A 54462-nucleotide genomic window follows, 5' to 3' on the forward strand; every position below is an offset into this window, starting at 1 on the left:
TCTGCACCGACACCAGAGAGGACCTTGAACCCCACATCTCGCTGACGTAACTCGTCAATAGTATTGATGGGGTTAAGTCATGAGTCGTGCAGGAACTCACGCTAAGACGGAATCGATGCTTCACTTGATGTCGTATTGGTGTGAATGATAATTTTAGCTAATGTTATTTTCCTGCCCATTTTGTTGTGCGGCAGGCAACTAGTCAACGACAGCAGAAGGGGGAGAGCCCTAGATTTTCGACCAGAGAATTTTATCAGCGCTACATTTCAAGAAAACTAGTCCAATCCTAGTCCGAGGGGCTGATTTCACTCATTTCAAGCTATAAGCTCAGCTAATGAATTACGATTGCATAGTCTATTGAAAAAGGAGTGTCTAAGCCTTGCTAGGAAATAGATACAGCCTTAGCGTGAGTTTCTGTATGATTACTCATTTAACCCCGTCCTGCTGTTTTTGTAAGCGTTTGCGGATTTTTTCTTCTTGTTGGGGTGGTGACAGCATCGAGTCAAATTATTGCCTGAAGAGAGAGCCGAATTAGAGTCACTAGTCTCAAAAGGAAAAGCCGCAAAGTGGAAACTTTCCTGTGCTCAGGCCCTGCTCAAATGTGACGAAAGCGAAGATGGCCCCGCTTGGTGTGATGACCTGATTGCGCCTTCCCTATGAGCATGAAAGGGATCGCTTTTTTGCAACACAACCATAATTCCTTAGGAAACGCTTAAGCCGATCTATACAGACCAGTTCGACAAAGACAGGGAAGCCGCAGCTAAGTTATTTTGGATGGCATCGGTAGCGGACTTGATGATCAAGGGGTGTTTGAAACGAAGCTGCAACGAAGTGCAATAAGGCTAAAGGTGAAGCCTGAAACCTTGAAAACTCGTTGACTGCTGAGCCAAAATTAGATTTTCCGCCAAATTTACAGTACAAAAGAACTCATCCGAATCCCTTACAGAGCAATGTTTTCGAGCTTATTGCACCTGGTTGCAGCTTCGCTTCAATTAGGCCATCAAAGAACGGCTAGGAACCGAGACTGAGAAATAAGCTCTGCCTCATCCCCATGCTCTTATCGCGCTCATTAATAAGAGGAATGATGACATCAACACCCAAAACTATTCTATTTTTGGCTGCTAACCCTCAAGACACTGGGCGATTGAGGCTTGATCAAGAGTTACGCGATATTGCAGAAGGACTGCAAAGGGCGCAAAAGCGCGACCGGTTTACTTTAGAACAGCGGTGGGCTGTGCGCCCCCGCGAGATCCAGCGGGCCATGCTGGATGTGAATCCAAGTATTATTCATTTCTCTGGTCATGGCACTGGAGGAACCGGGCTGATGTTTGAAGATGAGATCGGCAACGCTAAGCTTGTGGATGGAAGAGCATTGGCAGGGCTATTTGAACTTTTTGCCGATCAAATTGATTGTGTGATCCTCAATGGCTGCTATGCCGAACTGCAAGCTAAAGTGATCGCACAACACATCCCTTACGTTATTGGCATGAACCAAGCCATTGGCGACCGAGCTGCCATTATCTTTGCTGTCGGGTTCTACGATGCCCTCGGAGCTGGTCGCGATGTTAAGTTTGCCTACAAGCTAGGTTGTAATGCCATTCGATTGGAAGGAATCGCTGAGAATCTGACCCCAGTTCTGCTGAATCAAGCTCCTTCTCGAAACGCGACTGCTTATCCTCAATCCAAGACACCCACACCTTTTCCCACTGCAATCTCTACTAATGAAGCAATCGAGGTCTTTATCTCCTACTCACATAAAGATGAGGACTTAAAGGACGAACTCTACATACATCTAGCAAACCTGACTCGACAAAATAAGATCAAGCCCTGGCAGGACCGAGCAATTGAGGCAGGTACGGAATGGGATACAGAAATCAAAGCGCGACTGGAGTCGGCAGGTGTGATTCTGCTCCTAATTACTCCTCGTTTTATAGCTTCTGAGTACTGTTTCGATAAAGAGATGGTTCGGGCAATGGAGCGCCATACGACAGGAATAGCACGAGTCATTCCTATCATCATGAAGCCGTGCGATTGGCAAGATACGCCTTTCAGTAAACTCCAAGTGTTACCTAAGGATGCAAAACCTGTCACCTCTTGGAGCGATCAGGATGAGGCGTTGCTCAATGTGACTCAAGGAATCCGCCGTGTTGTTGCATCAATGCAAGACAAGAAGGTAAAGCAATCTCTAATCGCTGCTCCTGCGGCTTCTCTGAAGCAGAGTCAGGAAGTGGGAAGGTTCCCTTCGCCTACCGAGGGCTCTCTCCCCAGCCCAGCCCTTGCCCAAGACGCTTACGAGTTTCACGTTTTCATTAGCTATCAAGCTACAGGAGAGGACAAACAATGGGTGCGCAAGTTGCTACTACCACATTTGGAATCTGCAGGGCTAAAAGTATGCCTTGACACTCGATTTCCCCTGGGAGTGCCTATCATCACCAGTATGGAGCGAGCGGTTCAACAGAGCCAATATACGGTCGTGGTGCTCAGCCCGAATTATTTGGAGAGCGATTTTTCAGATTTCGAGAGCCTGCTATCTCAACATCTGGGATTAGAACAAAGTAAGAGCCGTTTGATTCTCCTTAAGCGGGAACATTGCGAGCCGAGGCTGGGACTCCGCATGCTGATGATGCTGGACATGACTGACGAGGACGAGTTTGAAACTAACATAAACCGACTGGTGCACCAACTGAGATTGCCTCCTCTTGGTAGTAGTCGTTAATGAGATGAGATGCAATGACGAAACGAACCAAGCAGTATGACCTATTTATCTCCTACGCGGATGCTGATCGGGAATGGGTAGAGGGATACCTATTAGACAGTTTGCAGCAGGCAGGCGTCACTTACATTACGGAATCTGCTTTCACCGTTGGTGGTGTCCGCCTCCTGGAATTTGAACGGGCAATCCAGCAAAGTCATAGGACTTTACTGGTAGTTTCGTCGGCTTATCTAGCTGATGGAGTGAACCAGTTCATCAGCTTGCTGAGTCAGACCTATGGCATGGAGACACAGACCTGGCCTGTAATTCCCATGCTGCTGCAGTCGGTCAGCCTACCACTGACCTTGAGGGCTTTGGTACCCCTCAAGGCAACCGAGCCTGAAGAGTGGGGTGAGTCCGTCGAACGTCTCTGTACAGACTTAAATGGAGCAGTCATCGCACCTGTTCCTCCACCGAGTTGTCCCTATCCCGGCATGGTGTCATTTGGCATTGAGGATAGCAATCTCTTTTTTGGGCGAGACCAGGAAATTGAGGAACTGCAAGCGCGCTTGCGGCTGCATTCCTTTATCACAGTAATTGGTCCCTCAGGCAGCGGCAAATCTTCTCTGGTGTTTGCGGGGCTGATTCCAGCGCTACAGCAGAGCCGTCTGTTTGGTAGCGGGGACTGGCAGATTCGGGTGATGCGCCCTGGGGAGGCCCCATTGACAACCCTAAGCAACATGCTTTCAGGCAGCTTGGACCTGCAACAAACCACAAAAAAATTATTAATTGTCGACCAGTTTGAAGAAGTATTCACAGTTGCAGGAACAGAGGCAGAACCGTTTCAGGTAGAGCTGTTGAAATTATCTACAACACCTAATGTTTATCTGGTTCTGACCGTTCGAGCCGATTTTTATTCAGAGCTAATGTCCTGCCCGCTGTGGCATCGGATTCAGAATCATCGGCTAGAGGTTGTTCCACTAAAAGGAGACTGCCTGCGGCAGGCAATTCTGGAACCCGCAAATAGTGTTGGAGTCTTCATAGAAGCAGCGTTATTGGAACGGTTGCTAGTGGATGCAGCCGAAGAACCAGGTGTTTTACCTCTTATTCAGGAAACATTAGTACTGCTGTGGGAAAACCTTGAGCGGCGGTTTTTGCCTTTGCGAGCGTACGAAGCGCTGATGCTGACTCGTAGCTCTTACGATAGTCCAGGCCATGAAACGAGAACCGGTCTACAAGTGGCGATCGCTCGTCGCGCGGATACCGCCCTTGCCACCCTTGACCGGGATTTTGAGAAACAGCAGCGAATTTCACGGCGCATTTTCCTGCGATTAGTACAGTTTGGTGAGGGACGGGCGGATACACGCCGCCAGCAGCCACTTGATGAGTTACGCTCAAGCACAGATGATCCAACCCTATTCGATCAAACGATGGAGCATCTGGTACGCTATCGTCTCCTTACACTCAGTGGTGGCGAGCGGAATTTAGCAAAAAAAGTAGATATAGCCCATGAGGCACTAATCACCAGCTGGCCTGCCCTTCAGCAATGGATTAGTGAGCGTCGCGAAGCAGAACAAACCCGCAGACGGTTAGCGGCAAAAGCAGAGGAATGGGAGCGTCTAGGTCATGGCTCAGGCGGTCTGCTGGATGCAGTCGAACTTGCTGAAGCTGAACGATGGCTCTCCAGTCCCGATGCGATCGAACTAGGTTTTGGGAAGGCGCTGATCGAATTGGTAGACGCCAGTCGCAGAGCCGTTGAGGAGGCACTGCAATTAGAGGAAGAGCGCCAGAAGAGGGAGATATCCCTGATGCAAGCAGCCCTGGAAAAAGAACAGAAGGCTCGTCAGGCAGCGCAGCTCCGAAACCGAATTGCCATCACCGCATCAGTAATTATGACTGGCTTAGCGGGGGCCATCTTCTATTTCTGGCAAGTTTCAGAAAAGCAAAAGATGACTGCGCAGTTAGACGCCATTAGCGCATCATCAGAGTCGCTGATGCTTACTCAACGCAAATTTGATGCCCTATTAGAAGCTTTGCGGGCAGGGCACCAACTGCAGCGCCAGAAGGCAATTCCCAGTGCAACTCAACTAAATGTTATTTTTGCACTGCAGCAAGCGGTTTACGGTATTAGGGAGCGCAACCGTTTGCAGGAGCATCAACTTGCGGTAAATAGTGCAAGCTACAGTCCCAATGGTCAACTCATCGCCTCCGGCGACGACGACGGTGTCATCAAGCTATGGAACCTGGAAGGCAGCGTTAATCAATCTTTTGAGACTGAGAGTGCGGGAATCACCACCATCGACTTCAGCTTCGATGGAAAGCTAATAGCATCCGGCAGTGCAGACGGTACTGTAAAGCTGTGGAAGTTAGATGGTAGCGTTGACCGAACTTATGTTGTTCAGGATTCAGCGGTAACCAGCACCAACTTTAGCCCCGATGGAAAGTGGTTGATTGCTGCTGCAGACAATGGAACGGTGCACCTGCTCAATCTGAGCCAGCTATCAAACCGCAGCTGGCAAGCCCATGAAGAGATTACTTACAGTGCTATTTTTGCCTCCAACGGAAGCTTGGTTACCGCTGGCTATGACGGCTTCATCAAGGTATGGAACCTGGAAGGGCAGCTCCTAAACGAGTGGAAGGGACATGAAGAACTGATCAGAAGTTTAGCCCTGAGTCCGGATGGGAAGGTGCTTGCAAGCGGCAGCGATGATTTTTCCGTAAAGCTCTGGAGCCTGGAAGGCCAATTACTGCAGCGGTTGGAGAGCCATCAAAAGAGTATTAATAGCGTTGCCTTTAGCCCCGATAGTAAAACGCTAGCAACCGGCAGTAACGACAATTCGATCAAGCTTTGGTCTCAGAATCAAGAGAAGTTTGAATTAGAGGAAACCCTTCATGGGCACACCGATTTTATCAACGGTGTTAACTTTAGCCCCGATGGAAAAACAATCGTTTCCGCCAGTTCGGATAACAGTATCAGGATATGGAGCCGCGACAGTCAGGAGCCTAAAGTTGAAATTGAAGCAATTGGCTTTGATGGTGATGTTGCCTTAGATCAAATTTCAAGCTCAGCAATTAGTCCAGACGGTAGGTACGTTGCCACTGTAAACTTTGATAACTTAATCAAAATTTGGGATTTTGAGGGTAGGCTGGCTCACTCCTTTACAGCTGATCATCAGGCACCTGTAACGGGCATTAGCTTCAGCCCAGATAATCAGATGATTGCGACTGCTAGCGTTGACAGTTCGACCAAACTCTGGAGTCTAGAAGGAAGCCCTATAGTGACTCTGAACGGGCATGATGAAACCGTAACCAGCGTGAGCTTTAGTCCAGATGGCAGGTCAGTGCTAACCACCAGTTTTGATAAAACTGTTAAGCTCTGGGATTTAGATGGCAGCTTAAAATCGACCTGGACCGGACATAACGATAACGTTGCTCAGGCTGTGTTTGCGCCCGATGGTCGAAGCATTGCTTCAGTCAGTTGGGACTACACCCTCCGTACTTGGAGCCTAGACACGACCCCCTTGCAAACCCTTGAAGGATATACAGACGCCATTGAGAGCGTCGCTTTTTCTCCATCAGGCGATCACCGCATTGCTGCTGCCGGTAGAGAAGGCTTAATCCAGTTATGGAGTCGGGACGGTCACTTACTGGGTAAGCTCCAGAGCCCAACTGGGTGGATCAAGCAGATTAGCTTTAGCCCCACCACCAACTTTCTGGCTACCCGACAAGACAATTGGGATGCCAGCGATGCCAATAATGGATTGATCAACATCTGGTCGGCTGGTTACAACCGCCCTAAACAACTGCCAGCCCATCAGGGAACTGTTTGGGCAATTCACTACAGAAACGATGGGACTTTAATCTCCGTTGGGGTAGATAATACAATTGCCCTATGGAGCTTTGACTTAGCGCACTTGCTCGAAACCGGCTGTGAATGGTTACAAGATTACCTCAATACCAATTCCGGACTCCACGAAGATGGCCGTCAGATCTGCGAAGAATAGGATGTGCTTGGTAGTGTTTCAAACCATAGACGAGATAGTGAAGCACTACCTGAAACTGAATGTTGTATAGTCATCTGAACCACCGCGAATGCGAGCACTGCTTGTCCAGCTTCTGCCGTTAGAAGCAGTAGCGCTAATTCTAGCCCGTCCTGTTGCTCTGCCTACGCTAACAAACCTACACTCACCAAGCGGGATCCCGGACGCACGTACGGACCGGGTGCCAGAAGCAGAAACAGTCGCCGTTACCGATGCCTGATAAGGGAGGTTGTTGCATAACCTGACTAAATTGCCTTCGGGCAAATCAAAGCCATCCAGCCCGAAGCCTTGGGCATTTTCTGCGTCACAGCTATCACAGGTAAAATTCCATGTATATGATGTGTAGTTTTGTGTATCAACCTGCGAAAATTCCTCAGTTCTCTCACTACAGTTGCCATCGGGAAGTGAGTTAAAGGCCCTGTTGGTCACACAGAATGTGTAGCCATTTCCCCACTCTCTGGCTCTGCTGGGCGTATGAGCATGGGCATAGTAGTATCTTGACCTCAGGTTTCCGCTGAGAACAACACGGCAGTCTTCCGGGTCAATTGTGTACCATCCTGACGATACCCAGCGCCCATTTTCCTTAAACCCAACCGCTGTTAACATCTGCGAATCCGATTGGTTGCAAAATCTCAGTTCAGCGCTGGCGGGTTCTTGTGGAAGGATAACTGCCAATGTAGTTAGTCCTGAAACAACTCCGGCAGTGCAAAGGTGCTTTTTAGAGAACTTGAAAAGAAAACAAAGCGTTCTGAACATTGCGACTCTCTTCATCATTTTTTTGGTTAACGTAAGCAGTAAGGTAGCAGCCATACTATGAAATTGAATCCAATGGGCAAACGCTAGGTTTAATTGAAGATGGTTTCAGGATGTCCTCCCCCTTCGTAAGGAGAACCACATATCGCCAAATCTCTTAACAAGGTAGATTATGTACCTGCACATCCCTAAGCTTATTGAACCTTCCCATAGCTTCGCTTTCAGCACCTCTCATGTTTGTAGCACATCTTTAGTATTTTTTATCTACGTTGCTACGAAAAGAAGAACCACATATCGCCAAACCTCTTAACAAGGTAGATTATGTACCTGTACATCCCTAAGCTTATTGAACCTTCCCATAGCTTCGCTTTTAGCACCTCTCATGTTTGTAGCACATCTTTAGTATTTTTTTATCTACGTTGCTACGAAGAGGATTCCACTCCAATTTCCCTGATGGGGTTATTTGCATATCCCCCCGAAAAGGTATATTCCACTTTGAGACACTTAAGTCTCAACTTGTTTGCTTTGAGACTTTCGTTCCATCTAGGTATCGATACACACTGGCTTTGGGGTTGGAGTAGTAATGGATACTGTTGGCGAAGTCAAAACACGGTGTCCGTGGCAGAATTGAGCTATCAATTCCCCACTACATGGGGTGGTGACGTTAGCTAGGAGGAATGGACTCATGCTACAAGTTCAACCCACTGGCTCAGTGCCAGCTGAAACTGCTCGCATTGCTCATCAAGTCTTTCCCAAAGGTAACCGCTATCTGAAGCTGCGCGATGAACTCGGTTCAATTTATAGCGATCACGATTTTGCCGCGTTATTCCCTACTCACGGACAGCCCGCTCAGTGCCCCTGGCGACTAGCTTTAGTCTCCGTCATGCAGTTCGCAGAAGACTTGTCAGATCGACAGGCCGCAGAAGCTGTTAGAAATCGGATCGACTGGAAGTACGCACTTGGCCTGGAGCTAACTGACCCCGGTTTTAACTTTTCCGTTCTGAGCGAATTTCGCACTCGCCTGCTGACGGGTAACCAAGAAGAGCAAATACTGAATATTTTGTTGGCGCGTCTCCAGGAAAGAGGTTGGCTAAAGGCGGGTGGGAAACAACGAACAGACTCAACCCCTATTTTAGCGGCCATCCGCAATCTGAATCGGCTGGAAAGCGTCGGTGAAACGCTGCGAGCAACGCTGAACGACTTAGCCACGGTTGCACCTAACTGGCTAGGCGAGTGGGTTCCCAGCGACTGGTTCGACCGCTACAGCCACGCTATCGAAGAGTACCGCTTACCCAAGGGCATTCCAGCTCGCCAAGCCTATGCCGAAACGATTGGCCGCGATGGCATGCAACTCCTAAGTGCCATCTACGATGATGGCCCTGACTGGCTACGCCAAATCCCATCAGTAGATATCTTGCGACAAACGTGGGTGCATCAGTACTTTATTGACAACGGTCAAATACGGCTGCGCTCGGCGAAGGACTTACCACCTGCCGGTCAACGCCATGACTCACCCTATGACCCACAAGCTAGCTATGGCAACAAACGCAGCACTACCTGGACGGGCTATAAAGTTCATCTGACCGAGACATGTGACGAGAACAGCATTCATCTGATCACTCATGTAGAAACGACTCAAGCCCATATCTCAGATACTGACCAGACTCAACCCATTCATGAAGCCTTGGCGACCAAAGCGTTATTACCCCAAGAACATGTAGTAGATGCTGGGTATGTCGATGGGACACTATTGGTAGACAGTCGTGAAGACTTTGGGATTGAGCTGATTGGCCCAGTGCGTCCAGATGTAAGTTGGCAGGCCAAAGCGCCCAATGGCTACGATCTCAGCCAGTTTCAAATCGACTGGGAAAAGCAACAGATCACTTGTCCAGAAGGTAAGCAAAGCCAGGGTTGGCCCCCCTCAAAAGATGCTTGGGATAACCCAACTATTCGTATTAAGTTTTCTCGTACCGACTGTCGCCTTTGCCCAAATCGAGACCTTTGCACGAAAAGTAAAGCGGAGCCAAGGTCAATCACATTGCGCCGCCAGGCTGAACATGAGGCTATCCACGCAATGAGGCAGGCACAGCTAACAGAGGAGTGGAAATCTCGATATAACGTACGAGCGGGTATCGAGGGTACGCTTTCCCAAGGTATCCGCGTCTTCGGCATGAGACGGACGCGCTACATCGGGTTGGCAAAAACACACTTACAACACCTATTGATCGCTGCCGCGATGAACGTTGTGCGGTTGGTGAATTGGTTGAATGGTATGCCTCATGCCAAGACGCGAACCTCTCGGTTTGCAATGCTTAATCCGGCCACATAGGAACTCCTTGGACTTCGCCAACAGTATCCATTACTACTCAAACCCCACGTTGGACCAGCGGGGGCATCTGGACAAAGAATTATGGTTTCGCCTGAAACTCTTTTCCAATATGGCTTTTAGATCGACCTAATGAGATCGCTCAGAAAACGCTCATTGCTTAGCGTACGTTTTGGTTCCGCTGCTACTCGAACCCCGTCTCCGCGCGCGTGCCTCCGCTGGTCCATCTCAGCAAAAATATTAAAGTTTTATTAAAGGATGGCCTGTATTTTTTTAGAGCTATAGTATTTATGTACTATGCGCCTGAGAGTTGAGTATTCTTTTCTCTAAAAAAACACTCAACTCTTGAACTCGTTTTCAGGGAAACTAAACCGTTCATGTGTGATGAAACCCTATAGAGTCTTTCTGCATAAGAATTTTCGTTTTCTTCAAGCTTTCAGTAACTTATGGCACAGCATACACCAAACCAAGAACAAGAGAATAATGAAGACCATAAGGACTGGTCTGTAGAAGGCACGAGTATTTCATTGGATGAAATTAGTCACTTAATACGAAACTTTAACGGCCTTATTGAACAATTTAGAGGGTTATCACGGACTATTTTTGGCAGTCAGCCAAGAGAAACTCAACAAGAGTCGAAAGCAGTTAACTTACTTAGGTATGAAGACTTGATTCAATATTTTGTTGAAGCAAAACCGGATGATCTTAAAATTTCCCAAGGAGCTTTAATAAAAGAATATAAAGGCTCTAAATATCTGATACTCCAGATATTTCTAGATAAGAACTATGAAATAGTTTCATCATCAAGTGGAAAGCCATACGGTCGACGTATTCTTGCTAAGAAGCTCGATCAAGAATTAGTAGACGCGTTTAATGGCAAAGAAATGATCATCGTTAAGTAGTGAGGTAAGGCAATGGATCCTATCGTTACTCCATTAATTATTGGAAGTGTCCTACTTTTTTTAGGTGTCATAGCTTTGATGACATATGAGATGGCAGAAGAGGATGCACAAGATGTTACAGATTCATTTCAAGACTCTATCCAAGATGATACAGAACTGACTGATGAGGATAAAGAAATAGCTTCAGAAAAACTCAGGCAGTTTATTGAAGTAGAGAAGAAAGGAGATAAGAAATATGAAACTCGATCTGGTGTCTTCAATAAAGACACAGGCAAAGTCTTGGATGGACGGAAACGTACATCAGAAGATATTGACGACGAGCTAGATCGCATAGCTAAGAGTAGAAAACCGAAAGTTCTTAGTAACTAAGAAACTGGGGTTGTCTAGTTTTTAGGAAAATCGACAGTTTCAATTTGTTGAGTAAAAAGATGGGCATTAGCAAAGCTCGAAGATGTTAATTGCGATCATGTTTTGATGTTTGATGGCAATGGAGAGAGTCCATGAGTTACAGTCATAGCTCAGAAAGATTAAGGAATATTTACGTTTCTGGCATTCCTAAAGATGTTTCTGAATCTGAAGCAGCTGTTTATCGTTCAAGAATAATTTCTGCAACAGAGAAGCTGTTAAATAGTACGATCTTAGAGAATATTACGTTGAACATCAGTACTCTCCAGTTATCAGAGAGCAATATTAACGAGAGCACCAATAGATTAAAAGAGAAGTTGAAAGACGAAGATGCAGTAGATGATGAGCTTTCAATTGAAGAAAGAGCACGTCGCTACACATCAATGAATCCAAGACATACATTTGAAAAATTAGTTTTCCAAGACGATTTAAAATTAAAAATTGGCTACGAAGTTAAAGCTCTATCAGCCCTTTCTATCGTTCACAATATCTTAAATTACAAGTCTGTTAAGCCAGTACAACGTCGAGGATTGATTCTGGGTGGTGAGCCTGGTACAGGCAAAACAAGTGTTGCTCATGCAATTGCAAGTAAGGCTGGGCTGCCTATCCTAACAGTTACTGCTGCCGATATAGAAAGCAAATTTCATGGAGAGGGAACGAAGAACTTAAAAGCAGCTTTTTATGCAGCTTGGAGAGATTCTGCTTTGTTACATATAGAGGAGGCCGAGTCTCTGTGTTCTCAGCGTTTGGACGAAGTGAGTACAGGTTCAGAGCAGTCTATAAATTCACTCAGGAATCAACTTTTTAGCTGCTTAGATGAGTATCCAGTCCCGACTATTTGTACAACCAATGCTGCTCAGAACCTTGACAAAGCACTGGAAACTAGATTGCGATATATTCACATTCCTATGCCTGACGAGAGGTGTCGAAAAGAAATTTGGGATAAATGTCTTACAATTCCTGGACGACTACACCTAGGTTCGAGTGTGTCTACCGTAGAGCTAGCCAAAATTGATAATGTTTGTGGCCGAGAAATTTCTGATGCCGTTGAAGACGCTGCCTTGAAGGCTGTGCTGAGAACTCTGGATCAAAATAAAGAACCAATCGAAGCTTGCATTACTCAAGGTGATCTTTTGTCCTCTATTGAGGATGCTCGCTCAAGGCGAATATCCAGTTCCCAAGGACAAGCTTTAACGGATAGTGATAAAGAGGAAATTGGTGGAAGGCTGAGAGAATTAGTTTCTCAAGCAGAAGATGGAAGAGACACTCCTAATACAACATATGTTTTATTTAAGGATTCAACTAGTCTAGAGAATTCAAGGGACGGTAAATCTAAATGATAGGCCGTGCGTCAGACTAAGCTTCGAGATAGGAGGTTTCTGCATAACCCCTCGAAAAGGTATAGTCCAGAATAAGATACATGCGTCTCATCCTGGGAAGCACCTTACTCTTTTGCTTACGAAAGCAGATAGCTACACAGTCAAGAAACACTGTATCAGGCTTTCCGGCGTCTCATAAAGTCTAAGACGATCTGAGAAACGCACAGCGAGACATGAATTGAGACACACTTATCACTACGTCTCAAAAAGTACGGTTTTGAATTGCATGACTAGTTTTGGCCTATATCGCTTGCTAGTTATATTCTGAAACCCTTGGTTTCTCGTTTCCCTTCTAAGCAAAACCCTTGACTTCCAGAAGAATAGTTGCTGTGCAACGCAACTATGCAATGGGTAAAGAAGTCTGAAAGTCTATCACAGCAAGCTTTTGCGCGATTGGTCCAGAAAAGTGAAGATGAACGGAATAATCAGCTTTTCAGGCAACTGGCACATACCTTGTGCCGATCACTCAGTCCAACTTTGGTCCGGTCAAGTTTTTGAGCTGTCACAACTGTTAGACAAGGCTTCTATCGATTATGTGGCAGCTGGTAACAGCTTCGCTAGTATTGATCCCAATAGCGGGGAATGGGGCAGCTCTAATGCAGAGATAGCCTCAAACCGAACCAGGGAATCCGTACCGAAACCGAAATAGGCAGTACGCCTGTACGCATCCTAAACTAATCGCCATTGTTGTCTCACCTCGCACACCATGGCCACCCCCAACAATGCGCCAGGGATTGTCCGTCAAACTACCAATCCCGTCACCACACCTAATCAGCAAACGGCGCAGCGATCGCAAAACATTGTTCAACGAACCTCGCAACCATCGCGTCCCGCAGTAACGCAGCCTCAGGTCAGCGCGACCCGCAGCAATGTGGCGAGAGACGCGATCTCAAACACCCGGCCCAGTCAACCGCACCAAACGACTGCCGCTGCCGTCAATCCACCAGCGCCGGTGGTGAAAAAATCAGACCTGTCGGATATTAAGGCATCGCCTGAACTAAACGCCCGTCTGCAAGGCATCAACAAAGCGTATCACTCCAAAGACCCGAAGGGTTACAGAGGTGAGGCCACCCGCGAATATCAAAGGGAGCTAGGCCGCCAGTGTGTCATGCATGGCGGGAAAGGGAGGCTAGGTACATATGAGAATCGCAAGAATGCTGATCATGAGATTGCCTCTCGTATGCTGATCGCAGGGTTTAGTGAAAAGCAAACAGCACAAACGATTGCCCAGGCATCCCCGAATGCCGCGAATATCAAGAGTCAAGATGGGCGTAAAGCCTACGGTCAAGAGGCCGTCAAGAAGGCTGCAGAATTACCGCACGTCGTAGATAAAATGCGGGAAGTGCAAGCCGGTAAAAAACAAAATCCCTCGCTTAAGGGGGAAAAGCGATTAAAAGAGTTTAACCTGCATACACAGGTAGCAAAACCGCAACAGCAAGGCCGTGCTGTTGTTGATCGCAGCCCCAGAAAAGCCATGCAGCAGGCCCGCAGCCATAGCGCCCGCAAGTTTGGCAATCGGTCAGCAGGTATGGTCCGATCAACTGGTGCGCGTCGGGCCAGAGGCGGTAGACACTAGGTTTTCTTTGCTTGTTGTAGTTTTGCTTTTAACTGTTCGAGCCCACATTCCGGCACATACGGTCGCTCAATTGCCAACTGCGTCATTGCCTCTTGTAGGCGTTCAGAACAGTGCTGTACCAGTACATGATTATCATTCTGATACAGGGCATCGATAATATTGTTGTCTTCATCCAGGCGATTAATATCCCAGTTCACCTTTTTTAATTTGGTGAGGAAGTTGTCGGCTAGTTTTGCAACCCTTTTACCGTTCTCTTCAAATGCCTTCTTTGCCTCTGGCGTGTTGAAGCTCGCCCGGATTTCTTCCACGGTTTGCGGGGTATCATCAAACTGAATCTCCCCTTTGCTCATTCCTGTGTAAATCTCGTCCAAAAAGGTTTTGGGTTGATCAGGGCGGCGCTTATCCTTTTCCAGATAAAAGTTTGTAATTTCAGTTGTCATTGCCCGTAGGATAGCCGAAAACCCTATGTTTTTCAATAAAAAAGCCCTAAGGTCGCATGACCTCAAGGCTTTTTTATTGAACGTGGTTTAAGCTCGCTACTGACACTCAGGACTCTCAGGTGGTTTCGCCCCAAACGTGCATGCCATATTTATAACATTGGCGAGCTGCCACTCTGATTGTTGGGTAAGAATCGCAACCTGTTGCTGCAATCGGTACTGTTGCCACCCCAAAAACAGCACCCCGGACAGTGAGAGTAGCGCCACCCACATCCAGCCACTACCGGCGCGCCGCGCGCCGTTGACCCCGTTGTCCAGGGTCACAAGCCGTTGGTTGACGTGGCTGTTTTGCTGTGTGAGCTGGCTGTTGAGGCTGTCGAGTCCTATCTGTAGCTGATTGGACAAGCTGTTGACAGTGGTGCTCAAGGCTTGGGAGGTGGCTTCTGACGTATTCAAGCGCTGCGTGAGCGTGTTGCAGGCTGTCACCAAGAGCTGTAACGCATCGCTCAGCCGCTTCGAGGTTTCCGCCAGCTGCTGCATCACCGCGCCCTTTTCCGCCACCAGTTCCAACGTCTTCAAATTCGTTGCGGTCCACGCTTCTAGCTCCTGTTTATGAACATCAAATAACGACTGCCAGTCTTGCGGTGCATCTTCGACAATCACTTGTAGCTGGCCCAGTGCGATCGCAATCAGCCACAACGGATCGTCTACCTGAATATCTAGGCGCAGCACCAATTCCAGCACGCGGGCTTTCTGATCTGCCTTAAGGTCCATCACCACCCGATCAAACGGGGTGAGGGTAGGGGCTGATGATGCTCCGTTGGTATTGTTGGAGTAGTTGTTCACTGACATCACAGCACCCCCACCGATTCAATTGCAGCATAGGCTTCGCGTAGGTACTTTTTCACCCGCTGGCGTTCGATCGACGAAAAGCTGGTGTGGTTTAGCGCCTGCCCGAACGTTAAACTTTCTCGATCAATGCGGTTACGGGTTGATGTGCCATTAAACCTCCCCAGCTTGATCACCGGCGTGTCGTGGGTTTTGATCAGCGCTTGTAGGGCGTCATCTTCCGCAAAACCCGACCAGTCTTGCCCACCGGTGCCCTCATTTAGCACGATGATTGTTCTCCAGGCCGCGGCTCCTTCGAATGTGGTCAACACATGCCGGAGCAGCGAGAGAGAATCCCACCCTCCATCCGAAACGAACCAGTAAATGAAGGAAACCCCGTCCTCTTCCGCCAGTGACAACAGGTCGAGTGCCTCAAACCAGGCTTGCAAACTCGGCATCACCTGAGCGGGCAGGTTGACGATAGTCCGTTTTTCCAATGCACAATTGTAGATGATATTTGCGTGATCTTCATACTGGCTTCCTTCTGATAGGATGCCGTACTTCACATCGATAACAGACTTGTAAAGCCTTGCCATGTCTGGATTACTGCGATCGGTTTCCACACAATGGAAATCCAGTCCGGAATCGAGACAGAGCTGTATCATTGTACGACTCAATATGCTTTTTCCGACACCGCCTTTCTCGCCCCCCGCCAGGTGACAGAGGTTTGGTTGTTTTCGGGCTGTCATGGATCATTTTTAACGAGACTACAAAAGGCAAAGGCCCGCTATTCTCAAAGCAGCGGGCCGTAAGAGAAGAGGTTTAACGCATTGCACGTCGCCGCTGATTGCTACGGGTCAAGCGATAGACGCTCACCACACACCAGATAACGTCGATGACGTAAAGCGGCACCGCAATCACCAGTAACCAGCCAAATGACATCACGACCAGTACCAGACACACGATAAACAGGACAAATTGGACAAAGCCGCTAATCAGGCCTCCAGCCAGAATGGTGCCGACACCGGGCACAACAAGATTGGTCAAATTACAAATCAGTTCTTTGATACGCATGATGCAAAAAAGAGAAAAACAACAAAAGGGTGAGGGGGCATAAAGCCCCCATAATCAAGTGATCGGGCCGCCTGTAGGCGGCTAGTTTTTACGCAATTTCACCGTCGATAACCGTCTCATCGGTGTTGAGAAAGCTGAAATCCACCTGTTCAATCGCCAACGGTGCCGTTGACTCAGCGGGGCCTAGCAGTCCCTCAAACGTGGTTTCTCGTAAATCATGAGGCAGTAGGCCAGCCTGCTTAAAAAGCTTGTCAAAACCCAACCGCACCATGTCTTCCTGCGTCCAGCGTCGGAGCGTCTCATGTTCTTGAGCGATGGGCATGTAAGCTGGCACCGTCTTATCCTCAGCAAGCAGATGCTGACTGAGATAGTTGGATGGCACCTCATAGGGATAGACCATGTGCCCGACCTTATAGACACCATGGATGCCAGTATTCGAATCCTTATCAGGCTTTGGCAGATTGAGGAAATGCTCAGGCGGAACCGCAAAACGTCTGTCTAGGTGCTCCGCGTTCGTTGTTGCTCTGCGGCCACGTCCTGAGCGACCAGTCCCCCAACCTTCAGCCACATAAGTCGCCAACTTTTCACGGACTGTAGTCTCACCGATTTGTTTTGCTGCCCACTCAGCCGTTTCATGGTCCAAAACCCGCAAATAGGCGGCATGGTCACACTGGCCGATAATGCTGTTGGCAATCTCTTGGCCATAGACCTCACGCAAGTCGGAAATAGCTTGGAAGGCCAACACCAAACAGACTTTGTAAGCGGCAGCGAGACGCGCGACCCGTTCCAAATTACCGATACGACCCAATTCCGGTAGCTCATCCAAGAACAGGAAGGTATATCCCGATGTATGCTCACTGGTGAGCACCTGGGCGACCCGTGTCACATACAAGGTGTAGATAGGGCGAATCAGCGCCTCATTTTTTCGGTCAAACCCTACCAGGACACAGCCATGGCCCTCTTTCCAGTCGGTGATGGAATGAAGGCGACCGGCCCGCATGTGGGCATCCATATAGGCTGCAACAACCCGGTATCGCTCGATATATGTGGCTAGGGTGGCAATCACACTATCGCGGGTTTCTCCACTCCCCAGCGTTTTCAGAACAGGCGCAAGATCAGGGTCACAACTCAACAGCGGGATAAAAATATCCTCTGACTCCAGAGCCAAAATCAGGTCACGGAAATACCAGTTTCCAGGAGCATAGCGCATCAGCAATTGCACCATCCGCACCACCAACATCCGGGCACCATCGTTAAAGAATTTACCGCTACCGGCATTCGGCACATCGGGAATCAGAATGCTACCAATCGCTTCCGAGTCCACAGCCGTTGTGAAATCTTTGGCGAGATGCCAACAATACCCCCGCGCATCCGAAGCATTCATGAGAGTGATTGAGTCCTCAGGAATCCCCCAGCCGACCAACAGCGAGTAAAACTCTGGTTTAAAGTCGGTGATCAGCGCCCGGCGTTCATGGCCTGGATAAGAGTTGCGTAAGATGTCCTGCAGAGCGAGAGACATCGACATACTCTTTCCTGATCGAGTGGTACCAACATTTAAAGTGTGGGTGACCATATCCTTGGTCGGCAATTGAACACCACCAAGCTCATAGCCCTGGTCTGATGGTGGTCGTGTACCCTCAAAACGTTCTCGTACCCGGTGAACGGTGGTAACTTTGGTTCCCCGTTCGTGCTCTACCGGCAGTGGTCGGGTAATGAAGTACCGCACTGGCAACGGCAGTAAAATGGCTGCCACAGCCCCAAGCGCGTAGCTTTGCGACATTAGGAATAACAATCCCATATGCCCCGGCACCATCAATGCCCACAGGCGACGGATTGGCCAGGTCTCCTTGGTCGCTTTTTTCAGCTCATAGCGAAAGATATGCCGATGCACCGCATAGCCTAAAACCAGGTGATAGAGCAGCAGTGGTAGTTGATAGCCCAGAATATCCAAGGGCGGTGCGGGTGATACCAATAGTGCCACCCCAGACCATAACAAACATTCCCCACTCAGGTGCAGCATATGCAGGGCGGGTTTCTCTTCCATCCGTCGTTCAACGGCACGGACAGGAGCAAATAAGTGCAACATGAAAATTGATCCAAAAACAAAACAACAAAAATCAGGCATAAATCGTCCGTAACAGGTGCAGCAGCGTCCTCTACGGCACCGGGAACACATCGACGGACGATCCTGGTGCGTCGCTCACGCTTGCGCGTCAGCGGTTTCCAAGGTCGTCGCCGACATCGAAAAGAGAGAAATGTCATAACGAAAAACCAGCAAAAACAGCCCCACCCCGCTCAAAAGCAGAGCAGGGCATAGGGGCAAACTAAGCGGCTGTCTCAGCCGTATCCGGGGTGAAATTGGCGACCAGAAAGTCCACTAAAATCTGCGCAATCAGCAGTTTATGGATTGACTCTTTTATCGATTCAATTTCATGGATCTGAGTGGCAAAACGCTGTGTATTGCAATCCAGAAAAGCATCTGACTCGATGGCAAAATCCAGAGCAAGTAAACACAGCGTGACAATATCGGACTGACTTCCCTTGGCCAACATCTCTGCCACAGCGGGCAGCGACGACACGTTGACGGTATCAGCATGAGAAACAAGAGTCATGGCTTTCTTTAACCTCAGAAAAAATGGACAAACGACCCCATGCGCAAGGGCTTTTCCCTTGCGTGGGGGTGAAACTGTTGAATTGAAAAAACAGGCAGGCCAAATGGCCCTATTTCTTAGCTAGTGTCGTGTTGCATTGGCTGTTCTTGATTAAGATAGAGTGGTCACGTTTTGATACGCGCCGATGGCCCAAGGCTAGTGGGTCGTCAGCGCATTTCCGTTACGCGCAATCAGGAAAGCTGACCTTGCCGTCCATAAGACGCAGAGGTGGTACCTGCTTGAGTTCAACGGGGTCTATTTCTAAACGTAGTAACTCACGCCACAATTCGAGCTTCAAGCGCTCTACGCGCGATAGTTTTTCATCCTCCGCCATGAGCAAATACCAAAGCTCTCTGGATTGCTCCCAGAGCTGTTTGGTATTGCCCTTACCATCACAGGTGAGAGTCTGATAAATATCAAACTGGCGCTTTTGTTCCTCATCTAGCGAGCTCATCAGCATGACCTGTCTGACCTGGAACGCCAATCGGGGGGATATTTCCTCCTCAATTTCACAATTGGGCTGTCCAACCGAAATCGGCAGTACCGCAATAACGTGGTTGGGTTTACTTGGGTGCGGCTGAAAGCCTGACCAGTCATCCATACGTGCGTCTAATTGCCTGGTGACATAGCTCTGCACAATAGGGCCGTGCTGTGCCTCGACTGCAAGCATCAGCGTGGCTTTGAGGTTTGGGCAAAGCTGATCAATTACGTTGTTTGAGTTCATGATCTTTTGCGAAAGAGAATGAGTGTTGCTTGAACTGCATCGGTTCGGGTGAGCACCAATGCTCGTTTCGTGACCATTCTAGAGAACGCTCAAACCCTTGGCTAGCAAGGATAAGAAGGATTTGTTTCTCGTTGTTTCTAGAAACAACGAGAAACAACGAGAAATTTTATAAAAACGTCTAAAAGCTTTGTCAGTACAGTACTAGAGGTTTTAGTCACAGATTTTTGTAAAGTTTTATGAAATAGGTTGGGGTGTATTAACTCCTAACGGCAATGAGGCCCCTGTGAACGATGATCAAAACCCGCAAAAACCTTTTGACCCCAATGTTTTAGTGTTCAAACAACATAGAAAAGCCAGTGAAGTGTTGAACCAGCATTACGGCGAGGACCCGGCTGTGATTGCGGCGCAATACTTTACGACTGCGAATGACAGAACCTATCTGCGTGGGTTGATGTATCGGCAAGCTGACCGCTTATATTGGGAAGGACGCTCGCAGGGCGATATTCAATCTAAGCCTGACATCTTTCTAGCTAGAGAATCTTGGATAGCGGGACTTAAAGAGTCATCACTTGGGCAAGCCTTACAAGCACGTTTGGATTCAGAAGGGATTATCATCAGGCCCTTTGAAGAAGGGCGTAGGCTCTACAAGCAGTTAAGCAACGAAGAATTTTATAAACAGGCGATCCAGTTCGTGTACTGTATGGCCACGGTCACAACCGAATACCTCCAACAGTTGGACTATGAAAAGTGGTTTGAGGATCACTCAAAGACCCATCCAGAGATTTATAAACGTCAGCAGAAACAGGGCTACCTTCAGTGCGATATATATCAGGGGAATCCACGTTGTGACCTGCCCCCAAATTATCTAGCGGCCTTACAAGCAGAGCAGCAATTACAAGCGCTGCTGGCGGAGCGCTGACCAAAGCCAAAGTCTCGGTTACACTGGTGGCCATGGTGTAGTTACCTTCATGCTTCCATGCCAATCCCCCCACTGTTGACTCAAAAAGTCAAACTAAAAGAACAGTATAGGAATGAAAAATCCTCAAATTCTTATCAGCAAATACTTGCGCGTGATTTTGGCAAGGGAGCGCAAACGAGAGTAATCGAAAAAATAGCAGAGAAATACGGAAAGCAAACAGGCAATAATACGACGAACTTAAATAAATTTCTTCGTGGCACTGAACCCAGTCTTTATCAATATGCCCGGCGTTTTTGCGAAGCCATCTGGCCGAATTGGGATGAAAATCGCTGGGATGATTGGTTAGACCCTATTGAGGATGTTCCTACCAAGCGAAACTCAAAAAAAGTTTTAGAAGCTGAAGCTGTAACCAGCTGGAAATCTAAGCAACCTAGAAAGTTTGAAGGACGTGAGTACGTTTTTACGGCCTTCGAAAATTATAGAAAAGAAAATACAAAAGGATGCTTTATTCTAGTCGGCGATCCCGGCGAGGGTAAATCAGCTATTGTCGCGGAGCTAATTAGACAAAATAAAGAAAAAGAAAATCGCAATTTCTTATATCACTTCAATCAACGCGGGGGCTATAGAACAGCGACGGAATTTCTAGAAAATATCTCTAATCAATTAGTAAGTCGGTTCTCCATCAGTGAAGGAACTAAGCAAAAGAAGTCATATCAAAATGGTATTTATTTTGAGAAAGTTCTCACAGAAGCTGCCCAACAGCTACAAGGCCAGCAGCTGATTATTGCCATCGATGCTCTTGATGAGGTGGACCTAGCATCACAGCAGGATGACAGAGCAAACGTCCTTTATTTGCCAGAACGTATACCAGAAGGCGTCTTCTTTTTTCTGACTAAGCGCAGAGAAGCAGCGCTACAGGGACGTTTAAATTTCGGTCCTGATCAGAAGATATTTGATTTTCTCGATTACGGCAAAGACACAGAGATTGGTCGTACAATCACGAACGATATTCGTCAGTATATTGAACAATACTTGGACTCTGAAACTTATCCAGAATATGCTCAAAAAATCCAGGACTGGCTGTCGAAAACCTCTAATAAACAAGATAAATTTATCACAACGTTGATGGCGCGCAGTCAGCGGAACTTTATGTATCTGTATAACGTTATTCCTCAGTTTGTTCCTGGTGGTATTTATCAAGATCTAGAAAAACCAGACGAATTGCCTTTAGGTCTGATGGAATACTATCGAGACCATTGGCAACGCATGGGTATGACCAGACCGGATCGCTCGGAAGTAGAAGTCCATATCATTTATCTACTCACAGAATCCTACAGTTGGATACCGGCGAGTATCATCGCCAAGTATGCCAGTATCAGTGTTGGCGAGCGTGTAAGTCAGATCAGGGTGGTGGATCATTTCAAACGGTGGATGCAATTTCTGCATTCATTCTTAGTTGAAGGAGAAAAATGTTACTTGATTTACCATGAGAGCTTTAACGACTTTCTCCATCAAGAAGACACTATTCAAGCGTCAAAGGCGGATATTTCTTGTGTGAAGAGAAATTATCGGTCAGCATTGTATGGCTTCTTGCTCAACGCCAGTGATGATCCCGACGACGATGACGATGGTGATGATTATTAAAGCTGGCATGTGATCGAGAGACTTTCCCTATTCTGTACATAATTGTCCCTCCTTTCTCTAATCCACTGTGAAAAACAATCTTGTTGAAGAATGGCTAGATCAGTGTACGCCAGCCGGTATAATATGCACTTTGCGTGAGTCGGTTAAGAAGGCAGCTGAAGATGGTGATAGACGCACTGTCAGAAAGATGCTCAGCAGCTATATGTTTGTGTCCGCGAAACTTAACACGACGGGACCTCAAAAACTTGAGTTTCAAGATTTAATAAATGACTACGAGCTAGCGAAGCCCTTGTTCACCAAGGATAATATTGCCCGTATCCAAACGGCTTTACAGTTGTCTGCTGATATTTTGAAGGATGACCCTAGCCAGCTTGCAACGCAGCTTTGGGCACAATTGTGTGGACATCCTTCAAGGACAATTCAAAAGCTTCTGAATAGCGCTGTCAAGGCGCAAGATACCTGGCTACAACCCATCACACCCAGTCGGGCTATCAACACAGGCAACGGTTTGTATGCAGATCATGCAACCTTGGTTAGAAAGTCAGAAACTATTATCGCGCTTGCACTCACCCCAGATTCAAAAAAAGTTATTGCTGCCAATGCACAAGGCTACCTTAGCGCCTGGAATGTAGAAACTGGCAATAAACTATTTGATTTTGGTGAGGCAGAAAACGTTTCCTGTTCTCATAGCGGCAGCATTCTTTCGCTTGGAATACTTGCTGATGAAGATTATGTCATGTCCGTTTGTGATCAAAGTGAGGTGTGTTTCTGGGATATTGGTACCGGAAGACGAGTCTTGCACAGAATATTACCTGACAGGCCGATAGCCTTTTCAATATCTGCAGATGGTTGTTTTGCTGTTATTGGTACCAGTGAAGTCATTAAAGGTTTCAAGATCGTTAAGACTGGTTTACCGCATGAACCATTTAAGTTTTTAGTGGGTAGACATCAGCATATACCTTATCGAGGCAAGGGCTGGGGTGATCTGAGGTCATTAGCGATCAACTCAGGTGGCACACTTATACAGGCAAATTTCACAGAAACTTCCGTAGCATTTGCTTTCAACAGTCAGGGTGAAATTCACCCTTATTTTAATCATGGGCTAGGCCAGAACTCTCAATTTTTGTTTGGGAAACAGATCCTTATTTTTGGTGGGACTAATTTTATTAGTATTCAAAGTATGAAGTCTTCAAGAGAAGAGCCATTTGTTCTTCACTACGCAGACTTGGCATTAATGAGCCCTTTACTGTATTGTATCGGGCTGAGCCCACAAGACTCCTATTTGGCTGTTGGTCGTCCACAAGGTCAGATAGAAATCCATGAGATTAATACTCAACAAAAGCTGCACGCTTTCAATGGCCATAGTGACCCAATTAAGGCAATTGCCATTTCATCCGATGGCCGCCATTGTATTTCTGCATCTGATCAGAACTTCAGATTCTGGCGATTAGAGCCTGGTCAGTCTTTAGAAATCGATATTTCTTATACAAAAGGTCGTATCACCTGTGTTGATGTTTCACCTGATGCTAAGTATGGCCTTGCTGCCAGCCGGGAAGAAATTACCATTTGGTCCTTTGAAGAAGGCCAGCTGCCACAAAAATATGCTGTAATTCCCGCCTTTAATATGGGGAAAGCCTACTTTAATCAATCAGCAACAAAAGTCATTTGGCAAGGGAGTGCCCCTGGCTATAGCATGTCAGCGTTCCACCTCTGGGATATAGAGACTAAACAGAACGATTCACCCGTACCAGTGAATGAACAAGACATCATTTATGATTTTGTCATAACTGGTGATGGCAAAAGTATTATTACCTACGTCGAAGGTCGGTCAGACCAGCAGATCGTAATTCGCGATATAACGTCTCAACATAACGGCTTTCGGTTGTTTCAAGGGCCACATAACATCTCAACATGCACCCCTTATTTTGGAGAAAAAATCAAGGGAATTTCAGCTATTCCCAATAGTCCTAATTTCTTCACCTGGACTTTGGGAGGAAAAGAAATCCGGTATTGGACGCTGAATAACAAAAGGATTACATATCAAATTCTTAACCCACAAACAACGTCACACCGGTATACCGTATTATCAGCGTCATCGTATAAACAGTCACTGATAGCGGCACGGATCGAAGAAGATCAGTCCAATACAGTAGAAATTTGGGAGTACGATAGTCACCATCAGAGCTATGAACAACGATACCTATTTAATAGTAACCATCAACCAGCGTTTCATAAGGATATGGTGAAAGGCGTTTCATTATCGTCAGATGGTCAGATGCTGATTACCTCTTCTAGTGATTGTACAGTTTGTGTGTGGGATACTCGAACAAAAGAATTGCTTGCTAAGTTTGTAGGTGATCAGAGCTTTGAGACTTGCTTTCTATCATCAGATGATAGAACGATTTTCGTAGGAGATTATGCAGGAGCCAAGCATCTACTGCGTCTCAACCGTGATCGCACACTGTGAGTCAGACTGTATGCACTACCAGCTTGAAAAATGGCTGTCTCGCACCCGGACAATATCAGACCGCTATTACACAGCAGAGGTGAACCAGACTATTTTCGGTGACTGGCAGTGCGAGCGCCGGTGGGGCAGCCTAATTAGGCTTCTTCTATCCATGCCTTTGCGACCGCCCTGATGACACTTACATAAGCATTATTTTCTAGAACTTCATCAATTGCCGCAATACCTCCTGCTTGTAGAGATTTTACTATTTTCTGCCTAAGAATTGCTGGAGCTTGCTCATTGACGTATTCTATCTTTTCTTCTTCAGAAGCACTGGGAGAACTTTGTTCTAGTTGTTTAATAAGATCCTGTATTTCTCTTGCAGATTCAACAATTGTCTTTTCTTGATTTTGATTGTAATACACTGTTTGTTCTGAATTTTGATCCCCATAAATATTGTCTGTGATGTTTCCGACTGGTCCGTCAATGTTAATAACCTTGCTTGAATCCGTACTTGACATGATTTCTTTTAATTCTTTAACTACGTTTAAGACGAACTCTAGCGGTGGTAAATCACTGTAGCTCTCTGGCTCAGAATTGGCCGCGCGCTCTTTTTCTACAGATTCATAAACTCGTTGAAATTTCTGCTCTATTGATGCTTTATCAGTTCTTGAAGGCACACGGATACTAATAATGACATCATCACCTATGCTCTTAATCTGCTGAAATGATTCTGGCCGTATTTCTGGATTACTTTGTACAACTTCCCTTAACGCTATATCAAGAGCCTGCTGATTATCACTTTTTCGAATACGAAATTGAACTGTTTCAACATCTTTTCCGTATTTTTCCTTGAATTCACCAGATTTGAATATTTCCGGATATGGTGGCTCACGACGTCTTCCGGCCATATTGCCTGGCAACTTTTCTTTAAAAACGTATTCACAAATTACGTCATCTAGAATTGTTGTTTCGTCAATCTTCCATCCTTCTATACACGCACCGGTTAAGCAAGCTTCTGTTAAGTTTGCCCCTACTAATCTAGCTTGATTGAAATTCGCTTCATTTAAATTACATCCTTTCAACTTTGCATAATTTAAGTTAGTCTCGACAAAGAGAGCATTCTTTAGAGAAGCATTTTCCAGGTTCACACCCTCTAAATTTAATTTACTGAAGTCTCTTTCCTTGACTCGCTCTCCTCTGATGATCTTTCGAATTTCAGGATTTTGAAGATAACAATTTTCATGGAGCACGAAGTTGAGAGATCTGGAACCTCTCCAGTTCGTTCTTCGAAGCTGTGCACCTTTGAAATTGGCACCTCTAACTTGGGCTGAAACAAAGTTAGCATCGGTAAGATCGGCACTTATAAAAAGAGTCCCACTGCGAGCTGCAAACTCCATGTATGTATCCCAAAGCCAATCAAATTTTTTATCTCCGTAAATTGCTGATTTTGCAAACCAACTACCAAAAGGCGCACCAATCAACGCACCCAGAATAGCTGTAAACCATCTATCTTGAGTTGACTCGCCTAGAGTTGGGACGATAGCTTTCAAGGCAGGAAAAAGTGCAGCGAGACCCTTGTCAAAACCAAGTGTTGAGCCATAAGCAATTAGAAGCAAGTTGATTATTAAGAAAATAAGCAGGGGTAAAGTTGTAGAAAGAGTGCTTGTAATGTCACCTTTAAAGCCATCTTTAGCTATACCTATAAATGCCCCTACTAGAACAACTACGATCATCGCAGTTCCGATTTGTACAAGAAATATAGAAACCGCACTAAGATTAAAGTTGATTAATAATGTTCTAAGAAAAGCTGTAAAAATAAAAGCATATATCCCAACTAAAAATTGTTCTGTGAATGATGGCTTTTTGCGAGGTGCACGTAAAAAGTACGTTGAGAATGTAGTAATAATTGCTGTAGGGAATGCTGAAAAAATGGATATAAGGAATGTGATAACGATGATGAGAATGCGTCCAACATTACTCAAACCTGTCTCTGCATAGGAAAAATTAGCACGGGTAAGAACAGCATCAGAAAAATCAGTTCCTTCGATATGAGTATGGCTAAAATCAACTTCTGGCAAGCTCCCATCTAGATCAACTGATGCATTTGTGAAGTTTGCCCCTTTGAGATTCGCCCCTTTAAATTTGGCTCCTCCAATCTCGGCACCACTAAAATCAGCATTTCTAAGATTGGCTTTTTGAAATTTTGCCCCGCGAAGTTTAGCACCACTAAAATTGGCATTCTCTAAATTCTGGCCAAGTTTACCCCCGCCAAAGGTTTCGCCATCAAGATTTTCACCAGAGTAATTTCTTCTACGAGCCATAGTGAATAGTAGATGCGTTTTATTTTCTTAAAAGCCAGTATTGTAACCATGTAACTACAATTTAATATGTTTTTGTTCATAAGAATGATCAAAATTAAGAAAGAATGCTTATTATCTAAGTCTACAAAAAGTTTGTTAGTTGATTACCTACGGATGACATCAGTTAGATATGCGCTTTTTCGTAAATAATTTCCTGGAATTATCGAATCAGCCTTACATCTACTGGTAAATCCAACTCTGCCCATTTTTTGTCGGCTGTCAGGACTGGCATTTTCTTGCTGATACCTAAGGCAAGGCATGCCCGGTCACCAAGAGATAGTCCCTGGCGTTTTGTCTCACGACTCAGATAACCAGTGAGAAAAGAAGTCTCTTTATTGAGAGGAACGATACCATCCATAAACGGGGCTAAAATCTCCCATAAAACGGCCTTAGACGATATTGTTCTAGCGAAATAAGCAACAGCTTCGGCAAAGTTTACAGTGAGGCTGAAGCCCTCATGAACATATGGTCTGACGATTTCATGGCCTGGTTCTTCTTTGATAAGAGCAATAATGGCAGAACTATCGAAAACAACAGACACGCTTAAATACTCTGATCGTTCTCTTGTTCTCGAATGGCCTCTTCACCACGCCACTTCAGAAAATCCTCAACCGAGCATTCATCCCAGGCATTGTGCTGTTTTAACAAGGTACGCGCACGTTCTAGTTGCTGCTCAAGGGTTATGAGTTTTAACTCTCCTCCCTCTTGTCGAAACGTAACAGTATCCCCTTCTTGTATACCAAGCTCTTTGCGGAATTGAATAGGAATAGTGACTCGGCCACCTGCGTATATTTCTGCATTAATATCCATTTCTATGTATTTAGCAGAATAACAAAAGAATGTATATTCTTCTTTTTATGAGAGGTTGTCCGAAAAACGACCGTTTTTTGGAGTCGCTGACAACAGTTATGTAGCAAACCGCATTTTAAGGCTTTGCTGTGGATTGCATTGTCTAAAAACTTATCTGATAATCTATGTCTGAAAAAGGTCAGTAATTAATGAGTTTTTTGACATGTTAATCGGGTATGAGCGCGTTTCAACACCGGAGCAATCATTAGAGCCGCAACATGACAAGTTGAGAGAGGCTGGCTGTGAACAAATATTCAGCGATATTGTGAGCGGAGCCAAAGCGGCCCGACCTGGTTTGGATGAAGCGCTTAGCTATATCCGTGAGGGCGACGTGTTGGTGGTGGTGAAACTCGACCGACTTGGCCGGACGCTCAAACACCTTATTGAAACGGTCGAGGGTTTGAATACACGCGGTATCGGCTTCAAAAGTCTGGCTGACGGCATTGACACTACCACGTCCGCCGGCAAGCTGATGTTTCACATCATTGGTGCGATCGCAGAGTTTGAGAGAGACTTAATCAGAGAGAGAACTCAGGCCGGTCTAAAAGCCGCCCGTGCAAGGGGGCGATTAGGTGGACGACCCACAAAAGTCACCCCGCAAATGATCAGGCAGATCGAGGCTATGTTGCACGACGATACCATCACAGTTGGTGAGGCATGTACAACGGTGGGTATCAGCAAAGCCAGTTATTACAAGCATCGTCAAAATGTAGAAGGCTTATAGATCAATGAGTAGTGGATACACGAAAGTTATAGCTATTTTTTATACAAATACTACAGCACTCGCGACTTATTGTAAGTCAAAGAAATAAAATCTAAGATAAAAAGGTATTTTAGCCAAAGCAACAAAGAATGAGCTGGAAAAACTGGGGTGATCACCCTGTTGTTGTTACCATCGGAGTAGTGTCAGCCTTATGCGCCATTGTAGGAGGCGCATATGCTTTTTACACAGGCACCTCAACGGAGCCATACGAGCCTATTGAGAATTCCGTGTTTAATACGGCAGACGACTCGCAAATAACCGATAGCCAGATTCGCGGTAGCAGTGAGACCAATGGTGATGGCAATATTACTGGCGATGGAAACGTGACCGGCGAGGGCAATATCATCCAAAGTGACTCTCCAGGCGGTGTTATTAACTCAACCCAGGGGGACAATAGCCCCAATGTCAACAATGCTCAGGGGGATGTGACTATCACTTACGGAGCCAAGAAAAACATCGCTAAGTTTGAGGGTAAAATTGTCGACATTAGTACTCAAGAAGATACTGGATTCAGCACATTCCTTTACGATAACGATAATGAGGTTGTCTTTATCGACGGTTATATCGATTGGCTAGCGGTAGATAATGATGACAGCGATACAATGGTAAGTGTCTGTTTGTTTGATGATCCTACTTGTAGTGCTGATGGGGCTTCATTTCAAGTTGGCCATCGTTGCCCTGAGGATGTTCCAACTTCGCTACCTTGTTCTGGTATCTACTACCACCTTGATCTGAGTGCTGATGACACTGGTCGATTTACGTATGTGCAGGGTGCCTATTACTTAAGAGGATACTGGTCAGTGAGGAGTAATCCCGGCTTACGACAGGGAATTATGAGCATCAGCTTACTTCCCGTCGAGGTAGAAGACGCGATCTAATACGTTTCTAAGGTCCATGAAGCGAAGCTGTCATGCAACTTATCCTCGTTGGGGTTTCCTGCATATCTCCAGCATTGAGAAATACAAAATGGCCTATGGCCCCGACTCGTGCCCGTCTTGCGGGTTGAATGCCTGGGCCAAACCGTTTGTCAGGCTGATGTGCGCGGAATGTCTGAAGGTCATGGAAGCAGAGGACCAGTTGCCATAGCCGCTACATCCTCACAGCCCCTTGCCTGTGGAATCCATGCCATAGGTCATACTGCATGACGAGCCTCGGCGGATGCGATCGCACACCTGGCAACGTAGTCATTGTTGTTTCCTTAGAAATTTAGTAAGTTAGTGGGCAAAGACAGACACCGTTATGGATATTTCGCTCACACCACAATCAGAAGCTTTTCTGCAGCAGGCCATGGGTGCTGGCAAGTCTGCCGATGATGTCATCAATGAGGCTATTGCCTTACTACAGCATACCCGTGAGCAAGAGGCTAGCTGGTTACAGACAGAGCTGAGAAGGGGTGAAAACAGCGGCCCCCCCCTACCCTACACATCGACTTTATTGGATGAGCTAGAAGATCAAGCCCTGGCTGACCTAGCAACAGGAAACACAACAGTTGATCCCAGTGTCTGGCCCGTCGAGAGAGCTTAAGCTTCTGCCGAGAGCGGCAGAGGATATTAAGGACATTTTGAAGTACACGCAAAATGTCTGGGGCGAAGCCCAACGGCGTAAATACAAGCAAGCGATTGATAACTGTCTGTTACAGATTAAGGCTGATCCATCCCCTCGAAGCAGGACTGAAACAGCCATTCCTGGTTACTATCGCCGTCATCTTGGTAAAGGGTGTAAACATTATGTATTTTACAAGCTGACGAATACTGAGATTCTTGTTGTCAGATTGCTGTATGACAGAATGGATTTTGGTCAGCACCTTTAATCCCTCTTTGGATAAGCCGATCGCGCTCTAACCTCAGTTCTGTCTCAGCTGTACCAATGCTATGGCCTTGGTGGAAGCTGTAAAAGTTCTGCTACCTTCGGCAGTAAGAACCCTTCTGCATCCGCCATCAGACCAAGCAAACCAGCACCTCGGACCATAAGGTGCAAAAACTTTGTGAGTACGGAAGTCTTTCTCTCTTCTGGGGTTAACCCACTCAATTTTAAGAGTGTGCCGCCGATATTGGCTTCAATCACACGCCGTAGACCGGTGCTGCCGCTGATGGAGTAGTACTGAATAGCAGAACAAACCTCATCCAACCGAATAAATAGGAAGTTCTTAATGTCATCATCTAAGTCGCTTTGCCTGATGTCTTCCAGAAGCTCCTTTGCACTGGTGAGCAGGTCATTCAATTGATCCTGGCTCAATTTTGTAAGCCGCGTTTCTCGATCAATGGCATTTGCTGTCATTTCAAGCAAATCCATCAACGACTGATCCTTCAGACCACTAGAAAAAATCTTCCACTGATCATTCAAGAAATTTTTACTGTAGAGCAGTGATCGAATGCGAATCAACGTTCGCATGTGAGGGTTAGAATTCACTGAATGTAAGCCTTTTACAGCATCCAGAGAACTTCTCAGAAGGCCAAAAAGCTCATCGGTACAAGATATTAGGCTTTCATTATCATCAACAGAAACTTCAAAAACCTTTGCCCATATGAGTTTGCTTGCAGCCGTAGGCTGTCCATTGCCAGCCTCGAAAGCCTTGATCAGTAAACTATGCAAACGTCGAACGGGGTTGTCGTATGCCATTGGTGACAACAAAGAGGAACATCTGCCCCAGTTTAACCAATGAGCCAAAAATCGGCTGTATGTATTAGCCAGCCTTAATTTAACGCCCTGGCCTAGTTGCTGGTTCGAACTATCTAAGAGGGCCTTGCCCCCTCGCGCCGACAAGAAAAATAGACCCGACCCGTGTTGCTGCGCTGCCCGCACCAGTCGGGCGATTTTTCTGTGTCGTTACTACCCCCCACCCTTCGCCAGGGAGGCAGAGGAGCAGGCGGGGCCTGCCCCTGATTAATACAGGGGTGTATCAGATGACTTGGTATGTACCTGGGGTTGTTGTTCTTTTATATGCTCTGCAACGCTACGGACCATTGCTGCTGACCCTGTCCCAGTTTTATCAACGGTAGCTGCGGCTGCCAACACCGTTTCCCTGATCGACTGAATTGGTCGTTCAACAGGTTGCGGTTCAGAAGAAGGATTATGTTTCATGTCACCAGTGTCGTCTCTGAAGAAAGAGTTTACGGGGCTTCTTAATAGTCTCTGCCGGAGCCGCAGTCCAGGTAGTGTGTTTAGTGATTGGCTAGAGATTGCCGCAATCACATTGCATCAACTGCCCTATCATAGCGGCGATTTTCTAAAAACAGATGCCGCTTTTGTTGATTTGGAAGCAAAGTATATGGAGCGTATCAAAGGCTATAGTCGAGAGGAGCTGAGCGGCTTCAGTAAGATGCTTGGCTGTACAATGATGGCGCATCAACAGAGCTTTAGTGATTTTCTGGGTGAGATAGCCTCTGAAGCAGAGCTGCTAAACACCAGCAAGTCTGGTGGACAGTTTTTCACGCCTTATCCCATCTGTCGAATGATGGCGAAAATGACCTTGGAAAATGCCCGTGACATCTACGAGGAAAAAGGCCTCATCACTCTCTGTGAACCGGCCAGCGGCGGCGGTGCGATGGTGATTGCCTGTGCGGAAGAGCTGATGGACCAGGGACTAGACCCGCGCTCTTGCTTACAGGTGGATTGCACTGATGTCAGCCGGGATGCGTTCAATATGACTTACATTCAGATGGCAGCACTTGATCTGCAAGCTGTCGTCCGTCATGGCAACACCCTCAGTATGGAAATGTGGGAGAGCCGTCCTACACCGCAGCTGCGGTACTTCGATCAGTGGCTCAAAGAACAACAATTCTGGCACCGGCTAGAGGAGTTACGTGACCTGATCGTTAATCCCGATGCCTTTTTTGTCAAGGCTGAAGGCGAAGCAGATGGCGTTGATCAACAACCAGCACCAACTAAACCTGTAACATCATCAGAATCAGCTGAGGTCAGTGCAGATCAACCCTCTTTGTTTGACTTAGAAACGATGGATACCTTTGCCGCTCCCAGCCATGGAGAACGTCAGCGGTCTACCAAGCGACAAGCAGATGTTGCGCTGCCGTTAGAACGGCAGATGGACTTGTTTGCTAATGAGGGCAATGAGTCTTGATGAGAGACCAGCGGAAGCATGTGAGCAGAAAGTGACGCTCAAAAATCCCTGGGGTATGATGACGATATTCCCTTGTCCTACTCCCTATGGACCCTTCGGCGCTGATTCAGATCCTTTCCGAAATCGCTTCCGACCTAACGGTTGGAGCCGGTTCAGCGGCGGCGGCTTGGGGACTTCAAGAGCTGGCTAAGAAACGCCAATGTAGGAACAGACCATTGACGGCAACTACGGGATTTCAGCAATTGATCAAAAAAAAAACTATTTGATGGGTATTTATTACTAATGTTGTTTTAGTAATCTCTAATATTCAGGCGACACATAGCTTTTGCATTTATTCGTAACCAAATAAAAAATCTAAACCACATCTACATTGCTCGATCCGAATCTGCTTCCCGCAACCAACAACACAGTTGCACAAGCCGCTCCTTTCCAAGATCTGGAGGGAAGCATCGCGTCCCACCATTCCACGGTTGCAAGCCTCTTGGTAGGCGTTGATATTCCGGCACATGGCCTGCTTTTGCTCAAGCGATAAGGTTAATCGCTCGCCTTCACCCAGTGACCGGGGGGCTTTGAAATTGGCTATTTCTTCAGCAACATCTTGGAGCGCGAATTGCTCATCATCGTCGCTGGTCTCATCCGCTTCCATACTCTCCCTCTCGCCGACGCAACTGCGCCCTTGCCTCAGCGACCAGGATTGGGTCATCGGACGCCAGCCACTCCTTCAAGTTGGCGATATGCGCCGCTTCTACCTCCTCTTGATAGGTGTCTACCTGCGCCGTTTGTGTCGCCGCCTGACTGGTGCGACCGGCTTCTATAGAGCGATGAATCTCCAACCACAGTTGTTGCGGTACAGGGCTGTTGCTGTCCTGCTGTTTTTTACGACCTAAGCTGTTATTTTTACCTGTTTCAAAACTGCCAAAACCCTTGTCCTCAGGTTTTTTACTATCTCTTACACAATAAGCTTGTGCAGACTGTGACGGTGCCTCAAGCGCCGTCACCTGCCCTTGAGAGGTTGGGGGGTCTGGGGGGTGTTCATCACCCACCGATGGTGTCGATAACCGTTGGTCCGTTGTAGGTATAAACCGGGGGTGCCATAAGCTTTTGTGTTCGTCCTTGTAGAGGGTCGAGCCGCCGATCCCCTGCTCTAGCAACAAATCAAAACGTTCGCTGATACTATCCGGCCAGGTGTCGTTATCGATAAATGCCTGCACAGCATTGCTGATTCTCTCCCTAGCGGCTTGCTGCTGTCGTTCGTTCCAGCTTGGCCCCTCTGGTTTAGGAGGCTCCTTTGACACACTGTTATGGCCGTAGGGGAAATAGTCGCTGCTATTCTCGATGGAGCGCGCCCAGGCTGCAATCCGTTTGTCTATATCCTCCTTATGCCCGCACCAAAGTTCATACCCCGGCAGGCTAAGAACAGTTTGTTTGATATGGGCTTCCAATGCCTTACCTTGTAGGGGGGCCGGTGCATCCAGCAAATGGCCAAAGATGTAAGACCGCATTGTTATTCGTCCTAAAAGTCGATTTGTTTGCTTCCGACCCGTCCAGCCGACAGCAATCTCAGCATTTAAGTCGTTCAGAAACTTCTCTGCTTTGCTGGAAACATTGTAGGTGCGTCGTTTGGCTTGGCTGATGATGGCGGCCAGCTGCGGCAGGTTGATGTCGTTGTGCTCGGTTGCCGTGGACCAGGCCTCTATAAACCGATGACGACAGCCACTGACCGGCTCTAGATCCTCATTCAGTAAATACCCGCCCTGCTGCAATGGCAGGCGATGCCCGTTGTAGAGGGTTTGTTCACCGGGGTTATAAGACTTGGCATTGGGGAACACTTCCAACCACCCCGGCAGCACCTTAAACCCCTTGTTCTCAACCAGGGTGGTGATCGCTAAACCCACCTGCCATGATGGCAGCGATATTTCAAAGGGGAAATATATGTGGAGACCGCCGCTGTCTGAACTTGTGACGGTAAGATGCTGCACCAGGCCCAGCTCTTCTAAAGTTTCTGATAACCGCGTAATCGCCAGGGCATCCCGACGTGGATGGTACGGCGATCCCCGATCAATATCAATCAGGGCATAGTTCGTCGTCTGCCCGAACCGAACACCATATAGATAACTGCCTTGTTGCAGTAGTCGGTCAGAAAGAGGATGTCTGGATTCGGTCTGCCACTGTGGCTTGCTGCCAGGGTCGGGGTGTGCGGAAAACAGATAATCGAAGCGATGCGGCCACAACCCCAGGAAACGATCGTTTTCTTCCTGGATATATGTGGAACGCAGCGAAGCATATGTAGCTGCTGTCATTTGTGCTGATGGGGGTAGAAGGACACACCCACCGGCAGAACGCTATGTCAGCCCTTTTGCTGTGCTGATTTTAGAAGCAACAAATCTTTGCAGCGTTGCCGCCCCAAAAATTGCCAGCAAAATCCATGAGCTGTGCTAGGATAATCGCAAGCTCTTTGAGAGCGTCTTAAATTTGGTTGCTCAACCGTATTTAAGGGACGTTCTGTTCAGTGGATAATTGAATATTTAGAAAAACCTTCAAACTTGCCGGTTCGGGAGGTTTTTTTAATGCTGTTTTTTATTCCATAGGCAGTACATTTGTCCTCCGAACAACAGTGATGGCTTATCATACCGTTTCAGTGTGGGCTTTGATCGACCGTCGCAAAAATCGTTAAGGTGCGGATTGCCGCCCTTTCATGGACTTCTTGCCTGTAACTCTGCCAGGCCCCCCTCAACAACATCCTTCACACACTCACAAATAAAGAGGAACTTCTTTTCGTACTCGGCGTTAAGTGGATACGTCTCTGTATGCTCCATCAGAGCCGCAATCATCAGCATCTGAAAGGGAAACCTGCGGTCGGTCACGTCATATTCGATCTCGTACAACGTATCGATGAAGTGGTGAATCAAAGCAGGGCTGGCCTCTTCCGCTAACAGTTTGAGCGGGTCATGGCCGAATATAGAAGGTAAATCACTCATGGCGGTTTCCTCGCTGTTGTTGACTGTCTCTTTTGGCCCGTCGTCTTGATGCTGTCCCATAACGCCCCCTATACAGGGGATTTAAGAAGTTCGCGCAGTGATGGACCCCATAAATAGCTGTTGTTCTTTGCGCCTCCGTGTCACCAGCCCCGGTGCTACCTCTGGCGTGGTTTGTCCGTGCGGTATCCAATGCACCCACTTGCTAAACTCCTCCCCGGCCTGTTGGTGATTCCCAGCATTCAAATGACGCAACAGTTTAGAGCTCGCTAGCCCACCGGTGTTGTATTGAAAGCTGACCAGTGCCGCGTTCTGGTCAGGAGACAATGGCACCGTTACTAACTCCCTTACCTGCACCTCAGCGGCGGCTAGATAGGCTGATAATCGTTGTTCTGCCTCATGCTCAGAGATGGTTTCGCCAGGGTACGACGGCGTACCATAGCCAATGCTCCAGCGGGCGCGCCCGTCTGCTGTAGTGCCGTCAGGGTATGCTTCCAGATGTAACCCTTCCAATTGTTTGACCAAAGTTAGGGCCTCTGGTGATTTCGTGCTGGATTGCAGGGCTGTCGGTTGATTACCCTGTTTCCAGAAAGCAAACGCCTTTTCTAAAATCGGTCGTGTCGCCTCACGGTTCCAACGCTCACCGTTGGCTGGGTCGATGACGGCATGGATATGGTCTCCTGTGGAGTTACCCGTTGAGCCCTGTAGTCCTAATGACTGCCCTAGTTTCACTGGGTCACCGGCCGCCACATCGCTCTCGTGTAAATGCGCCATAAACCAGCGATCGCCGTTCTGACAATCGAGCCAGATGTAATTTCCGGCCCGTTCATAGAATCCGGCTTTATCCACGATCCCAGGGCAAGGGCTAGGAATAGCCACACGTGTGCTGTCACTGGTCGGATTTACAAGGGTGAAGTCCCACGCTCCTGGTGGCGATTCATCCAACAAATGTGGTGTTGCAATATCTAGCGGTTCAAAAGCGACAGCGTTTGACCGCAGGCCCGCATCTGATTGACCCAATTCAGGAATCAACCAGCCAATACCGGGAATTTGACTCAACTCATCAAGGCGGCCCTCTAGCATCTTGACTGCCCAATCAAAGGCGGCATAGCCAGCAACGCCCACCAACAGAAACAACACCACAACAAATTGCACCAGGGCTTCGATTAGGCTGCGTTGCTGTGCATAACGCTCTGTATTCAGCCAATCGCGCCGTCGTTGTAGCTCGTTTTGCTCACGTATGGCGTCCGTCAGTGCCGTGAGCGCCAGAGTCGCTGTTATGCCCTCACGGCCGTCAATTGAGGGAACGTGCTTATCCAGCACATATCCAGCGACAGGATTGCGTGATACCTGTCGCCTACCCTGCTTCGCGAGCCGCTGAGCAATCTGCCATTGCCAAGATAAATCTGATTTAGAATCCTTCGTATTCTGTGGCTTTGCTTGGGGATTCGCTTTCGACGATTTCATTAGCTGCGTCCCATCTTAGGTTGACATCGTTCAGCAAAGTGTCGGTCTTTTCTGGAAAGAGAATTTTTGAGCAAAGCATAATGACCAGCGCCATCATGATGCAGGTCAATCCATCAACAATGACCTTCACCGCTAACGCTCCTCTGCATTCTGATTCGGCAAAGGCTGAGTGACGGAGCGATAGACCCGTGCTGCCATCACCATGCCGTCATCAATAATGGGACCGAGTTTGAGATGACCTTTCTCGATGGAGGCAAAGAACAAGGTCATGCCCATAAACAGGACCAGTAAGGCCCCACCGGATTTCAGTAAATTCCACATGGTTCGCTATCAATAAGCATGAGTAAGGGGGTTAACTGTTATCGGCCGCTGTGATCGCGGCTCTAAAGTCACCGCTGGTCATCTGCTCCCAATAGGTAGCCAGTGATTGCCAACGATGGTCAGCGTTTTTCCGTTGCAATTTGGTTTCATTAAGAGCAGCCGCCAGCTCCTCTTGATAGGGCTTGCTTGGATCAGCCAGCTCGGTCCGTGACTTGATCTGACCACTCTCTATCGCTTCGATAATTTCCGGACAGGCTTTCCATACCTTCAGCAACCAATCCAGGCCCGGTTCCACCACTTGAACAATCTCGTGCTCTTTAAAATGGGGAATCAACTGACAGCGTATTTCCTCTTGCGTGAAGTACAGCATCGGATGCAACTGATCATTATCCATGGCCGTCACCTCGTCCACCTCTGCCAGGGTCTGTTGAAAGAGTTGCTTTTGCTCTTGCTCCAATCCAAGAACTTGCTGCAGCCTTTTCGATCGCGCCAGTTTTGGAAAGACCAGCCACGGGAACGAGCTTAGATATTCAATGGGGAGACCGGTTTCTTTAGCACCTATCCGCTGAATGCCCGTCACCAACATGACACCACGCTTCCCAGCTCGGTTATAGGCCACCTTCAACTCTTTGAGGAAGGTGATGTAATACTCCTCCTCTTCAGGCATGCCAGGGAAACTGCGGATATTATTCAGCTCATCAAAAAATATTAGGAGCGGTGTTGTTGCCCCCTTGCTTTTGAGTCGCTTTTGCAGCGTCTGTCGTATGGCATTGAGCCCAGCTAGGTCCTCAAAAATATGTGTGCCTAACTTCAAATGCTCCGGCCAGGGTGTTCCATTGGGGTCGGACTGATTGAAGCTGTATTCGGGGTCGAAGATCAGCACCTCGCCCTCTGGATTGAGAATGGTGAACTGTTCCACCAGTCGTTGCGACACCCGTGTCTTACCTTCACCGGGAAGACCGGCCACAATCAGCGGATCAAACCGTTTGCTTGCTGGGTCCATGGTGACGAGCCCATTGAAAAAGAGTGGGTCTTCACTCATTCGGGTGTACTGCTCTTGCAACTTGCCCAAGACCGGCACTTGTGCGGCGATTGCCGATACCACCCGACGGCTTTGATTCTCAACTGTTGTCGGGTTAAACAGCTCAGTGATGCTATCGAACACTTCATTAGAGTAAGCGTTCACTGCTTGGTCAGGACGGATGCCTTTCTTTGCTGCACTGACAACACCCATGGTGGTTAAGGCTGCCCCCGCAACATACGCAGGCCAGGACCGCAGCATCAGACTGCCACCAATGCCCAGTAGGATAAGACTCCCTGCTGTGAGCGCTCGCCTATCTTTGGCCGCATTGCCAGAACTAGCAGGATAAGTTGACATCATAGATCGCAACCTCCTGTCGTGATTGATTGGATTGATCAGCGGCGTGCCACTGCACGGCAACTGCAACGGCTTGGCGTTCAGCTGCGAGCGTGGTCAGTGTATCGAAATGGTCAGGGTTGCCCTGGAAAGTGCCAGCCTTCGCCGCCAATATGGCTAACTCCCCCCGCACCGCTTCATCGCGGGTTTTTAGAAATATACCGGTATCGTTTTGTTTTGCCCCCGCCCGGAGCAGGTATGCGGCCCTGGCATCGATATAGGTTAGGTACTGCTTCAACGCCGCGTGACAGATAGAACCTGCTGCTGGATTGACATCCGTTGGATACACCGTGGGGCTATCGACGGGAATATCGGCCATGCTGTCCGTTTCTGTCCTGGCTGATGGGGACTCCTCAGCCAGAGCTGCACCGGTCGTCGTCTCAGGGCGCTCAGCCGCCCCCTGCCCTGTCGCTTTTGTGGGTTTGGATGCAGGCCCATTGGGAAGGAGCACATCGATCATCATCCCCAAGCCACTGACCAAAAATAGAGCGCAGATAAAGATACCAAACGGTTTAAGGGGTTTCATGTCGATGTGCTCCCCTGCTCCAGATCCAGAATCCGCTGATAGCGTTCCAGTACTAACTGCCACACCATAAATTGAGGGTCTTCTGTCTTATCTTGTTGCAACAAACGCGCCTGCTCTTCCTTGGCGAGTTCAATCGCCAATTCTGTACGGCTTGGTAACTCAGGCAAAACCACTGGTTTTTGATTGGGCAAAAGCAGTGTCGTCCCAATATAGAAAAGCAGTGCGGTGACGGAGCCGAAAAACAGCATCAGATGATAGGCTGCTTCGCCCCAATGGAGCACACCGGACATGAAGAATGAGTAGATATTAAAGCCAACAAAAGCGGTCACAACCGGCAGCCAAATCCGAAAGCCTAACCGACGAAACCGGATCAGAAAAAGCCAACCAGTACCGACCAATAAACCGGCATTGATGACATCGCCAGCCGTGCCATGTTGCAGAGAATGACTAACAGTAACCGCTAAAACTGTAGCGCTAAAAATATGCTTCCAAGACCGCCACCAGGGCACGCGCTGCGACAGCGCTTGGGTCTGATCAGGGTGCGCTTGGGGGGTGTCTGACGGCGCTTCTGAGGCTGAAAAGCTTGAGCGCTCCGTAGGCGCGGCGCTTTTTTGCGTGTTAGTCGAGAGAGCGGAATCAGACAGAGGGATATTGCTGGTCATCATCAATACCTCTAACGAGATGTTCAGAACAAAACCGAGCGTGAGAGAGAAAAACAGCTGGGTAAACCTGTATTAATTACTGATTTTGGGACTGCTGTTCGGACGATTCAGGTATGAATTGAAGGGGAGAAATCTTTGCTAATTGCGAAGAGGGTTGAGGCACATCTGGTGCCTGTAAGATTGCCGCAAGTTGTGGAGTATTGAGAAGGTTTTCAGACACCACTGGTGCGGTTAATGTCACAAACAAATTATCAGAAACCGGTGACGATAATAACGGCTGAAACTCTTGACTGACCATGGGCTAGGTTGGGTCTTGAGAGACATCGCTCTTGAACCAGAGAATCATTCAATCCCTATGCCGGGGGCATCAATGCTGCTGGAATACGCACAGATGCAGGATTTGTCTGATCAGAGGGGTGGCAGTTCGGACAAGGTTAAGACAGGTTGTTCAGGTGTGATGTGCACTGGAATGGTTTTTTGCGGTTTGGACTGCCCTGCCCGCTGTTGTCTGCCTTGAGTTTCGGGGGCATCCAGCTTGCCCAGCAGGCGCAGCTGCACATAGGCACTGAAGCTGATGCCCAACTCACTAGACCCGTCCACCACGGCATCAGCGACAGAGCCACTGAGGTTGACGCGAATCTGATCCCCCGGTTCACGGTCTTTCTGTGCTCCTTTAGCCATTAATCAGTAACCCCCTAAGACTGACGGTTTGTGGATCTTCCAAACTCAGATACCGGGGGTTTTCTTCAATGAGGGTGTTTGCCAATGGAGCGGAACCACCCACCACCACGATTTGACCATAGCGACCCTCAAACGCTGACCAGCGCGAGCGGATCTCCCCCCGAATGTCCGCTAGCCACTCAGGTAAGCAGTGGTCAAAGATACTCTTAAATTCCCGGCCTGACGGCACCTGGAAACTACCGTTCTCGATCGCATCCATAATTTCGGGAATGCATCTGGGACCCGCCATATAGGATTGAATCTTCTCAGCCAGAGCAAACGTCCCCGATAGGATCAATTGGCTTTGCCGCATGGGTGCTCCCGTAGGTGAAAACAAGCGCGCAATGCCCGTTCCGCCGCCTAAGTCCAGCACACCATTCATGGCGGCAGGATAGTGCCATTTCTGCTCATTGGTTGCGACCAACCAGGCTGGCTGCCCTTCATCATGAACAGCAACCTGGCTCACCACTAAACGAATCTCTTGGCCGTCCACTGTGGCGCTGTGCGCGCCCTCTAGGGCTTTTAGTGCCGTCACCTGGTCCGGTTGCTGGGTGTCTGGCGTTACGGTGCGCAGTAACTCGATATGGACATCTCCAAACAGGCCCAATTCTGCGAGTGCCGCAAATAGGAACACTTTGGCATGCACCCATTTATGGCCGTCTGCCCCCTGGAAAGTTGGTCGTGCGCCATATGAGACAGCATCGGCACCAACGACAGTACGGATAGCGCCGATCTCTACTAAATGACTTTGTGCAGATAACTGGTGCGGGGAAACTTCTTGGAAAGCTGGTATCACAGCGCGATAGCTGGCCAGCTTTTTCATGTGATCGCCGTAGCCGAATTTTGGAAAACGATTGCCCAAATCAAAGCCGAATACAGACATTGTTTTGAGTGCACTGTTTCGGGGTGATTTTGACTTCGAAGGTTTGGATTGGGTTGACACAGTCGTCGCTGACATCAAACAGACCTCAGAAAACTAGTTTGGTCTCTCTAGGAATGAGTGTAGCATAACGTAAGCAATTGCTTACGTATCTCTTTTTTATTGATTAGCAATACTTTACGAATTTCTGAACGTTGCAGTTCGTAAGCAATTGGCATACTTTTAGTAAGACGTTCATATCGTCCAGCCGTGAGCAAACGAGTGATGATTACCCTGCCCGACGGGATTGCCGATGCGCTGGAACGATGGGCAATATCAGAAGGAAATAAATCCAGCACTCTCGCCGGATTTATTGTTGAAACTCAAGTGCGTAATGCCTTGGCGAATGGCATCATTCCAGAACCAGGCAATGCCCAATCAAAAGATGCAAAGAAATGACCGACCGTCTTGATCGTATTGAAGTCATGCTTGAGCAGTTGGTGATGGCTCAGACGCGGACCCAACAGCAGTTGGACAGCACCAATCGGGCTGTCGCCGCCCTTGGCGAGCAAGTCACGGGCATGTCTAGCCGACTTGATCAATCGTTCGAGAATTTTACCGGGGCTATCAACGAAGGATTTGCTGTGCAGGACGAGCGTCAACGCACCACGCAGCAACAGATTGAAGTGCTGATCGGCGAAAGCCAGCAAAATATCAGACAGCATCGAGACTTCATGCAACGTTTCGATGCTATCACCGAAACCCTACAGTCCCTCCTCACCCAAGTACTCACCCGCCTCAATCAATTATGGGACCGAGCGTCGTAGCGCTAGATTTTTGAAGTAAAACAAAGCTTTTTTTAAAGCTGCCTGAATGGCAGGTTCTTTTGTGACTCAATGGAAATGACTATTTCCCTGGGACAAACGCCTATGTCACTCGTTGAATATCTCTATGTCGATCACCGGCGGCTCGATTCGTATGTCGAGCAGTTTATGTCCCTGCAAACCTTTGATAAGGTGCCAGTTTGGAAAGCTGGTATGGGTTTAACCGGGCTACGTGTGGAAGGCACCCAGCAACAGCAGGCACGTCCCTTGACGACCCATGAAAAAGTGATGGCACTGAATGACTACCTAACCAAAGGTAACCATGTGAGTTATGGCCGTTGGCATGGAAAAGCTGAAAAGCCGCCGACGTTCATTATTGAAGAGTGCAAGGCAACGAAAATCTTTATTCCAGCGAAGGACACATCGATAGGCACTTTTACTGGGATGACGATATGGTTTTCAGAATCTGGAGATAAGGATGCGGGTTCAAATCTTATCCTGCTTGAGGACTTACTAGAATATGATCAGGAAAACAGCAAGCCATTCTACAGCAGGCAAAGCAGTTACACATGGTTACTGTTTTTGCTGGATCAAGTTTCTAAAGATATTCGAGCGTCGTTAGGCTTGGAAAATTTAAATCGTAGGATACATCAGTATCGTCGCCTACACCGATCTTTATTACAAGGCAATTTAGCTTTCTTACGTCAGTTCGGTTGTGATCTTGCTCAGAGCCGAGAAATTTGCACTCTATACCGCATAAGGGACTTTTGTGTTGATGTCAAAGATTATTCTAATAATTCCTACGATATAAGACCTTACATTGCTGGATACCCCATTTATATTGCAGAGGCAGGAGAATCCGCTTTAGCAATAAGACCTGATGATTAATAAATATCGACCCCCTGCTCTTTAAGAATCACTAGGTTTTTCCTGTTTTCAATCGCCTAACAGTTTTTCTATGGCATCTAAGTGCTGCCTAAGTTCCTTGCGTTTAGCACTGTCATTCCATATCGGTGATTTTTTGGCCCGTCGATAAATCGTCCCCATGCGATCAATGGCTTTAGACACTTCAGATGCCCCATCATCTTTCGTGTTTAACGCTCTAATTCTCTGCTGAATTTCTCGACGGGTTAGTTTTTTTTCATCTGCTTCTTCGAGTAGAGCTTTGCGCTCAGTTTCATCTTCTACCCGTGAAATTAGGCGGCCTGTAGAATACGCAATGTCTCCTTTTGAAATGGCTGTATATATGTCTTCAGGAAGATCTAGTAGAGGCAATCTGTTGGTTCTGAAGCTATTGGGTGTGAACCGCCCAATAACGTCAAAGAGCGCCTTAATGGTCTCCCATTCATCAAAATTGGGTTCAATTTTTTTCCTGCTTGCAACAGCGATTGAATTGAAATGGTTGAGAACAACCTCCCTTTCCTGTTCCAATTTTCTGCAAAGTAAACCCAAGATAGCTTGGGTTTCTTCAACAGGGTTCAGATCGTCTCTTTGCAAATTCTCCATGATGGCAGCTTCAAATGCCTCATCATCCGAGAAGTTTCGTACGACACAGGGAACCTCATCAAGTTCCAGTGCTGTTGCCGCTTTATACCGTCGTTCCCCAGCAACGATTTCATACCCCCCACCCTCTTTCGGGCGAACAACAAGAGGTTCTAAAATCCCTTTCTCTTTTATCGAAGCTTCCAATTGAACCATTTTTTCAGGCGCAAAATATGACCTTGGCTGTTTATTTGCAGGATTCAGTTGCTTTAACTTGATCCATTGTGCAGCTGCTTCCTCATCAGGAAGAGGATTGCTCACCATAGGGGTCACAATCTTCATTTTGTATGGTCCAGGTTGAGGTTTTTTCTTTGCGGCCATTACAAAGTATCCATTTTTACGGCAATTTCTTTTAGAACACTGACAGCAGGGCTTTGTGGAGCGTAGAGTGCCAAAGGCATTTGAGCCTGAGATGCATTGGCAAAGTCTGTTTTTCGGGGAATTGTCGGCATAATTGGCCCGACTTGCTCAGCAATAGCTTTTATGGACTCCAGGCTTTGATTGGCTTGGGTTGTACGACCATCAAACATGGTGGGTACCATACCAGCAATTTTCAGCTTTTTGTTAGCCACCTGCATAATTTCCAGAATGGTTCTAACCAATAATTCAGTCCCTTTCAGAGCCTTGAATTCTGTTTGAATCGGAATCATCACATGGGTTGCTGTTACCAAGCTCATGACACTCAATATGCCAAGACTAGGGGGGCAATCTATCAAGATAAAGTCATAGCTTTCAGATGCTGAGGCGAGTGCATTTTTGAGACGTTGCTCCCGCATCAGCGCAGCTGCCAGTTCCATTTCTGCACGACAAAGTTCAATGCTGGAAGGCGCTAAATCCATGCCATGCAAATCTTGATAAAGCATTAACTCGTTTTGGTGAACCACGGCATCATAAATTGTCGTCTCTAAATCCATCGGTTCAAGACCCATAAAGGCGGTTAAAGATCCCTGTGGGTCCATATCAACTAAAAGGACTTTTCTACCTAAATCAGCTAATTGATAGCCGATATTCATCGTTAGTGTCGTTTTGCCAACCCCACCAGATTGATTAAAAAAAGCGATGATGCGACTCATAAAAATCTTTGCAAGGTATGGGTTGTGAAACAAATGGAGTGTGAATACCGGTATTCACAGGACACATGATATATCGATGATCATCAGTTTCTACAAGTAAGGTTTGGTTTTTGTGAATACTGGTATTCACGGGGCTTGTAAGCCTCGATTTGTTTGCTATGGTTCACTATCGGAATATCGCGGACATTCAGGGTGACACAAGCTCCTCAGCAAATAGATCTTTTTCTATCAGATATAGCTAGGGCACCGCTCAAGAATGACCGTGTTCTGATGGAGTTTCCTTTCTTCTCGATTCAGAAATCACCTCGGCATGAACCGATGGTGTTTATCAACGGCGATACGCAAATCCGAATTGAGCCAGGCCCGAAAGGCATAGCGACCGTCTGGGATAAAGACATTCTGATTTACCTGCAAACTATCATTAATGACCGGATTGAAAAAGGACTCACTGTTCAGAGAATGATTCGGTTTTCTGCTTATGATTGTCTTAAGGTGACGGGCAGGGGGACCGGCAAGCATTCCTATGACTTGTTTATAAACGCCCTGGATCGCTTGCGCAGTACTAACATTGTCACAAACATTACATCAGGCAATCAGCGTGAGCGTGGTGGGTTCGGCTGGATAGAGTCATGGCGCATCATTGAAGAGGAAAAATCCGATGGGCGCTTCATTATGAAAGCGGTTGAAGTCACCCTCAACGATTGGATGTTTCGTGCGCTGGTAAATGACAGACGAGTCCTATCGATCAATGAGGATTATTTTTCTATAAAAGGGGGGCTAGAACGGCGGTTGTACGAGCTGGCACGCAAACACTGCGGCCGTCAGAGCAGATGGACGATCAGCCTTGAAAAACTAGCAGAAAAATGTGGCACCACCCGAGAAGCACGCAAGCTTAAAGCTGACATTCTCGCCATGCAAAAAAAGCAGCCGCTGCCTGACTACACCATAAAAATCGATGAGGGCAGGCGAAGGGGGCAAAAAATCAGCGCCCAAACAGTGATCTTTGCACCGCTTACACCTGTAAAAACGGTATACAAACGTGCCAACCTTAATATTTCTGAGGCAACTTATTCAGAAGCAGTGCGCCTCTATCCTGGTTACGACATCGAATTTATCTGTAATGCCTGGAAAGAGTGGGCAAAAAACAAACAACACCCTCAAAAACCTGATCAAGCCTTCCTCGCTTTTTGCAAAAAATATGCGTCCGATAATCCAATTCTGGCCTGTGGATAAGTGCACCTCACCATCGGAATATCGCGGACATTACTATCGGAATATCGCGGACAATCACTATCGGAATATCACGGACAAACTATCGGAATATCACGGACAATCACTATCGGAATATCACGGACAAACTATCGGAATATCGCGGACATAAAACCGCAATTTCCTTTTATAAAACAGTTATTTCTAAGAGGCGTAACTGTTTAACAAATACACTCTGTAACTTTACTAACAAATAATTAATTAACAAATAACTAACGTCTAACGGTTGTGGATAAGTCGGCTAAGACACGAATAGGCTGGCAATAAAAGGTATGCTCCTGAGGTGGAAATAAAGCCCTACACAGCAACCATCCACCCAGCATCAGAATTGCTTTCAATAAAAATCGATTTTAAGCGCCATAGAGCATCATCCATATGCTTTCACGTAGGGTAGTACCCAAGACATCCATTCCGAGTATGTCTCGGTGATGATATGGGCAATGAGCGGCATTGTAGTTCTAGAAGTAGGTCCAGTTTCCCACAAACTGATTTTTACCAAGGCGGTGCTTCAAGGGCGACGATGAACCAATTCAAACCATGATGGTTTTACATGGGACAAAACGGGCTGCGACTACTCCATCACCAGAGATACCAAATCCTCACCATCAATGATCGTGATATTCCCTGCTAGCTCCTCGACAAACCTACTGTCCGTACAGGTGAATCCCGTATGGATGAAAACACCCCCCTGGGCTTTTTCGCGATGCACAACGCTGGCGAGTGCAATGACATGTTCAGGGTCAATTTCTCCGCGATACCGCTTGGCTTGGATCAGAAATTTTTCGCCAGTTGGTAAGAAAAAAGTCCCGTCAATGCCCCCATCATGGGTAAAACAGCTGCGCATTATGCGCCAACCATGGTCATCTATCGTAGTCAGTAAGACTGCCTCATAAACGAAGGGACATATCACCCTTAGTACCTCAAGGATGGACGGGGTTTTCTCGGCTAGAGTCAGGTGCGCATAGTCCTTGCGAATCCGCTGCAAGATGATGCGAGCATTCTTCATCGCCTGTTTCTGTGTCGGCACTTGGAAAACTCGGCCATCCACAGGCCGTTTGAGTCGCTTGGGTTTATACTTCCACACCCAGGATGGAATTTGAAAAGCTTGATCAGCAACAGCCGTCATCGATGAGCATTCCCCCTGCACATTTCGTCTGCCAAGATGCCGTTCTGAGCGCACCCCGTCAAGCTGGGGTCCTTAGCCTCATAGTCGCCATTTGAGCCGCGTCAGCACTACCCTTTGGCCTTTTCAGAATCTCCCCTAGCCAAAATCCCCTCGATACGTGCTCACGGCCTTCTATTGCCGTTTTGACGCGTAGGGTAGGCGGGTGTCGTCTCTTGTTGCCAGCTCCCTGCTCTGCAGCATGGCCTAATGTAGTTGGCTAGGCGAATCACCTCATGATGAGGTATGCGCGTGAAGTTCGATAAAAATACTCTTTCAAAACCTGGCTAGAATAGAAGAGTGGGGGCGTGAATTAGCTCTACAACACAAAAGCCCAGACCCCTTGGCCCAGGCTTTTGCAATGCGTGTCTAATTGTTGTCAGATAATTTAAGTCCTCACTTTTTCACCTCCGTTTGCGCTGGTGGTTCCAGTTGACCAGGCTCCCTGAAGTTGGGTGACAACACAATGCCTGAGCCAGTGAGTAACGCTAAGCCGATAGGAATCAACCAGGGATTTAACCCACTGATCAAATCCTTAGTCAATTCCCGAGAAACCTCTATGGATGCTCGAATAATAAGCCCTGAATCAGGCTTCTGAGGTGGTTTTTCCAAAGACATATTACGCTTCGTTAGGATACAAAACCTACTACCCAGCGAAGGCAAAATTCACACTAATGGCGAGCTGTGACTCTTCAGTTCAAACAGTTGATACGACTTTTCGTGTACCGATTTTGAACCAAGACCTTAAGACAGCCTTCCCATACCGACAGTGCCGATACGATAAAGAGCAAAGACCAAACCACTAAACGTGGATGCCTTACTAGGTATGATTCAAAATCGAGTACAAAAGCAAGAGTGGTTGCTAATGAAAAATCTTTTGACTCAAATTTTGATTGAAGAGATGAAAAACCACTCCCAAGTAGCTAAGATTGTGATAGTTCATTAATTCTAGCAATCTTTTTTGAAAATAGCAGGACTCTAGCAATGTATCAGGTGTGACTATTTCTAGAGTCGGTCTACCTTTCACAACAATCAATATCTACGAATTTAGGGCATTCTAGCTATTGCGCTACCTGGCACCGCACTCTTAATAAGCTACCCCGCGTGGAAATTTAGGAACCGTAGCCAGAAAATCAGCAAAGGCCCTTTCCCAAACCCCGAAAATCAGCACGGTTCCAATGGTGAAAATTCCAACACACACCGTTTCTTGCCAGCTTCGGGTTTTGAACAGATTGAAACTGTAATTACCCTTACGCGGCCACAACAGCGGCACCCCGGAAGGGGTCAAACTGTCGCCCAGAATATGGGACAAATAGCCAATAATCAGCGGCGTTATCAGCCATGCCAGATGTTGATAGGCGGGCAGGGTAGTGACGGCCACTAACAGCCAAAGCAGCACCACAACCGCCAATAGAGAATGCGTTACCCCTCTATGTCCACAGAGTGAAGAGATAGGGACACTCACCAGCAACATGCGCCGCCCAAGCGCGCTCTCAGGGTGATCTAAATCCGGCATCATTCCCCCGATCGCAGCGGTCATCGTCCCCTGAACCTCGATCGGTAAATTGGTCATAGTTGCGTACAGCCACCAACAGCTCATGGCAAACGGGACGTGATTTTGCGCCATCATTGGATTTGTCTTACCTTCGATTAAAGGTTGAAGTGTTGGGCAACAGATTGATCACTCGCCTCAGGTAACACATGTGGATGCGGGAGAGGGATATTTTCTTCCCTGTCTTCCTGGTCATTTGCCACATCATGTACCGGCACATCTGTATGAATCACAGCAGGTGGACTGACTGTCGCTTCAATTAGAGATGTTGGCAACGTCGTGGTGATTGTTTTTGCCGTACCAGTATCAGACGCTTCCACGGTGATTGTGGCTGCTTTTTTCTTCCGCCGTGCTCGTTTCGGTTTCTTCGCTAATTTAGGCAGGTCAAACACCTCTCTGTCGCGATCTGTCACCAGACTAATGTTCAATATGTGAATCAGTTCTTCGAAAGTTTGACACGGGGCTTTTCCCTCTTCCAGCGCGCGCAGCAAGTATCCACCGACGATATATTTACGGCGGTTTTCGCGGGTGCGGTCAGATTTTGCAATCAGTTTCTCAATTTCTTTGGCGCGCTTGGCGGCCTGCTCGGCTTTTTGCAAAGCCTTCTGTTTTTGTTGTTCTAATATCTGTCTTCGTGTCGCCACGGTTGTATCCCTCCACCCGCAGTTTCCAGCCATGATAGCTAAAATTAGTAATAATGTACTGGTCAGGGTGGCGACATTTGCGCAGGTTGTACAGTCGGTATCTTTGCAACACCCCCGCGCCGTCTGCTCCTCAACAGTCCTGAAAGTGAGAGAAATGGGTTGGCCGGAGCAGACAAAGGGCGCAACTATACATTACCGGGCGGTAATGGTTGCGTCGGGGGCAAACCCCCTGATCCCCCTGGCGGCGTTCCTGAGTGACACCAATGGCACTTTACTATCTCGACTTTAAGGTCATCTCTCGTAGTAAGTCTGCGACGACCATCACAGCGAAAGCCGCCTATCGGTCCGGTGAAAAAATCCACGACACAACCAATGGTGAAACCTACGATTACACGCGCAAAAAAGGCGTTTATGGTTGTGAGATTTTAACCCCGGACACCGCGCCAGGTTGGGCCAGCAATCGATCGGAATTGTGGAACGCTGTTGAGCGAAAAGAGGATCAAAGCACGCGACGCAATACCGCTCAATTGGCGCGTGAAATGCTGCTCGCTTTGCCAACAGAATTGGACCACGATCAAAAACAAACGTTGGTGCGTGAGTATGTGCAAACCCACTTTGTCAAACGTGGCATGATTGCTGATATTGCCTATCATGATTTCGATTCTCATAATCCGCATGCCCATGTGTTGCTCACCATGCGAGAGATCACCGCAGACGGCTTTGGCACTAAAAACCGCACCTGGAATAACAAAAAGTTGATCAGCGAATGGCGGGAGGAGTGGGCTAACCACGTCAATCGTGATCTAGAGCAGGCTGGCTACTCTGAACGCGTCGATCATCGCAGCCTGAAGGAACAGGGAATTGACCGAGTGCCCCAGATACACTTGGGGCCGGTCGTCTGTGAGATGGAGCGTAATGGAGTGCGCACCGATGTGGGCGATACCTACCGAGCGATTGCCAATGAAAATCGGCGACGGGCACAACGTAATACCGTGGTCCAGCAACAGCATGCATCAGCTGAGTTGATCCTCAGCACTCAAGCAGATGGGGACACGCAACAAGCATCCGATGAACGCTCACTGATCGAACAGTGGCAGCAGTACAAGGAGCTAGAGCCGGAACGAGATAAGCCCCAAGAGACCTCTGTATGGGAGGAGATAAAATCTTGGGGCGTGACCGACAGAACCATCGACGTATTGAAGACCTACACTGGCCACCAAGCAACCCAGGAACGAGATCGCCGCCTTGACATAGCGATGCGATCAACCGTTCCCCCTGATACCTCTGCAACGGTTGAGCAGCTCTACTGCACTGGCCTCAAGCAACGCCTCTCAGACAAGGGCAGGGGGTATTACCGAGTTGCCGACAGGTGGTTGTTGACAGAACGTTTGGCAAGACGCGGCGTTAGTAAAAATCAGGCACGGCGCATTCTCGCCGAATCAAGTCCAGAGATAATGGAGCAGCACCCAAACCAACGGGTGATGTTTATTCGCCGTCTTGTAGACAAGGTTTACAACCGAGAGACTCAGCGACAACAGAGTGAAGCCATTCTCAACCGGCAAAGCCAAGCCGCAGCACAGCTAGAAACCAGCACCACGGCCCAGGCCCCACCAGTAAAGCCCGGCCAAGGTGCCGCTTTTGGGAAATATTCCACCTTTGAAGTCCGTCATACCCTTGGCCAAGAGTACACACCGCCATATCGCCCGTTCTACGACCCTGCCAATGAAAATTTGGTCTTAGACAACCCTAACCACACTGAAACTAATATTGCTGAACTGGATGCCGATTTAGTCGCGGCCATTAAGCAAGCGGCTCGACAATCCCCTAACAGTCGCCTGCGAATTAACCAGGCTCACCGAATACGACAGAAAACCGATGCTGAAACAGAACAACAGGCTGGAAGTCATGCTATGGCTAAGCGGGAATATGCCAAGGAATTGAGCCGTCAGGCTGAGGCATACGGCGAAACAGCGGTGCTCAAGCCTGAGACTGACGTGGACATTACGGCAAAGCTCAGAATTGCAGGCTTTAGCTTCAATGCCATCAACAGAGCTGTGATCGAACGCAGTCCCATCGCTGCCTCTCTTCCTTCCACCGAGCATCAATCGAAGTATCTGGAACTGCTGGTGATGCCCACCTTGAGATCGTCCTATGTCAGGCAAGCCAAGGAAAAGAAACGACAGGAGCTACAACAACGAGGACAGGAGCATGAGTATCGACTGGATCGATTGGGACTCGCAACAGATGTCAGCAAAAACCGAGAACCACGTAAACAGCAACGCCGAGGACCAAGACGATAGCTAATTTCTTCCAAAGATTTAACTGGTCTACGTTTCGGCGATCAGGCGGTGGATAGAAGTAGCTTCGCTAGTCCTACCCTCTCTTGCTAAAGAACAGAGCAAAACGTCTGAAATTTAGTCGTAGTTTTTGTGTAAGTCAAATAATGGACCAGCGGGGGGTCGGGTAGGTCGGGAGCGTTACCACTCCCTTCCCCCCTCAGAACCGGACGTGCGACTTTCACCGCATCCGGCTCAAGCAATGCACGGATTAGGGGATTTGTGAGTAGTGCACCTGTTGGTGACAGAACTCGTGTAGCCATACAAGGTTCTTGACCTCGTTAGTTCCTCCTTCGCATTGAGGAATAATGTGATGGAGGTGAAGCGGTTCACTATTAAAGAGTGAGGCTCCACAGACAGGGCATTGAAAGTCCTGCTTTTTGGCCACTGTTCGGCGGATTTTCCCGAGTTTTTCTGCTTCAGTGGCTCCTTCCCGTCGATTGCGTTCCGCCCAGTAAGCTTGGAGAGCGGGATCATCGGGGGAGCTGCGTTTACGGACGAGTCGATGTCGTTCGATTTTGAACCAGGAAAACTTAAGCATATAGGCCCCTGTTTCCTTATCTCCAAAGACCCATTTGTTATTGGGTCTCTGAAGGTTGAAACGTCCCCAGTATCGATTGACTCGCCAAGTACTGTTTTTCCTTGGATGAGTCCGCTTGGCATGGCGAAACTGTCGTATAAAGAGATAGTGATCTAGGCTGCTAAAAGCTTCACTAGAGACCATCGACTTCATATAGTTGGCCTTGCCACGAATGATGGGGTTCATCGCCGCTATCAACGTCAACGTTGATTTGCCACGATGATTCAGGAAGACTTCCCTGATGTCGCGACGAGTGCGTTTCAGAAAGTCCTTGCTGGGTTTGATGAGCAGCTTGTATCCGGTTCTCGTCTTGCTGGTTTTGTAGTGTCTTACATTGAATCCCAAGAAATCAAAGCCTTCCGTGAGGTGGGCAATTCGAGTCTTTTCCTCAGAGAGTTCTAGACCGACTTCCTGGAGCCAGGATTGGGCTTCCTCCTTGGCCTTGATAGCATCAGGTTGGGATTCGCATAAGATGACAAAGTCGTCAGCATATCTCACCAGAATTCTCGGTCCTCTGCTTTCGCCACAGGAGTCGTATTTGACTCCCAGGGCTGCTTCCATCCCGTGTAACGCGATGTTAGCTAGCAGAGGGCTGATAATTCCACCTTGTGGGGTGCCTGTAGTCGGTTGATGGAACACATCTTGGTCCACATACCCTGCTTTCAGCCATTCCTTGATCAGTCGGCGACCGGGAAAATTCCCGATCTTAGACATCAAATAGTCTTGGCTTATGTTGTCAAAGCACCCTCGGATATCAGCATCGACCACCCATTTCTTTTTCCGATGCGGTGTTGTCGATACTTGTATCTTTTCCAACGCATCGTGGGGGCTTCTGCCTGGACGAAAGCCGTAGCTTGTGCCTTCAAACTGTGCTTCCCAGCAGGGTTCCAGCGCATTCTTGACCAGTGCCTGTAAGCAGCGATCTCGAATAGTTGGAATTCCTAAGGGACGTAGTTTGCCGTTGTTTTTGGGAATATAGATTCGCCTGACGGGTTTAGGTTGCCAGTCTGGGTGGTTGATCAGGTCGTCCACCAGTTTCCCTCGTTCTTTTGAGGTTTTCACCAGCACCCGGTCCACCCCTGCGGTCTTCTTTCCGGCGTTCTCTTGAGTCGCTCTGCGCACAGCCAGCAGCGTGTTGGAGTAACTCCGAAGCATCAGACGTTGGAGATTGCGGACCTTTCGCCAGTTTCCCTTTTCCGTTGCCTTAAAGATTCGTCGTCTCAGATTCCTCACCCGTCGTCGGACCTCACGCCAATTAACGCGATGCCAGTCGGTGGTGCTCTTGGTTACGTTTGCGCTCGCACGCATCCTAACTTTTCCCTTGAGTTCGGTTTCGTCACTCGGTCATCTTCTGCAAGCATCACCTGTCAAAGTCAGCTCCGTTTCCGGTTGGGTATTGCCCTATCCGTCCAGTTATCAAGGACTTGCCCTGTTTCCTGCTCCCTTTCGGGTGACGGCCTTCGCTTCTTTGACATCCTCTCCCCCCTTGGGTATTCGGCGTTCCTTGCGGTCTGCTTACCGAGGGAAACGACCTTTCTCCCTCGGACCCAGTGGGGGTTAGCCTGTTTTACACTGTCGAGATACAACATCGTTAGGTCTCAACTCTATTCCGGGAAGGTTACGGTAGCCCAGGAGTTGCCCATTAGAGCTGATCCCTTTTTGTCTCCCTTCGAATGGTAGGAAG

General features: G+C 47.8%; 53 protein-coding genes. 21 read left to right on the forward strand and 32 right to left on the reverse strand.

The annotated features are described in order from the left end of the window. Nucleotides 1–1081 precede the first annotated feature (1081 nt). Entirely contained in the window at nucleotides 1082–2716 is a 1635-nt protein-coding gene (locus tag N836_RS75260; RefSeq protein ID WP_023072058.1) for a TIR domain-containing protein, read from the forward strand. 14 nt (nucleotides 2717–2730) lie between these two features. Then, on the forward strand, nucleotides 2731–6696 hold the full coding sequence (locus N836_RS48905; RefSeq protein ID WP_023072059.1) for an nSTAND1 domain-containing NTPase: 3966 nt from the start codon (nucleotides 2731–2733) through the stop codon (nucleotides 6694–6696). Nucleotides 6697–6741: 45 nt separating this feature from the next. On the opposite strand, the gene N836_RS73130 is transcribed toward N836_RS48905, so the two are convergent. Further along, complete coding sequence (locus N836_RS73130) at nucleotides 6742–7542, reverse strand: DUF1036 domain-containing protein (RefSeq protein ID WP_023072060.1); 801 nt, start codon at nucleotides 7540–7542, stop codon at nucleotides 6742–6744. 628 nt (nucleotides 7543–8170) lie between these two features. On the opposite strand from N836_RS73130, the gene N836_RS48910 reads away from it, so the two are divergent. The 5 genes from N836_RS48910 (at nucleotide 8171) to N836_RS48930 (ending at nucleotide 14073) form a co-directional block, all read left to right on the forward strand. After that, entirely contained in the window at nucleotides 8171–9814 is a 1644-nt protein-coding gene (locus N836_RS48910; protein WP_023072061.1) for an IS1182 family transposase, read from the forward strand. Nucleotides 9815–10257: 443 nt separating this feature from the next. After that, the gene (locus N836_RS48915; protein ID WP_023072062.1) at nucleotides 10258–10713 is read left to right on the forward strand and encodes a hypothetical protein; all 456 of its coding nucleotides are present in this window, start codon (nucleotides 10258–10260) and stop codon (nucleotides 10711–10713) included. A 12-nt stretch (nucleotides 10714–10725) separates the two neighbouring features. Beyond that, entirely contained in the window at nucleotides 10726–11082 is a 357-nt protein-coding gene (locus tag N836_RS48920; protein WP_023072063.1) for a hypothetical protein, read from the forward strand. Between the two features lie 131 nt (nucleotides 11083–11213). After that, entirely contained in the window at nucleotides 11214–12458 is a 1245-nt protein-coding gene (locus N836_RS48925) for an ATP-binding protein (RefSeq protein WP_023072064.1), read from the forward strand. A gap of 745 nt (nucleotides 12459–13203) precedes the next feature. Continuing rightward, entirely contained in the window at nucleotides 13204–14073 is an 870-nt protein-coding gene (locus N836_RS48930) for a hypothetical protein (protein ID WP_023072065.1), read from the forward strand. Here the strand turns inward: N836_RS48930 and N836_RS48935 are convergent. The 7 genes from N836_RS48935 to N836_RS48965 form a co-directional block, all read right to left on the reverse strand. After that, nucleotides 14070–14513: a hypothetical protein gene (locus N836_RS48935; protein ID WP_023072066.1), complete on the reverse strand. Its 444-nt coding sequence runs from the start codon at nucleotides 14511–14513 to the stop codon at nucleotides 14070–14072. The genes N836_RS48930 and N836_RS48935 overlap by 4 nt on opposite strands. Nucleotides 14514–14609: 96 nt before the next feature. Beyond that, nucleotides 14610–15362 carry a DUF6753 family protein gene (locus N836_RS73135; RefSeq protein ID WP_023072067.1) on the reverse strand — a complete coding sequence of 251 codons (753 nt, stop codon included), beginning with the start codon at nucleotides 15360–15362 and terminating at the stop codon, nucleotides 14610–14612. Continuing rightward, nucleotides 15362–16087 carry a hypothetical protein gene (locus N836_RS48945; protein ID WP_023072068.1) on the reverse strand — a complete coding sequence of 242 codons (726 nt, stop codon included), beginning with the start codon at nucleotides 16085–16087 and terminating at the stop codon, nucleotides 15362–15364. The genes N836_RS73135 and N836_RS48945 overlap by 1 nt, the downstream gene beginning before the upstream one ends. Before the next feature lie 73 nt (nucleotides 16088–16160). Further along, nucleotides 16161–16412 carry a hypothetical protein gene (locus tag N836_RS48950; protein WP_023072069.1) on the reverse strand — a complete coding sequence of 84 codons (252 nt, stop codon included), beginning with the start codon at nucleotides 16410–16412 and terminating at the stop codon, nucleotides 16161–16163. A gap of 88 nt (nucleotides 16413–16500) precedes the next feature. Further along, nucleotides 16501–18498: a type IV secretory system conjugative DNA transfer family protein gene (locus tag N836_RS48955; RefSeq protein ID WP_161634954.1), complete on the reverse strand. Its 1998-nt coding sequence runs from the start codon at nucleotides 18496–18498 to the stop codon at nucleotides 16501–16503. A gap of 238 nt (nucleotides 18499–18736) precedes the next feature. Beyond that, the gene (locus tag N836_RS48960; RefSeq protein ID WP_023072071.1) at nucleotides 18737–19024 is read right to left on the reverse strand and encodes a hypothetical protein; all 288 of its coding nucleotides are present in this window, start codon (nucleotides 19022–19024) and stop codon (nucleotides 18737–18739) included. A 220-nt stretch (nucleotides 19025–19244) separates the two neighbouring features. Beyond that, the gene (locus tag N836_RS48965; protein ID WP_023072073.1) at nucleotides 19245–19787 is read right to left on the reverse strand and encodes a hypothetical protein; all 543 of its coding nucleotides are present in this window, start codon (nucleotides 19785–19787) and stop codon (nucleotides 19245–19247) included. A gap of 283 nt (nucleotides 19788–20070) precedes the next feature. On the opposite strand from N836_RS48965, the gene N836_RS48970 reads away from it, so the two are divergent. The 3 genes from N836_RS48970 (at nucleotide 20071) to N836_RS48980 (ending at nucleotide 24817) form a co-directional block, all read left to right on the forward strand. After that, nucleotides 20071–20706, forward strand: coding sequence for a hypothetical protein (locus N836_RS48970; protein ID WP_023072074.1), 636 nt, complete (start codon nucleotides 20071–20073; stop codon nucleotides 20704–20706). A gap of 57 nt (nucleotides 20707–20763) precedes the next feature. After that, complete coding sequence (locus tag N836_RS48975) at nucleotides 20764–22350, forward strand: NACHT domain-containing protein (protein WP_023072075.1); 1587 nt, start codon at nucleotides 20764–20766, stop codon at nucleotides 22348–22350. Nucleotides 22351–22417: 67 nt separating this feature from the next. Further along, nucleotides 22418–24817, forward strand: coding sequence for a WD40 repeat domain-containing protein (locus N836_RS48980; protein WP_152532106.1), 2400 nt, complete (start codon nucleotides 22418–22420; stop codon nucleotides 24815–24817). A gap of 134 nt (nucleotides 24818–24951) precedes the next feature. On the opposite strand, the gene N836_RS48985 is transcribed toward N836_RS48980, so the two are convergent. From N836_RS48985 to N836_RS48995, 3 genes are all read right to left on the reverse strand, one after another. Next, nucleotides 24952–27120, reverse strand: a complete 2169-nt coding sequence (locus tag N836_RS48985; RefSeq protein ID WP_023072077.1) for a pentapeptide repeat-containing protein — start codon at nucleotides 27118–27120, stop codon at nucleotides 24952–24954. A gap of 199 nt (nucleotides 27121–27319) precedes the next feature. Further along, nucleotides 27320–27700 (reverse strand): type II toxin-antitoxin system VapC family toxin, encoded by a 381-nt coding sequence (locus N836_RS48990; protein ID WP_023072078.1) that lies wholly within the window; start codon nucleotides 27698–27700, stop codon nucleotides 27320–27322. Between the two features lie 2 nt (nucleotides 27701–27702). Next, entirely contained in the window at nucleotides 27703–27969 is a 267-nt protein-coding gene (locus tag N836_RS48995; RefSeq protein ID WP_023072079.1) for an AbrB/MazE/SpoVT family DNA-binding domain-containing protein, read from the reverse strand. 202 nt (nucleotides 27970–28171) lie between these two features. Between N836_RS48995 and N836_RS49000 the strand changes: the two genes are divergently transcribed. The 4 genes from N836_RS49000 to N836_RS78180 all read left to right on the forward strand — a co-directional run bounded on the left by N836_RS49000 (nucleotide 28172) and on the right by N836_RS78180 (nucleotide 30581). Continuing rightward, on the forward strand, nucleotides 28172–28732 hold the full coding sequence (locus N836_RS49000) for a recombinase family protein (protein ID WP_023072080.1): 561 nt from the start codon (nucleotides 28172–28174) through the stop codon (nucleotides 28730–28732). Between the two features lie 128 nt (nucleotides 28733–28860). Further along, entirely contained in the window at nucleotides 28861–29649 is a 789-nt protein-coding gene (locus N836_RS49005; protein ID WP_023072081.1) for a hypothetical protein, read from the forward strand. Nucleotides 29650–30010: 361 nt separating this feature from the next. Then, the gene (locus N836_RS49010; RefSeq protein WP_023072082.1) at nucleotides 30011–30295 is read left to right on the forward strand and encodes a ribbon-helix-helix domain-containing protein; all 285 of its coding nucleotides are present in this window, start codon (nucleotides 30011–30013) and stop codon (nucleotides 30293–30295) included. Next, the gene (locus N836_RS78180) at nucleotides 30270–30581 is read left to right on the forward strand and encodes a type II toxin-antitoxin system RelE/ParE family toxin (protein ID WP_071789037.1); all 312 of its coding nucleotides are present in this window, start codon (nucleotides 30270–30272) and stop codon (nucleotides 30579–30581) included. Before N836_RS49010 ends, N836_RS78180 begins: the two co-directional genes overlap by 26 nt. 59 nt (nucleotides 30582–30640) lie before the next feature. Here N836_RS78180 and N836_RS49020 read toward each other — a convergent pair whose 3' ends face one another. Together N836_RS49020 and N836_RS49025 are read right to left on the reverse strand one after the other, a co-directional pair. Beyond that, a complete protein-coding gene (locus N836_RS49020) occupies nucleotides 30641–31390 on the reverse strand; it encodes a hypothetical protein (RefSeq protein WP_023072084.1) in 750 nt (249 codons plus the stop codon). A 264-nt stretch (nucleotides 31391–31654) separates the two neighbouring features. Further along, a complete protein-coding gene (locus tag N836_RS49025; RefSeq protein WP_023072085.1) occupies nucleotides 31655–31852 on the reverse strand; it encodes a hypothetical protein in 198 nt (65 codons plus the stop codon). Here N836_RS49025 and N836_RS73140 point away from each other — a divergent pair. Further along, nucleotides 31851–32849 (forward strand): N-6 DNA methylase, encoded by a 999-nt coding sequence (locus tag N836_RS73140; RefSeq protein ID WP_023072086.1) that lies wholly within the window; start codon nucleotides 31851–31853, stop codon nucleotides 32847–32849. The two genes, N836_RS49025 and N836_RS73140, sit on opposite strands and share 2 nt — an antisense overlap. A gap of 331 nt (nucleotides 32850–33180) precedes the next feature. On the opposite strand, the gene N836_RS49035 is transcribed toward N836_RS73140, so the two are convergent. The 12 genes from N836_RS49035 to N836_RS49080 all read right to left on the reverse strand — a co-directional run bounded on the left by N836_RS49035 (nucleotide 33181) and on the right by N836_RS49080 (nucleotide 41820). After that, the gene (locus N836_RS49035; RefSeq protein ID WP_023072088.1) at nucleotides 33181–33495 is read right to left on the reverse strand and encodes a hypothetical protein; all 315 of its coding nucleotides are present in this window, start codon (nucleotides 33493–33495) and stop codon (nucleotides 33181–33183) included. Beyond that, nucleotides 33482–35149, reverse strand: coding sequence for a replication-related protein (locus tag N836_RS49040; RefSeq protein ID WP_023072089.1), 1668 nt, complete (start codon nucleotides 35147–35149; stop codon nucleotides 33482–33484). Before N836_RS49040 ends, N836_RS49035 begins: the two co-directional genes overlap by 14 nt. 393 nt (nucleotides 35150–35542) lie before the next feature. Continuing rightward, entirely contained in the window at nucleotides 35543–35887 is a 345-nt protein-coding gene (locus N836_RS49045) for a hypothetical protein (RefSeq protein ID WP_023072090.1), read from the reverse strand. A 21-nt stretch (nucleotides 35888–35908) separates the two neighbouring features. Then, a complete protein-coding gene (locus N836_RS75265; protein ID WP_023072091.1) occupies nucleotides 35909–37291 on the reverse strand; it encodes a glycoside hydrolase family protein in 1383 nt (460 codons plus the stop codon). Further along, the gene (locus N836_RS76435; protein ID WP_161634955.1) at nucleotides 37236–37421 is read right to left on the reverse strand and encodes a hypothetical protein; all 186 of its coding nucleotides are present in this window, start codon (nucleotides 37419–37421) and stop codon (nucleotides 37236–37238) included. The genes N836_RS75265 and N836_RS76435 overlap by 56 nt, the downstream gene beginning before the upstream one ends. A gap of 2 nt (nucleotides 37422–37423) precedes the next feature. After that, complete coding sequence (locus N836_RS49050) at nucleotides 37424–37612, reverse strand: hypothetical protein (protein ID WP_023072092.1); 189 nt, start codon at nucleotides 37610–37612, stop codon at nucleotides 37424–37426. Nucleotides 37613–37643: 31 nt separating this feature from the next. Further along, nucleotides 37644–38993 carry a type IV secretory system conjugative DNA transfer family protein gene (locus tag N836_RS49055; protein ID WP_152532107.1) on the reverse strand — a complete coding sequence of 450 codons (1350 nt, stop codon included), beginning with the start codon at nucleotides 38991–38993 and terminating at the stop codon, nucleotides 37644–37646. Beyond that, a complete protein-coding gene (locus tag N836_RS49060; protein WP_023072094.1) occupies nucleotides 38971–39555 on the reverse strand; it encodes a hypothetical protein in 585 nt (194 codons plus the stop codon). Before N836_RS49060 ends, N836_RS49055 begins: the two co-directional genes overlap by 23 nt. Continuing rightward, entirely contained in the window at nucleotides 39552–40220 is a 669-nt protein-coding gene (locus tag N836_RS49065) for a hypothetical protein (protein WP_152532108.1), read from the reverse strand. The genes N836_RS49060 and N836_RS49065 overlap by 4 nt, the downstream gene beginning before the upstream one ends. Before the next feature lie 73 nt (nucleotides 40221–40293). Continuing rightward, on the reverse strand, nucleotides 40294–40515 hold the full coding sequence (locus N836_RS49070) for a hypothetical protein (protein ID WP_023072096.1): 222 nt from the start codon (nucleotides 40513–40515) through the stop codon (nucleotides 40294–40296). Nucleotides 40516–40625: 110 nt separating this feature from the next. Then, nucleotides 40626–40898, reverse strand: a complete 273-nt coding sequence (locus N836_RS49075; protein ID WP_023072097.1) for a hypothetical protein — start codon at nucleotides 40896–40898, stop codon at nucleotides 40626–40628. Then, complete coding sequence (locus tag N836_RS49080; protein WP_023072098.1) at nucleotides 40891–41820, reverse strand: ParM/StbA family protein; 930 nt, start codon at nucleotides 41818–41820, stop codon at nucleotides 40891–40893. Before N836_RS49080 ends, N836_RS49075 begins: the two co-directional genes overlap by 8 nt. Before the next feature lie 246 nt (nucleotides 41821–42066). On the opposite strand from N836_RS49080, the gene N836_RS49085 reads away from it, so the two are divergent. From N836_RS49085 to N836_RS49095, 3 genes are all read left to right on the forward strand, one after another. Then, a complete protein-coding gene (locus tag N836_RS49085; protein ID WP_031292359.1) occupies nucleotides 42067–42255 on the forward strand; it encodes a ribbon-helix-helix domain-containing protein in 189 nt (62 codons plus the stop codon). 44 nt (nucleotides 42256–42299) lie between these two features. Continuing rightward, nucleotides 42300–42623, forward strand: coding sequence for a hypothetical protein (locus tag N836_RS49090; RefSeq protein WP_152532109.1), 324 nt, complete (start codon nucleotides 42300–42302; stop codon nucleotides 42621–42623). A 102-nt stretch (nucleotides 42624–42725) separates the two neighbouring features. After that, complete coding sequence (locus N836_RS49095; RefSeq protein ID WP_161634956.1) at nucleotides 42726–43508, forward strand: hypothetical protein; 783 nt, start codon at nucleotides 42726–42728, stop codon at nucleotides 43506–43508. A gap of 48 nt (nucleotides 43509–43556) precedes the next feature. Here N836_RS49095 and N836_RS49100 read toward each other — a convergent pair whose 3' ends face one another. Continuing rightward, complete coding sequence (locus N836_RS49100) at nucleotides 43557–44483, reverse strand: ParB/RepB/Spo0J family partition protein (RefSeq protein ID WP_023072102.1); 927 nt, start codon at nucleotides 44481–44483, stop codon at nucleotides 43557–43559. Further along, on the reverse strand, nucleotides 44483–45268 hold the full coding sequence (locus tag N836_RS49105; protein ID WP_235071072.1) for a ParA family protein: 786 nt from the start codon (nucleotides 45266–45268) through the stop codon (nucleotides 44483–44485). Before N836_RS49105 ends, N836_RS49100 begins: the two co-directional genes overlap by 1 nt. A 159-nt stretch (nucleotides 45269–45427) precedes the next feature. On the opposite strand from N836_RS49105, the gene N836_RS49110 reads away from it, so the two are divergent. Continuing rightward, nucleotides 45428–46468 (forward strand): replication initiator protein A, encoded by a 1041-nt coding sequence (locus N836_RS49110; protein WP_031292363.1) that lies wholly within the window; start codon nucleotides 45428–45430, stop codon nucleotides 46466–46468. Between the two features lie 607 nt (nucleotides 46469–47075). Here the strand turns inward: N836_RS49110 and N836_RS73150 are convergent. The 4 genes from N836_RS73150 to N836_RS49125 all read right to left on the reverse strand — a co-directional run bounded on the left by N836_RS73150 (nucleotide 47076) and on the right by N836_RS49125 (nucleotide 49862). After that, nucleotides 47076–47630 (reverse strand): restriction endonuclease, encoded by a 555-nt coding sequence (locus N836_RS73150; protein WP_023072105.1) that lies wholly within the window; start codon nucleotides 47628–47630, stop codon nucleotides 47076–47078. 432 nt (nucleotides 47631–48062) lie between these two features. Further along, the gene (locus tag N836_RS49115; protein WP_023072106.1) at nucleotides 48063–48284 is read right to left on the reverse strand and encodes a hypothetical protein; all 222 of its coding nucleotides are present in this window, start codon (nucleotides 48282–48284) and stop codon (nucleotides 48063–48065) included. Nucleotides 48285–48753: 469 nt separating this feature from the next. Next, nucleotides 48754–49296: a metal-dependent hydrolase gene (locus tag N836_RS49120; protein WP_031292369.1), complete on the reverse strand. Its 543-nt coding sequence runs from the start codon at nucleotides 49294–49296 to the stop codon at nucleotides 48754–48756. Between the two features lie 20 nt (nucleotides 49297–49316). After that, nucleotides 49317–49862, reverse strand: coding sequence for a hypothetical protein (locus N836_RS49125; protein WP_152532110.1), 546 nt, complete (start codon nucleotides 49860–49862; stop codon nucleotides 49317–49319). A gap of 263 nt (nucleotides 49863–50125) precedes the next feature. Here N836_RS49125 and mobQ point away from each other — a divergent pair, with 263 nt between their 5' ends. Continuing rightward, complete coding sequence (gene mobQ, locus N836_RS73155) at nucleotides 50126–52162, forward strand: MobQ family relaxase (RefSeq protein WP_023072110.1); 2037 nt, start codon at nucleotides 50126–50128, stop codon at nucleotides 52160–52162. Nucleotides 52163–52409: 247 nt separating this feature from the next. On the opposite strand, the gene ltrA is transcribed toward mobQ, so the two are convergent. Continuing rightward, the gene (ltrA, locus tag N836_RS49130) at nucleotides 52410–54086 is read right to left on the reverse strand and encodes a group II intron reverse transcriptase/maturase (RefSeq protein ID WP_023072111.1); all 1677 of its coding nucleotides are present in this window, start codon (nucleotides 54084–54086) and stop codon (nucleotides 52410–52412) included. Between the two features lie 13 nt (nucleotides 54087–54099). Between ltrA and N836_RS75735 the strand changes: the two genes are divergently transcribed. After that, nucleotides 54100–54339 carry a hypothetical protein gene (locus N836_RS75735; protein ID WP_152532111.1) on the forward strand — a complete coding sequence of 80 codons (240 nt, stop codon included), beginning with the start codon at nucleotides 54100–54102 and terminating at the stop codon, nucleotides 54337–54339. The last annotated feature ends 123 nt before the right edge of the window (nucleotides 54340–54462 follow it).

The sequence above is a fragment of the Leptolyngbya sp. Heron Island J genome (genome assembly GCF_000482245.1).
Classification (GTDB): Bacteria; Cyanobacteriota; Cyanobacteriia; order Phormidesmidales; family Phormidesmidaceae; genus Leptothoe.

What these genes read in the sequence shown, in the direction of transcription:
- N836_RS75260 (WP_023072058.1), top strand. Translation starts at nt 1,082, where the DNA reads ATGATGACATCAACACCCAAAACTATTCTATTTTTGGCTGCTAACCCT.
- N836_RS48905 (WP_023072059.1), top strand. Translation starts at nt 2,731, where the DNA reads ATGACGAAACGAACCAAGCAGTATGACCTATTTATCTCCTACGCGGAT.
- N836_RS73130 (WP_023072060.1), bottom strand. Translation starts at nt 7,542, where the DNA reads ATGGCTGCTACCTTACTGCTTACGTTAACCAAAAAAATGATGAAGAGA.
- N836_RS48910 (WP_023072061.1), top strand. Translation starts at nt 8,171, where the DNA reads ATGCTACAAGTTCAACCCACTGGCTCAGTGCCAGCTGAAACTGCTCGC.
- N836_RS48915 (WP_023072062.1), top strand. Translation starts at nt 10,258, where the DNA reads ATGGCACAGCATACACCAAACCAAGAACAAGAGAATAATGAAGACCAT.
- N836_RS48920 (WP_023072063.1), top strand. Translation starts at nt 10,726, where the DNA reads ATGGATCCTATCGTTACTCCATTAATTATTGGAAGTGTCCTACTTTTT.
- N836_RS48925 (WP_023072064.1), top strand. Translation starts at nt 11,214, where the DNA reads ATGAGTTACAGTCATAGCTCAGAAAGATTAAGGAATATTTACGTTTCT.
- N836_RS48930 (WP_023072065.1), top strand. Translation starts at nt 13,204, where the DNA reads ATGGCCACCCCCAACAATGCGCCAGGGATTGTCCGTCAAACTACCAAT.
- N836_RS48935 (WP_023072066.1), bottom strand. Translation starts at nt 14,513, where the DNA reads ATGACAACTGAAATTACAAACTTTTATCTGGAAAAGGATAAGCGCCGC.
- N836_RS73135 (WP_023072067.1), bottom strand. Translation starts at nt 15,362, where the DNA reads ATGTCAGTGAACAACTACTCCAACAATACCAACGGAGCATCATCAGCC.
- N836_RS48945 (WP_023072068.1), bottom strand. Translation starts at nt 16,087, where the DNA reads ATGACAGCCCGAAAACAACCAAACCTCTGTCACCTGGCGGGGGGCGAG.
- N836_RS48950 (WP_023072069.1), bottom strand. Translation starts at nt 16,412, where the DNA reads ATGCGTATCAAAGAACTGATTTGTAATTTGACCAATCTTGTTGTGCCC.
- N836_RS48955 (WP_161634954.1), bottom strand. Translation starts at nt 18,498, where the DNA reads ATGTTGCACTTATTTGCTCCTGTCCGTGCCGTTGAACGACGGATGGAA.
- N836_RS48960 (WP_023072071.1), bottom strand. Translation starts at nt 19,024, where the DNA reads ATGACTCTTGTTTCTCATGCTGATACCGTCAACGTGTCGTCGCTGCCC.
- N836_RS48965 (WP_023072073.1), bottom strand. Translation starts at nt 19,787, where the DNA reads ATGAACTCAAACAACGTAATTGATCAGCTTTGCCCAAACCTCAAAGCC.
- N836_RS48975 (WP_023072075.1), top strand. Translation starts at nt 20,764, where the DNA reads ATGCCAATCCCCCCACTGTTGACTCAAAAAGTCAAACTAAAAGAACAG.
- N836_RS48985 (WP_023072077.1), bottom strand. Translation starts at nt 27,120, where the DNA reads ATGGCTCGTAGAAGAAATTACTCTGGTGAAAATCTTGATGGCGAAACC.
- N836_RS48995 (WP_023072079.1), bottom strand. Translation starts at nt 27,969, where the DNA reads ATGGATATTAATGCAGAAATATACGCAGGTGGCCGAGTCACTATTCCT.
- N836_RS49000 (WP_023072080.1), top strand. Translation starts at nt 28,172, where the DNA reads ATGTTAATCGGGTATGAGCGCGTTTCAACACCGGAGCAATCATTAGAG.
- N836_RS49005 (WP_023072081.1), top strand. Translation starts at nt 28,861, where the DNA reads ATGAGCTGGAAAAACTGGGGTGATCACCCTGTTGTTGTTACCATCGGA.
- N836_RS49010 (WP_023072082.1), top strand. Translation starts at nt 30,011, where the DNA reads ATGGATATTTCGCTCACACCACAATCAGAAGCTTTTCTGCAGCAGGCC.
- N836_RS49020 (WP_023072084.1), bottom strand. Translation starts at nt 31,390, where the DNA reads ATGGCATACGACAACCCCGTTCGACGTTTGCATAGTTTACTGATCAAG.
- N836_RS73140 (WP_023072086.1), top strand. Translation starts at nt 31,851, where the DNA reads ATGTCACCAGTGTCGTCTCTGAAGAAAGAGTTTACGGGGCTTCTTAAT.
- N836_RS49025 (WP_023072085.1), bottom strand. Translation starts at nt 31,852, where the DNA reads ATGAAACATAATCCTTCTTCTGAACCGCAACCTGTTGAACGACCAATT.
- N836_RS49035 (WP_023072088.1), bottom strand. Translation starts at nt 33,495, where the DNA reads ATGGAAGCGGATGAGACCAGCGACGATGATGAGCAATTCGCGCTCCAA.
- N836_RS49040 (WP_023072089.1), bottom strand. Translation starts at nt 35,149, where the DNA reads ATGACAGCAGCTACATATGCTTCGCTGCGTTCCACATATATCCAGGAA.
- N836_RS49045 (WP_023072090.1), bottom strand. Translation starts at nt 35,887, where the DNA reads ATGGGACAGCATCAAGACGACGGGCCAAAAGAGACAGTCAACAACAGC.
- N836_RS75265 (WP_023072091.1), bottom strand. Translation starts at nt 37,291, where the DNA reads ATGAAATCGTCGAAAGCGAATCCCCAAGCAAAGCCACAGAATACGAAG.
- N836_RS49050 (WP_023072092.1), bottom strand. Translation starts at nt 37,612, where the DNA reads ATGTGGAATTTACTGAAATCCGGTGGGGCCTTACTGGTCCTGTTTATG.
- N836_RS49055 (WP_152532107.1), bottom strand. Translation starts at nt 38,993, where the DNA reads ATGATGTCAACTTATCCTGCTAGTTCTGGCAATGCGGCCAAAGATAGG.
- N836_RS49060 (WP_023072094.1), bottom strand. Translation starts at nt 39,555, where the DNA reads ATGAAACCCCTTAAACCGTTTGGTATCTTTATCTGCGCTCTATTTTTG.
- N836_RS49065 (WP_152532108.1), bottom strand. Translation starts at nt 40,220, where the DNA reads ATGATGACCAGCAATATCCCTCTGTCTGATTCCGCTCTCTCGACTAAC.
- N836_RS49070 (WP_023072096.1), bottom strand. Translation starts at nt 40,515, where the DNA reads ATGGTCAGTCAAGAGTTTCAGCCGTTATTATCGTCACCGGTTTCTGAT.
- N836_RS49075 (WP_023072097.1), bottom strand. Translation starts at nt 40,898, where the DNA reads ATGGCTAAAGGAGCACAGAAAGACCGTGAACCGGGGGATCAGATTCGC.
- N836_RS49080 (WP_023072098.1), bottom strand. Translation starts at nt 41,820, where the DNA reads ATGTCTGTATTCGGCTTTGATTTGGGCAATCGTTTTCCAAAATTCGGC.
- N836_RS49090 (WP_152532109.1), top strand. Translation starts at nt 42,300, where the DNA reads ATGGCTCAGACGCGGACCCAACAGCAGTTGGACAGCACCAATCGGGCT.
- N836_RS49095 (WP_161634956.1), top strand. Translation starts at nt 42,726, where the DNA reads ATGTCACTCGTTGAATATCTCTATGTCGATCACCGGCGGCTCGATTCG.
- N836_RS49100 (WP_023072102.1), bottom strand. Translation starts at nt 44,483, where the DNA reads ATGGCCGCAAAGAAAAAACCTCAACCTGGACCATACAAAATGAAGATT.
- N836_RS73150 (WP_023072105.1), bottom strand. Translation starts at nt 47,630, where the DNA reads ATGACGGCTGTTGCTGATCAAGCTTTTCAAATTCCATCCTGGGTGTGG.
- N836_RS49115 (WP_023072106.1), bottom strand. Translation starts at nt 48,284, where the DNA reads ATGTCTTTGGAAAAACCACCTCAGAAGCCTGATTCAGGGCTTATTATT.
- N836_RS49120 (WP_031292369.1), bottom strand. Translation starts at nt 49,296, where the DNA reads ATGATGGCGCAAAATCACGTCCCGTTTGCCATGAGCTGTTGGTGGCTG.
- mobQ (WP_023072110.1), top strand. Translation starts at nt 50,126, where the DNA reads ATGGCACTTTACTATCTCGACTTTAAGGTCATCTCTCGTAGTAAGTCT.
- ltrA (WP_023072111.1), bottom strand. Translation starts at nt 54,086, where the DNA reads ATGCGTGCGAGCGCAAACGTAACCAAGAGCACCACCGACTGGCATCGC.